A 57,671-nucleotide genomic window follows, 5' to 3' on the forward strand; every position below is an offset into this window, starting at 1 on the left:
TCTTTGGACGACTTTAGAAGGTATTCCTTTAATATCATATAGTTCTTGAAGTGTCGCTTTTGCAACATATTCTGCTGAACTAAAATGTTTAATCAATTTTGCTTTTCTTTTTGGACCAACTCCATAAATTTTATCAAGAATTGATGTTATCATATCTTTGTTTCTAAGATTTCTGTGATAAGAAATTGCAAAGCGATGAGTTTCATCTCTAATATTTTTTAAAAGCAAAAGCGCTGATGAATTCTCTTGAAGTATAAGAGGATATTTCTTGTTTAATAAATGTATTTTATCAGGTTTTTTAGATAGTCCAATAACAAAGATATTTTCTAAACCTAATTCTTTTAAAACTCTTTTTGTAATTTGCAGTTGACCCTTTCCACCATCTATTATCACAAGATCAGGGATAAAATCAAATGCATTAAATTCTTTATATTCCTTTTTATAAACTTTATTATCTTTTTTATATTTATAGGTTTTTTCATCTATCTTATATGGATATACTAACTTTTTAAATCTTCTCTCAATTACTTCACTTATCATATGAAGATCGTCTTTAACAGATATATTTTTTATTTTAAATCTCCTATATTGTGATTTCTTTGGAATACCATTTAAAAATACAACCATTGAGCCAACAGAATGAGAACCTGCTAATGTTGATATATCATAACATTCAATCCTATAAGGAATTGAACTAAGATTTAATCTATTTTTTAATGAAACAAGTGCATCTTTCTCCCTCATTTTTTTTAGCTTTTCCTTGTTCAGAAATTGCTTAATTTCAATTTCAGCATTTTTTTCTGCTAACTCTACTAATCTTCTTTTCTCCCCTCTTCTCGGAATCTTTATGTCAATATATGTTTCCTTTTTCATGCTCAACCAATTTTTTATGATCTCCATTTCATAAATATTTGTTGATAAAATAATCTCCTTAGGATATCTAAAAGCTGAATTATAATACTGTTTGATAAAGAAAGTAAGAAGCTCGCTTTTATCAAACTCTGATGTCTTTTCTAAAATAAAGCAATCTTTACCTAATAAAAATCCCCCTCTTATTGTAAAAAGTTCAACACATGCTATGTCTTCGTTTAATACAACAGCTAATACATCAATATCCAGTCTTTTTATTGTTGCAACTTTTTGTTTCTGAGTAAGCTCATTTATTGCAATAAATTGATCTCTATATCTTGCAGCATCCTCAAATCTTTTTTCACTTGATGCTAACTTCATAGATTTCTCTAAACCTTGCTTGATTTCTTTTCTTCTTCCATTAAGAAATTGAATGATTATACTTATTATTTCTTTATATTCTGTTTTTTTTACTTTCCCAATACACGGAGCTAAGCATCTATTTATATAATAATTCAGACATGGTGAACTAGTCTTTTTTCCTGGCTTTGATCCTTTACAACCTCTAATTTTAAATTTTTTATGAATCATATCTAAGATTTTTCTGACATTTTGAGGTCTTGTATAGGGACCAAAATAGATATAGTTTGGATTGGATGTTTTTCGTGTAAAAAATACCCGAGGATAATCTTCTGAAATAGAGATAGCAATATAGGGATATCTCTTATCATCTTTTAAATTCACATTATATTTTGGTCTGTGTTCCTTTATCAGTGTACTTTCAAGTATTAGTGCTTCAACTTCATTATCAGTAACGATAAAATCTAATTTGTCTGTATGAGATAGCATATCAGTTATCTTTGTAGGTAGTTTTTGATACTTTTGAAAATAGCTTTTAATCCGTTTCTTTAAGGACTTAGCTTTACCAATATATAAGACTTCCTCTAAAGAATCATAGAATATATAAACACCTGGTTTATCAGGTAAATAATTTAGACTTTCTTTTATCTTTGTTGGAGCTTTTCTAAACATTTAATAAATCCTTTAAATACATACCTGTATAAGATTTTGGATTTTTTGCAACTTCTTCTGGTGTACCTTCAGCTACTATCCATCCCCCTTCATCACCACCTTCTGGTCCAAGATCAATTATATAATCAGCTGTTTTTATTACATCTAAATTATGCTCAATAACAATTACTGTATTTCCCTTATCAACTAATCTGTTTAATACTTTGAGTAGTTTCTTTATATCATCAAAATGAAGTCCTGTTGTTGGTTCATCCAATATATAAATAGTTCTACCTGTAGCAATTTTTGATAGTTCCTTAGAAATTTTTACTCTTTGAGCTTCCCCTCCTGAGAGCGTAGTAGCAGATTGACCCAATTTTATATATCCCAGTCCAACATCATCAACTAATTGTAATTTTCTTTTTATTCTTGGAATGTTTTTAAAAAACTCTAATGCTTTTCTAACACTCATATCAAGAACCTCTGAGATGTTTTTTCCTTTAAAAGTTACATCTAAAGTTTCATTATTGTACCTTTTTCCCTTACATACATCACAGGTTACATATATATCAGGCAGAAAATGCATCTCTATTTTAATATTCCCATCACCCCTGCATGCCTCACATCTTCCACCCTTTACATTAAAACTGAATCTACCTTTTTTATAACCTCTAATTTTTGCTTCTTGAGTCTCCGCAAAGACCTCTCTGATAGGAGTAAATACTCCTGTATATGTTGAAGGATTTGATCTTGGAGTTCTTCCAATTGGTGATTGGTCAATCTCAATTACTTTATCAATATTTTCTATACCTTTAATGTCTTTGTGCTTACCAGGTTTAAACTTTGACCTGCTATGTAATCTATTCATTAGTGCCCTATATAAAATTTCATCAACTAATGTGCTTTTTCCTGAACCCGAAACTCCGGTTATACAAATAAATTTACCAAGTTTAAAAGAAACATTTATTTCTTTTAAATTATGTTCTTTTGCACCTAATATAACCAGATCTCCCTTATAATCAATTCTTCTCTTATTTGGAACATTGATCTTTTTCTTACCACTTAAATACTGTCCAGTTATAGAGGTAGGTTCATTTTTAATATCTTCTATAGTTCCAAGTACAACAACATCCCCGCCACGCTCTCCAGCTCCAGGACCTAAATCAACTATAAAATCTGCTTGGTTAATAGTTTCTCTATCATGTTCTATCACAATTAAAGTATTTCCTAAGTCTCTTAATCTTTTTAATGTTTCAAGAAGTCTCTTATTATCCCTGTTGTGAAGACCTATACTTGGTTCATCAAGAATATATAAAACCCCAATCAAACTTGTTCCAATTTGGGTAGCTAACCTTATTCTCTGAGCTTCCCCACTGGAAAGAGTTCTTGTTTCTCTATCAAGCGTTAGGTAGTTCAAACCCACATTTTCCACAAAGGCTAATCTTTCTTTTATTTCTTTTAATATTCTTCTTGCTATTATCTTTTCTTTATTTGTTAATTTAAGATTCTCAATAAAAGATTTGCATTTGGAAACACACATTTGGGTTAGTTCATAAACATTTTTTCCACCAACTGTTACTGCTAAGCTTTCAGGTCTAAGTCTTGCACCATTACATTTAGGACATGGGCTTATGCTCATATATTCTTCAATTTTTTCCCTACTATATTCAGACTTTGTCTCTCTGTATCTTCTTTCTAAATTATTAATTACGCCTTCTACAGAAGTAGGCCATCTTACTACTGTTCCATTATATCTTTCATACTCAACAAGCACTCTTTCTACTGGTACACCGTACAAAATTATATTTTGTATATTCTTATCTAAATTATTAAATGGTGTTGAAAGATCAAAATTATATTTTTTAGAAAGAGCCTTTATATACATTGGAAAAAATGCTGATGAACTATCTCTCCATAATTTAATAGCTCCCTGTGATAAACTTAGACTTTTATTAGGTACTACTAAATCTGGATCTATTTCTTGTTTAAAACCCAACCCATCACAATAAGTACAAGCACCAATAGGACTATTAAAAGAAAACATCCTTGGTGAAAGTTCCTCAAAGCTTATACCACAATCAAGACAAGCAAATTTTTGAGAAAATATCAAATTTTCTCCATCAATTATCTGAATATAGACTATCCCATCTGATTCCCTTAATGCTGTTTCAATCGAATCAGCAACTCTTTTTCTTATATTGGATTTAGACACCAATCTATCTATTACTACTTCAATATCGTGTTTCTTGTACTTCTCCAGTTTTATTTCTTCCTCTAAACTCTTTATTTCTCCATCCACTCTAACTCTAACATAACCTTTTCTCCTTATTTGTTCAAAAAGATTTTTATATTCCCCTTTTCGACCCCTGATTACTGGTGATAGAATCATATATTTTGTACCTTTAGAAATTTTTAAAACCTTATCTATTATCTGTTGTGGTGATTGTTGTGATATTGCTTTCCCACATATATGACAATGAGATTTTCCAATACAAGCATAAAGTAATCTAATATAATCATATATTTCAGTTATTGTTCCCACAGTTGAACGAGGATTTTTAGTAGCACCTTTCTGGTCAATTGAAATAGCAGGAGAAAGACCTTCAATATAATCAACATCAGGTTTTTCCATCTGTTCAAGGAATTGTCTTGCATAAGCAGAAAGAGATTCAACATATCTTCTCTGACCTTCAGCATAAATGGTGTCAAATGCAAGACTCGACTTACCAGAACCACTGATACCAGTTATTACAATCATCTTATCTCTTGGAAGATCTAAATTTATATTTTTTAAATTGTGCTCTCTTGCACCTCTAATAATTAGCTTTTTCTTTTCCATTTTTTTAAAAATTAATTTTCATTAGTAGATTTGTGGCATGGTTTCGAAGACATTTAGTCAAGAAACTATGCCCAAATCTTTCAAAGGTTATTTAATTCATTTTTTTAATGAGATTGCGCAGCCTGTTCCGAGCATTAGCGAGGAAGCCCATCCCTCGCAAGGACAAGTTAATATTTTGTTTGTTTTTTTAATTCTTTTATCTGGTCTCTTAAAATAGCTGCATATTCAAAGTTTAACTCCTCAGCAGCAAGTCTCATCTCTTCTTCAAGTCCCAATATTATTTTTGGTATTTCATCAGGTAATATTTTTCCTGGTTTCATTATTTTATCTTTTATCTTTATTTTTTCAGCTACTTTAGTTGCCATCAAAATATCAGATATCTTCTTGTGAATTGTTTGAGGTTCTATATTATTCTCTTCATTAAATACTAATTGAATATCTCTTCTTCTGTTAGTTTCATCTATTGCTCTCTTCATTGACCTTGTTATATTATCAGCATACATTATAACTTTACCTCTGATATTTCTTGATGCTCTACCAATAGTTTGGATAAGTGATGTTTCTGATCTTAAAAATCCCTCTTTATCAGCGTCCAATATAGCAACAAGAGAAACCTCCGGAAGATCCAAGCCTTCTCTAAGAAGATTTATTCCAACTAATACATCGAAGTCTCCTTTTCTCAACTCTCTTATAATTTTTACCCTCTCTAAAGTACCTATTTCTGAATGAAGATATCTTGATTTAATACTCATATCAAGAAAATAATCAGTCAAATTTTCAGCCATTCTTTTTGTTAAAGTTGTAATTAAAACCCTCTCATTTTGTGTGGTTCTTTTCTTAATTTCCGTCATCAAATTATCAATTTGACCTGTTGTTTTTCTAACTTCAACTTCCGGGTCAACAAGTCCTGTAGGTCTAATTATCTGCTCAACAACCTGACTACTATTTTCAATTTCAAAATCCCTAGGGGTTGCTGAAACAAATATTACCTGGTTTATTGCATTTAAAAATTCTTTCATCCTTAAAGGACGATTATCAAGAGCTGATGGTAGTCTAAATCCATATTCAATAAGTGTTTCTTTCCGAGACCTATCCCCATGATACATCCCATTTATCTGAGGAACTGCTATATGGGACTCATCAATAAATGTTATAAAATCATCCGGAAAATAATTTAGTAGTGTAGATGGAGTAGCTCCTGGTTCTCTTCCTGAAAAATATCTTGAGTAATTCTCAATTCCTTTACAGTATCCGATTTCTTTTAACATCTCCAAATCATATTTTGTTCTCATCCTTAATCTCTGAACTTCAAGCAATTTATCCTGAGATTTTAATTCCTTTAATCTATCATCTAAATCCTTCTCAATTTCGAATAAAATCTCTTCCATTCTTTTTGGTTCAATAACAAAATGAGTTGCTGGTGAAATCATAATAATTGCTATTTTTTCAATTATTTCGCCAGTTAAATAATTAAATTTACATATTTCCTTTATATCATCACCAAATAATTCAATTCTAATAGCATAATCATTATAGGGTGGGAATATATCTACTATATCTCCTTTTACTCTGAATGTCCCAGGACTAAAGTCAATATCGTTTCTTTGATACTTTATTTTGACAAGTTTTAATAATATTTCATCCCTTTCATATTTTTCACCCTTAGATAAAATAAGAGTTTTCTCCTTATATAGAGATGGTGAACCTAAGTTAAATATACATGAAACACTTGCTACAATAATTACATCTCTTCTTGTAAGTAATGCATTTGTTGATGAAAGTCTAAGTCTTTCCAATTGCTCATTTATAGATGCGTCTTTCTCAATGTAGGTATCTGTAGTTGGCACATAAGCCTCAGGTTGATAATAATCATAGTAACTAACAAAATAATGAACTGAATTTTTGGGGAAAAATTCTTTAAATTCATTACAGAGTTGAGCAGCCAATGTTTTATTAGGAGACATTACCAAGACAGGTCTATTTACACTGTTTATTATCTGAGCCATTGTATAAGTCTTTCCAGACCCGGTAACTCCAAGTAAGGTTTGAAATCTATCACCTTTATATAAGCCTTCAACAAGCTTATTTATTGCTGTAGGTTGATCTCCTTGAGGCTTGTAATTTGATATTAATTCAAAGTCTGGCATTTTAAAAATCTACAAAATATTCCTATTTTTCTTCTTAAATCATTTATACCCTTATCATTGTTTATAATATGATGTACTTTATCCTTTGGAATAATTAAATTTTGCCCTTCTACTCTTAATTTAGCTTCTTCTCTTGACAAATTCATTTTAGATATTACTCTTTCTATTCTTAAATCCATTGGACAGGTTACATATAAGATTTCATCACATCTATTATATAAATTAGTTCTAAAAAGAAGTGGGGCTTCTATTACAACAATTCTTTCACCTTCTTTTTGAGTTCTTTTAATCTTCTTGCTTGTTGGTTTTGAAGTTTCTTCCAACTTTTCTTTTTTATAAAGAATTTTTTCAATTTCTTTCACTATTTGAGGAAGCATTATCTCATTTAATTTCTCCAATTTATTCCTATTTGAAAAAACAATATTTGCTAACTTTTTTCTGTTTAATCTTCCATTTCTGTAAAGTATTTTCTTACCAAAGAATTTAACTAATTCTGATTTAGTAGCAGATTTTGAGGAGACAGTCTTTGCAATATCATCAGAATATATAACATCTGCTCCTAAATCTTCTAACATTTTAGCAACTGTAGTTTTTCCTGTTCCAATTTCCCCAACCAAACACATAAGTTTCATATTCATCCTTAAAATTACATATTTTTATATTTCATTTTAAATTTTAAACCTCTTTGAATTTAAGAGCAAATTAAATATGCTCTGGAATAATACCAGAGCATACAATTTATAAATTCAGCTAATTTAATTTTATTATATTTATGTCAAGATATTAGATTTTGTTATTTATCTATTAAAATTTATAATTATTTATCTTTTATTTCTCCTGATTTCTCTTCTTTAGCTTTTTTCTCTTCTTTTACTGATTTCTCTTCTTTTGTATATTCTACTTCTTCTTCATCTCTTATTTTTTCTTTATGATGTTTAGCTTTTTCTTTAATCTTTTCTTTCTCTTCAGTTAGTTTAATTTCTTCTTCAACTTTTATTGCCTTCTCAATAGGTCTGGCTATTGGTTTGGGTTCCTCACCCTCTTTTTTCTCTCTTGGAGCCTGCCTTATACTCAAACCAATTCTTCTTTTATCAAAATCTATATCAATAATTTTTACTTTTACTTTATCATCAATATTTACAACTTCTTCTGGCTTTTCTACACTATAAACAGCAATTTCTGAGATATGAACCAATCCCTCAATTCCTTTCTCAATCTGCACAAATGCTCCAAATGGTACTATTTTTATAACCTTTCCATCAACCACATCACCGATAGCATATTTTTTTGTTAATTCCATCCAGGGATCAATCTGTGTTTGTTTAAGTCCCAAAGCTACTCTCTTTTTCTCCTTATCTACTTCCAAAATAACCACTTCAACTTCGTCTCCAATCTTTACTATCTCAGAAGGATGGTTTACGTGTCCCCATGAAAGTTCTGAAATATGTATTAAACCATCAACTCCACCTAAATCAACAAATGCTCCAAAATCTAAAATATTAGAAATTACTCCTTTTTTAACTTGACCTACCTTCACACTTTTAATAAATGTATCTCTTACTTTCTTTTTTTCAATTTCAAGATAGGCTTTTCTAGAGATGATAACATTATTTTTTTGTCTATCAATATTAATTATTTTGCATGTAACTTCTTTATCTAAATATGCATTAAAATCTGTTACCTTTTTTAAATCAATCAAAGAACCTGGAAGGAAGGCTCTCATACCAATATCCACAATTAATCCACCTCTTACTAAATCTATAACCACTCCTTTAATTAACTTGTCTTCTCTATAAGCTTCTTCTATCTTCTCCAGAGCTCTTTGAGTTTCTGCTCTTTTTTTTGAAAGGATTAATCTTCCATCTTGATCTTCCTTTTGAAGAACTAATACTTCAATCTCATCATTTACACTTATAATTTCATGAGGTTCCAAATCATATCTTACTGATAACTCCCTTGGCGGGATAACTCCTTCAGATTTATATCCAACATCAACCAAAACTTCATCTTTATTAACTTTCACAACTGTCCCTTTTACAATATCTCCCTCTTCAAAAGATACTATTGTTATTTCATAGTTGGGTACAATTTCACCTTTCTCATTAACAGTCAAATACTGTTTTTCTTCCTCAGATAAGTTATTTAATATTTTATTTTTCTCCACTAATAATTCCTCCTAAAAAATTTTTCTATAATATACTACTAACTATAAAAAAAATGCAAGTATTATTGCAATTTTTTATATAAAAAATATTATATTTTGCGGGTAATTATATAATAAAAATCTACATATACCAGTTAGTTCCAATTTTTATATCTACTTTTAGCCTTACTTTAAGCGGGTAAACATTTTCCATTCTCTCTCTTATAACATTTATAATTTCTTCCTTTTCATCAGTTGGTACTTCTAATAGAAGTTCGTCATGAACCTGCAATACGATTTTTGATTTATAATTTTTATTTAATATTTCTTTATATATATCTATCATAGCTATCTTTATAATATCTGCAGCACTACCCTGAATTGGTGTATTAATGGCAAACCTTTCTCCAAGCTGCTTAATTTTGGGATTTCTTGATTTCAATTCTGGAATGTATCTTCGCCTACCTAAAATTGTTGTAACATATCCTTTATTTAATGCTTCCTCAATAATATCATCTATATATTCTTTAACTTGTGGATATTGATCAAAATATTGCTCTATATAATTTTCTGCTTCATCCTCCAAGATGTTAAGTCTTTCAGCTAAACCAAATTTTGTCATACCATAAATTATTCCAAAATTTATTGCTTTTGCTGACCTTCTTAGTGCAGGAGTAACCTCATCCATTTTTACGTTAAAAAGTTGAGAAGCAGTAAGCCTGTGAAAATCAACATCTCTTTCAAAAGCATTAATTAGATTTTCATCTTCAGATAGATGAGCAAGAATTCGAAGTTCAACCTGTGAATAGTCAGCTTCCAATAAAATATGATTCTCATCAACTATAAATGCTTTTCTTGTCTCCCTACCCAGGTCAGTTCTTATAGGAATATTTTGAAGATTGGGATCGCTGCTTGATAATCTACCAGTAACAGTACCAGTCTGATGAAATGTTGTATGAATTCTTCCATCAAGACCACTAACCAATGAAGGTAAGGCATCTATATATGTTGATTTCAATTTTGATAATTCCCTGTAATCTATTATTTCTCTTATTATTGGGTGTTTATCCTCCAATTTTTTTAAAATTGAAAAACCTGTTGCATAACCAGTTTTTGTTTTTTTAAATGGTGTGAGCTTTAGTTTTTCAAAGAGAATTTTCCCCAATTGTTGAGGAGAATTTATATTAAAATTTTGACCAGCAAGCTTATAAATTTTTCCAGTAACTTTTGATATTTTTTCCTGGTAACCAATTGTTAACTTATTTAGATAACTAACATCAACTTTAACACCCCATAATTCCAACATTGCCAAAACCTCTATCAAAGGAATTTCAACTTCATAGAAAAGTTTCTCAATATCTTGAGAAATAAGTATAGTTTCTAATATTTTTTTTAAATCAATTAATACACTTGTTCTTCTTCCCTCTACCTCCGACATTTTTTGAATCCAATCTTTATCCTGAATTAATCCTAACTGACCAAAAGTCTCTACTCTTTTAAAATCAGATGCACTATAACCCAAATATTTTTGAATAATTTCTGAAAGTTTATGCTCTCTAAAATGAGGATTTAATAGATAAGATGCAATATAACTATCAAAAATGAGTCCCTGTAACCTGATATCTTTTTTAAATAGTATCTTTAATTGGTACTTGGCATTATGCATTATTTTTTTAATATTTTTATTTATTAAAATCGGTTTTAATAAATAAAAAAATCTATCCTCTTTTTGCTTGCTATCAAAATGAATATAAAAGGATATATCTGGTTTAATAGAGATAGATATTCCAGTACAGTCGTTATTAGTACCTAAAAATTGAATTGAAATTTCTTCTAAATTTTTTATCTTCTCAATTAAATTTATAAGCTCGCCTTCCTCATCTATAAGTTTAGTTCTACTTTGAAACTTATTTTCATCCTTTAATGATTTTTTCATTAAATTCATTTTTTTAATTTTCTCCCATAATGTTCTAAACTCAAGATACTCAAAAAGCTCATAAACTTTTTTTTCATCAAATTTTTTTAATTTACATTTTTCAATATCTATTCTAATAGGGCTATTACAATCTATTGTTGCTAAATTCTTACTTAAAATAGCCGTTTCAGAATATTGTTTGAGTTTTTCTTTAATTTTCTCAGTGGGTATTTCATCTACTCTATCTAATATCTGCTCTAAAAAACCAAATTCATTTATAAGCTTGGTTGCACTCTTTTTTCCAATACCAGAGATGCCTGGAATGTTATCTATTTTGTCACCAATCAAACCAAAATAATCTGCGATGTAGTTTGGACCTATACCATATTTATCAATTACTTCTTCAGGACCATAAATATTAACATCTGAAATTCCTTTTACAGTAAATATTATTTTTACATTCTCAGATGCTAATTGAAGTGCATCTTTATCTCCAGTTACTATTAAAACCTCGATTCCCTTATCCTTAGCTTGTGTAGCTAAAGTACCCAATAAATCATCTGCTTCATAACCCTCTACTTGATATTTAGGAATATTAAAAACATCTAATACTCTATATATTAAATCAAACTGATTGGCTAAATCTTCTGGCATTTTTTCCCTATCAGATTTATAGTCTTTAAATATCTTATGTCTGAATGTTGGTTTTTTACTATCAAAAGCAACTGCCAACATAGTAGGTTTATTATCATTTATTATTTTAAGTAACATATTTGTAAAACCATAAACTGAATTAGTTATAATACCAGATATTGTAATAATACTATCAGGAAGGGCAAAAAAGGCTCTATATGCTAAACTATTTCCATCTATAATTATAAATTTATCTTTCTTTTTCATAAATGTAAAAATAATTGCTTGATAATTGTTTATCTACTGTATAAAATTTAATTAATATAAAAAATTAATAATGCCGAAGTGGCGGAATTGGTAGACGCGCTGGATTCAAAATCCAGTGAGTTTTAATACTCATGTGGGTTCGATTCCCACCTTCGGCACCAAGGTCAAACTTTTTTAGTGATACGAAGCACCACACACCAATATTAACTTTGGTTCCATTTTAGCTTTCCATTTTAACAGTTCCCTTTTCACCCAAAAAGTTATTAATTTCATCTAAAAATTCTTCTGATTGAGTTACACTTAGAGAACTACCTAATTTAAAGGTTTTTAAAGATTTATCAGATTTTAATTTAATGATAACATTAGATGGACCTGGGTTATTTAATAGAATCCTTCTAAGCCTGTGTAAAAAATGATCATTTATACTATTTAAAACCAACTCTATAACCAAATTTGGTTTAACCTTTTTAGATGCAGATTTCTTATGTTTTAACTCTATTTCTTCAATTTCACTTGCTATCAACTTCGCTTGGTCCTCTTTTATATCAATTCTACCCTTAATTCCTATTATCATATCTTCTTTAAGAAATTGATGAAATTTTTTAAGTACAGAGGGAAAAATTATAACTTCTATAGAGTTGCTAATATCTTCTAAGGTTAGAAAAAGCATTATTTCTCCTTTTTTAGTTGTAATTCTCTTAATCTTAGAAACAACTCCTGCAATTTTTATTAAGCTTTTATCTGTAAACTTTTTAATTTCACTAATCTGACAATCACTGTATTTATCCAATTGATGCTCATAACCAATTAATGGATGGTCTGAAACATATAATCCCAACATCTCTTTCTCGTATGCTAAAAACTTCTTCTGAGAAAATTCTGTTCTTTTCTCAGGTAAAGCTGTAATTAGTGCATCCTTAAGAGTTGTGTCAGCATCAAAAAGAGAAAATTGACCTATTTCTTTATTACTTCTTATAGTAAGGACATGAGAGACAATTCTTTTATAATTTTTCATAAGTGCTTGTCTTGTTAGTCCCAACGAGTCAAAAGCTCCTGCCTTTATCAGGCTTTCTAATGTCTTTTTATTTAAGACAACAGGATCCACCATACTACAAAAATCTACAAATGATTTAAACTTTCCTTTATCTTTCCTATTAGATACTATATTTTGAATAACATTATCTCCCACATTTTTTACTGCAGATAATCCAAACCTTATTTTATTTCCCACCACTGTGAAGTTAGAAAAGCTTTCATTAACATCAGGGGGTAATATTTTAATTCTAAGTCTTCTACATTCATTTACATACTGAGCTACTTTTTCCTGATCTTCCATTCTAACAGTAAGTAATGCAGCCATAAATTCAACAGGGAAATTTGCTTTTAGATACGCAGTTTGATAGGAGATTAAAGCATAAGCAGCAGAGTGTGATTTATTAAACCCATACTCCGCAAATAGTAGTAACAAATCAAAAATTTTCTGAGCTGCTCCCCTGCTTATCCCATTTTTCAAAGCTCCGTCAAGGAATTTATCTCTCTGTTTGGATAATACTCTTCTCTTCTTTTTACTTATAGCACCTCTTAAAATATCAGCTTCTGCCATGGTAAAATTTGCCATTTTTGATGCAATTTCCATAACCTGTTCCTGATAAACAATAATTCCGTAAGTTGTATCCAGGATAGATTCTAATGATGGGTGTGGGTATCTTATTTTTGTTTTTCCCTTTTTTGCTTCTACAAAATCTTTAACCATTCCACTTTGCAGTGGACCAGGTCTATAAAGTGCAAGTAATGCAATCAGGTCTTCAATGCAATTTGGCTGTAAATCTATCATCAGATTTCTCATTCCTGAACTTTCAAGCTGAAAAATACCAATCGTTTCTCCATGACTTATCATTGAAAATGTCTTTTTATCCTGTAAATCAATCTTATTTAAGTTAATTTCTATCCCCTTGGTATGCTTTATTATTTCAAGGGTTTTGTCAATAAGGGTTAAAGTTTTTAGTCCTAAAAAATCCATCTTTAAGAGTCCAATACGCTGCACATCATCCATTTTATATTGAGTAACAACTTCACCATTTCCTTTTCTTTGTAAAGGAGTGTACTCAGTCAAATCCTCGTCAGATATAACAACACCAGCTGCGTGAATAGAATCCTGTCTTGAAAGTCCCTCCAAAGCCATAGCTGCATCCAATATTTTCTTAACTTCTTCATCTTTTTGATAAGAATCTCTTAATTCCGGAACGGTATTAATAGATTTATCAATAGTTGTTCCTATTCCCACAGGAATCATCTTTGCTACTTTATCAACCTTTCCATATGGAACACCAAAAACTCTACCTGTGTCACGAGTTGCTGCTCTTGCAGCCATTGTCCCAAAAGTTATAAGCTGAGCTACTTTATTTCTTCCATATTTACTAACAACATAATCAATGACTTCATTTCTTCTTTCATAACAGAAATCTATGTCAATATCCGGAAGACTTTTTCTATGCGGATTCAAGAATCGCTCAAAAAGCAGACCATATTCTATTGGGTCAATATCAGTTATTCCGAGACAGTATGAAACTATACTTCCAGCTGCTGACCCTCTCCCAGGTCCTACTCTTATACCACTTCTTTTAGCATAGTTTACAAAGTCCCAAACAATTAAAAAATATCCAGAATATCCCATATCTTTTATGACATTAAGTTCTAGTTCTAATCTGTCTTTTATCTCATCTGTGGGGTCAGAATATCTCTTGTTAAATCCTTCTCTGCAGATTTCTTCTAAGTAACTATCTAAATTATAATTCTCTGGAACTTTATAGGCTGGCAGTAAATCCAAATTTAATGGTATTTCTAAATTACATTTTTCTGAAATTTCTATGCTATTTTTTAGAACCTCGGGAATATTCTTGAAAATATCAAACATCTCTTCTTTGGGTTTAAAGTAAAATTCGGGAGTGGAAAAACGAAGTCTTTCCTTATCATCTAAAGTTGTTCTTGTTTGAATACAGAGCAAAACATCATGAGCAGTATGGTTTTCTTTATTTAGGTAGTGAGCATCATTGGTTGCCACTAAAGGAACATTTAATTTCTCTGACATTTTAATTAATTTTGGGTTTAAAATCTTTTGTTCTTTTAAACCTTGATCCTGAATTTCTAAATAAAAATTCTCTTTACCAAAGATCTCACAAAACTTTGAAACAGATTCAATTGAGTCATTAATTCTATCTTCTAAAATCAACCTCGGAATATTACCTGAAACACATCCAGAAAGTGCAATAATTCCAGAACTGTATTTACTTAGTAGCTCAAGATCAACTCTTGGTTTGTAATAAAATCCCTCAAAATAACTTAATGTAACAAGCTTCATCAGGTTTTTATAACCTTGGATATCTTTAGCTAAAAGAGTTAGATGATTAGACTTTTCCTCTCTTTTAGATTTATCAAATCTGGAATTTATTGCAACATAAAATTCACATCCAATTATAGATTTAATATCTACTTCTTTTGCTAAGTTGTAAAATTCTATAGCACCATACATGTTGCCATGGTCAGTTATAGCTACCGAGTGCATATTAAACTCTTTTGCTTTTGAAATTAAATTCGGTATCTTTATTGCTCCATCCAGTAAAGAGAATTCTGTATGAGTATGAAGATGAATAAAATCTGGAATATTTTTTGCCAATTTAAGCACCTTTTAGAAAATAAATTAAAAGTCTCACTTTTTAATTTAATGAAGTTATAAGTTATTAAAAATTAAATTACATTTAAGAATTAAATTAGTACAATATTGTCTTAATAATAACACAATAAAAAAAGCATTTATTAGAATTTTTAAATATACACCCTCCCCCTACCCCCTCCCTTAAAGGGAGGGGAATTGAGTAAAAATATAAATTTTTTTTAAATCTTATTTATCGGGTGTATATTTTGCAAAAATTTATACTTCTTTTAAGTCGATCTTTAACTCTTCTTTTACTCCAAATGTTAAGTGCTATAGGAGAAATTTCTAAAGTTAGAAAATTGTTATAACTATTTTTTAAAATAAATTTTAAAAATTCTTTTAGTGGTATTTTTCCAATATAAGGTGGTTCATGTTTCCTTCTTTTAGTGTTGCTTACATGGATATTTATTACTCTGGATTTAAGAATATTAAAGCTATCTTCAATATTATAGCTTCTTAAACCATGGTGCGTTGTATCGAAAGTGATGAATAAATTGTGTTTCAAAACATAGTTTATTAGAACCTTTGGATCAGCAAAATGTCTCCTTCCCAAATTAACTCTTCTATCTAAAACAGTTTCAACTGTAATTAATGGTTCTAAATTGCTTTCTCTAAATTGTTTATTTAAATTTTTACTTTCATTTTTTATTTTTTCAAATTTACTTAATTTGTTAAATGATCCCTGCTTAATCTTTGAGATAGCTTCAAGAAACTGTTTTGAATAATTATCCCACCATGGATATGAATTATCAGGTCTTAGAAAAATAGGTAAATGAATAGTTATTAATTTACATTGTAGCTGACTTGCAATATTAAAGGTTAATTCTAAAGTTTCCTTAACTCCAAGTTTCCAATAAATCATAAAAAGAGGTTGATGAGCTGTATAGACTGGCAAATTATAATGATTTATAAGATTATTAAGTTTAAGAATATTTTTTTCTATATTCCCTTTTAAGCAGTTGCTGTCTGTAACCAATTCTAATCCATCAAATCCCACATCCTTTGCTATAGAAAAAATTTCTTTATGTGAAAATGGATATAAAGAAGCTGTCGATAGTAGAATTTTTAACATAATTATTAATCTATTTTAATTTAAATTTAATATTTTTAAAATCTAAGAGTTCTAATAGATTTGTGGCATGGTTTCGAAGACATTTTACCCTCTCCCTACCCCCTCCCCCCTCTCCTTATTCCTCTCCCACCAGGGGAGAGGATAAACAATCAAGAAACTATGCCCAAATCTTCCAAAAGTTATTTATTTCAGTTTTTTCTTTAATAATTCATTAACTAATTTAGGATTTGCTTTACCTTTTGTTTTTTTCATAACCTGACCTACAAGAAAGTTAAAGACCTGCATTTTTCCTGATAAATATTGTGTAACAATTTCTGGATTCTCTTTTAAAACCTGCTCAATGATATCTGTTAATTTATCAATATCACTTATTTGCTTAAGCCCCTTTTGTTCCACGATTTCTTTTGGCATCTTTCCTGTTTTAAACATTTCTTCAAAAATAGATTTAGCGATTTTACCACTAATTTTTCCTACTTCTATCATTTTTAACATCTCAATTAAGTGATTTGGACTTATCTTACAATTCTCTATCTGAATTTGCTTCTGATTTAATAAATATAAAAGATCTCTTATAATCCAATTGCTAATTTTCTTTGGATATGGGTAAATTTTTACGCAGGATTCAAAGAAGTCAGCCATGCTTTTGGTAGAAGTTATAATTTCTGCATCGTTATCGGAGATATCGTACTGCTTTTTAATTCTATCAGCTCTAACAGATGGAAGTTCAGGAACTGTCTTTTTTATTTCATCTACCCATTCTCTGCTTATTTCTATTGGAACCAGATCAGGCTCTGGAAAATACCTATAATCCTGTGCTTCTTCTTTTATCCTCATGGATTTGGTTGTCATTGTTTTTGAGTCAAAATGTCTTGTCTCCAAATATAGTTTTTCACCCTTGTTGAGAATTTCCCTCTGTCTTTTAATTTCATAACTCAAACCTTTTTCTAAAAATCTAAAGGAATTGAGATTTTTGAGTTCTGTTCTTGCTTTACTATATTCATCTCTCAATTTTCTTACTGATATATTAGCGTCAACTCTAAATCTTCCTTCCTCCATATTACAATCACTTACTTCAAGATATTCAAGTATCTTTTTTAGAAGCATTACATAAGCTTTTGCCTGTGTTACATTTTTTATATCAGGTGCAGAAACAATTTCCAAAAGTGGAATCCCGCATCTGTTAAAATCAAGTCCACTTCCGGTTGCCTCACTTATTCTACCAGTCTCGCCAAAATGTAATAACTTAGCTGTATCTTCCTCCATATGAACACGGCTTATTCCTATCCTTTTTACTTTACTGTTTAATTTGATATCAAGATACCCATTTAAACCTACCGGTAAGTCGTATTGTGATATTTGATATCCCTTGGGTAAATCAGGATAAAAATAGTTCTTACGATGAAATTGAGTAAAATTAGCAATTTTACAATTCAAGGCTAATGCTACTTTTAGTGTATAATCAAACGCTTTTTTGTTTATAACTGGAAGAGTTCCTGGATGACCAAGACATATTGAGCAAGTTTGAGTATTTGGTGCAGCACCAAATTTTGTACTACATCCACAGAACATCTTAGAATCTGTAATTAACTCAACATGCGTTTCTAATCCAATTTTAATTTCAAATTCCAATATATCTCCTTAGAATTTCTTAAAAAGAGGCTTTAATTTAAAATTAAATTTTTTTTCGAAGTTATAAGCTGTCTTTATTAATAAGCCTTCTTCGAAGTGTGGTGCTATTATTTGAAGACCAATTGGTAGGTTATTTTTCAATCCACATGGTATGGAGATTGCAGGTATACCTGCTAAATTAATTGGTATAGTGCAGATATCTGATAAATACATAGTCAAAGGGTCTTCGAACTTCTCACCAATTTTAAAGGCAACTGATGGAGTTGTTGGTGATACTAAAACATCAAACTTTTTAAATACTTTTTTAAAATCATTTATAATTAATGTTCTTACCTTCTGAGCTTGTAAATAATAAGCTTCGTAATATCCCCTGCTTAAAGCATATGTTCCAAGCATAATTCTTCTTTTAACCTCGTTACCAAAACCTTGAGACCTCGTTTTTCTATACATACTTCTAAAACTTTTTACTTTTTTAGCTCTTAAGCCATATCTTATTCCATCATATCTTGCAAGATTTGAACTGGCTTCAGCAGGTGCAATAATATAATAAGCACTAAGTGCAAACTTTAAACTTGGAAGTGATATTTCTTCACAAGAGGCACCGAGTGATGAAAAAATATCTATTGCTTTATAAACAGCACCCTTAACATAATTTGATATCCCTTCACCCATCAGTTCCTTTATTATTCCTATTTTTAACCCACTTATATCCTCTTTTAAATATTTTGTATAATCCTCTTTGTCCTTAAATACTGATGTTGAATCAAGTGAGTCGTGACCAGCAATTATATTCAAAAGTAATGCGCAATCCTGAACATTTCTTGTTATTGGTCCAATCTGATCAAGAGATGATGCAAAAGCAATGAGACCAAATCTTGAAACCAATCCGTAAGTTGGTTTTAATCCAACAACTCCACATAGTGCAGCTGGTTGCCTTATTGAACCTCCTGTATCTGTTCCCAATGCTAATGGTGTTTCTCCAACTGCCACTGCTGCTGCAGACCCCCCACTAGATCCACCTGGAACATTACTTAGATTCCATGGATTGTGCGTTGTCCAAAAACTTGAATTCTCAGTTGAAGAACCCATTGCAAATTCATCCATGTTGGTCTTACCAGTTAGAATCATATTCGATTCTTTAATTTTATTAATGACTGTAGCATCATAGATAGGTTTATAGTTGCCAAGTATATTAGAGCCACAAGTTGTATGAATTCCCTTAGTAGTTATATTATCTTTTACTGCTATTGGTATTCCTGTTAATGGTTCAATTTTTTTTGTTTTATAAATGAATTTACCACCTCTTATTCTTTTTTTTCCATAAATAAACTTATCTATTTTTCTCGCTGCTGCAATAGCTTTGTAGATATTAGTAGTTATATATGATTTAACAATAGTTTCAACTTCTTCAATTCTTTCAGCAATATCCTTTACAGTTTCGTAACTTGATATCTCTCTTTTCGATATTAAATCTGATAGCTCTTTTGCACTTAATTTATACAGTCTTTCTTTTACCATCTTTATTCCTCAGTTATTAAAGGAACTTCAAAAAGATCTTCAATTGTTTTTGGAGAATTTAATAGAGCATCTTTTTTGCTTATACACTTTTTAACAATATCATCTCTAAAAACATTAACAATATTCGTAACATGAGAAGTTGGCTCAACATCAGTAGTATCAATCTCATTAATTCTTCCTGCATGTTTTAACACAATATTTAATTGATCTACAAATTTGTCTAGTTCATCTTCTCTGATATCAAGTTCAGCCAATTTTGCAACATGTTTCACATCTTTTTTACTGATTTCTTCCATTTAGAAATAGGCTACTGCACTCCTTCCCTATCAAGGGAGGTGAGCCTTTCTCCTTTCTTTTAATAATGTATCTTCTTACTCTATTAGAGTTAATTCAGTTAATAGTTGAAATTATTTCACAGACTTTTTAATTTTTTAATAGAGAATTTTATAAACTTAAAATTTAAATTATATCTCATGATGTATATCATCAACTATATTTTATAAATTGAAACAAAATAATTATTGCAATTAAATTATTTAAAGAATGCAATAATATTGATGGAATTAGTGATTTTGACTTCTCATATACGAAAGATAGAATAAACCCTATACCAATTAAAGGAATCAATTGTGTTGGTTCAAGATGAAAAACTGCAAACAAAATTGAGCTTAAAAACATAGCGGAAAAAGTGGTCATTTTCTTTTTAAAAGCAGGAAATAAAAATCCTCTAAAAAATAGCTCTTCACAAATTGGAGCAATTATAACAGCAACTATAAAAAGCATTGCTAATGATATATTTTTATTTTCAATTAATAACCTGATTTTATCCTTGCTTGTGTCCCATGGTATAAAACGAAGGAAAATTGTATAAACTATATCTATAAAAAAAATGGCAATAATTCCAAACAAAGTTAAAAATATTCCTTTTAAGATACTGAGTGGTTTAATTCCCAAATCATACCAGGTTGCTCTGTTTCTATAAAATACAAATAACCATAGGAGAATAAGAAGCACTACAGCCTGTATAAAATATGCTATAGCAAATCCAAAGTTAGAAATTTCAGAAGGTGAAAAAATAACTTCCCCCATATTTCTTTCAAGTAAATAAGCTATTGGTATAGTTAAAATTAAGATTAGGGGTATAGTTAAGAAAACAGCTACAACAGCTTCCCAAAAATTCCAGGGACAATAATTTTCTTCATTATAAAAATCTATTTTATTATTCATATTGATATTTTTATTAATTTGTTGAATTCTTTCTCAGTTATTATTTTTAATTTTAACTTTTTTGCTTTTTCGAACTTACTTCCTGGCTCCTCACCAACAAGTACATAATCAGTTTTTTTACTTATACTTGAAGATACTTTACCTCCTAAACTCTTAATTAACTCTGTAATTTCATCTCTTGTATAACCAGTAAGTTTTCCAGTAACAACAAAACTCTTTTCTTCTAACAATTGAGGTAATTCCTCTATAACTTCCCGCTCCATCAATAAACCAGCTCTTTTCAATTTCTCTATAATTTTTTTGTTACTACTCTGTTTGAAAAAATTTACTATACTTTGCGCAATATGAGGTCCAATCTCATATATAGATAACAGCTCTTGTTCACCTGTTTTTGATAATTGATCCAGTGATTTATAGTTTTTAGCTAAAATATCAGCTGTATGTGAGCCAACATATCTTATTCCAAGTGCATATACCAACCTTTCTAAAGGTCTTTTTTTACTTCTCTGGATTGCATTTAAAAGATTAGTTGTGGATTTCTCCTTAAATAGGTCTAATTGATATATATCATCGAATTTTATATAATAGATATCAGCTACATCTCTGATTAGTTTTTTTTCTAAAAGCTTTGAAATAATTGAAGGTCCTAAACCATCAATATCCATTGCTCCTCTACTTGCAAAATGAAGTATTTTTTCAAATTGTTGTGCAGAACATGCAGCATTGATACATCTATATGCCACCTCATTATGAAGCCTTATAATATTCGACTCACAAACTGGACATTTTTTTGGCATATCAAATATCTTCTCATCTCCAGTTCTTTTTTCTGTAATTACTTTAACAACTTCTGGAATTACCTTTCCTGCTTTTTGAACCAATACTGTGTCTCTTATTCTTACATCCTTTCGTCTTATCTCATCTATATTATGTAGAGTTGCTCTGCTAACCACTGACCCTGAAATTTGAACAGATTCTAAGACAGCAACTGGGGTAATTGTTCCTGTTCTACCAACACCCACCTTTATATCAAGAACTTTTGTAGTTTTTTGAACAGAGGGAAATTTGTAAGCAATTGCCCAACGAGGATTTCGGGTAGTTTCACCCAAGGTTTTTTGTTGCAAAAAGGAATTAACCTTTATAACAACTCCATCTACCTCAAAATCTAGTTCATCTCTTTTATCTTCCCACTCTTTACAAAAATCCCATATTCCATTTAAATCTTTTACTTTTCTAATATATGGACTAATTCTAAATCCTAATTCCTTTAGATATTGCAGAACCTCAAAATGACTCTCATATTTAGATACTGGCCAATGTCCGACCCCATAAATGAAAATATTAAGATTTCTTTTTGCTGCAACATGAGGATCTAATTGCCTTAATGAACCAGCAGCTGCATTTCTTGGATTTGCAAAAAGGGGGAGTTCTTTTTCCTGCCTTTCTTTATTAATCAATTTGAAAGCAGAGATGGGTATATATACTTCACCCCTTATCTCAATTTCACCCTCAGGATATAATGATAGCATTCTAAGAGGAATAGATTTTATAGTTTTTAAATTTGAAGTTACATCATCACCCCTAAACCCATTACCCCTGGTTGTACCTCTTATAAAAATTCCATTAATGTATGTCAAATTTGTAGCTGAACCATCTATCTTTAGTTCACATACAAACTCAACTTCCTCATTTTTCAAACCTTTGTAAACTCTGCTTAAGAAATTCTCAATTTCATCTTTTGAAAAAGCATTTTCCAAACTAAGCATCTTCTCCCTGTGCTCAACAGATTTCAATTCATCTACTGGAGCACCAACTCTTTGAGTAGGTGAATCAGGAGTTATAAGTTCAGGATACTTTTTTTCAAGTTTTACAAGTTCTCTCATCAACTCATCATATTCTTCGTCACTGAGTATTGGTTGGTTTAAGACAAAATAACAATAATTATGCTCTCTTATTTTATCCCTTAACTTCTCAATCTTTTTTGATATTTCCTTAATTTTTTTCATTTAATATAAGTCTAAAATTAATTTTTTATAAAATGTATGTTAATTGTAAGGATTTTAGTCCAGATATGAATGAGCATAAAGAACCTTATTGGTTAAAATATCATATGTCTTTAAAGTAGCCATTAGCTCTTTATCTAATGAATCAGCTATAGCAGCAGATAGTCCATTGCAAGCCAACATAATAAGCAAGATTCTATTTAACAAACTTCTAAGCTCAGGAGGAGATGACTGAGAAATATTTGATAATCCAACAATAGTTTTTGGAGGTGGATCAGATAATTGACTAAACATTTTTATGGACTCAATTGCATAATTTACTTGGTTTTGCATTCCAGAAACTGGTAATATAATAGGGTCAATATATAAATCTTCAGGTGAAATTCCATATTCCATTGCTTTTGTTACAATATTAAATGCTATTTGAAATCGCTCATTTTCATCCCTTGGAATACCACTCTCATCTAAAGTTAATCCTATTATTGCTGCATTAAACTCTTTAGCCAGTGGCATTACTTTATTCATCTGCATTTCAGAACCATCTGTAGAATTTATTATAGCTCTTCCTTTATGAACCTCTAATCCAGCTTTCATAGCCTCTATATTTTTTGTGTCAAGACAAAGTGGAATATCAACCTTTTCTTGAATTGATGTTACTAACCATTTCATTAACTCAGGTCCACCCTTTGTTCCTGGACCAATATTTATATCCAGATAGTTAGCGCCAGCATCTTTCAAACTTTTTGCCAGTTCAATTATTGGTTCACTATTACGTTCCCTCATAGAAGTACCTATTTTTGTATTTCTTATATTAATATTCTCAGCAACAATTAACATCATTCCCTCCTTCCTAAAATAAAAGTAACTTTAAATATTATTATATTTAAAATCGTAGCCAAATATCTTTAAATTATTAACAAAAATAGTAATAAATATTCTAATATTAAAAAATATAAAAATACAATTCAATATTTAATTTAAAATTAGCTTTATATTTATACTTAAAAGCTTACTCGAGAAATTTGTGCAGTAAATAGTTCAAAAACATAGATTTAATTTATAAATAGTATAAACTATTTTTACCAATCCAAAAAAATATTAAAGTAATTTATTATAAAAACATATTAATATCAGAATTCTAAAAGATTTTAGAAAATTTTAATAATTACTTTATGAGTTAAATTTAGTTTACGATTTTATTGGCTTTCTGTATAATTTAATGATGTTGCCTTAAAACTTTTGAATTTGTATTTTTTAAAATAATTTCTAAGTTTCCTTCTTTTTTAAAGTAAAATTCAGTATATATATAAATAAAATTAATAACCTAAACAAAGGCTTCAGATTGTCATTACAAAATGAGCAAAATTTGATAAAAAAAATATCCAAAACTGGCGCGGTAATGGTTATAGGTGCTGGTGTTTCAGGAATTCAAGCTTCACTGGACTTAGCTGACTCTGGATATAAGATTTATTTAGTGGAGAAGGGACCATCAATTGGTGGAAAAATGACACAGTTGGATAAAACATTTCCTACCAATGACTGTGCCACCTGTATAGTTGCTCCCAAATTAGTTGAATGTATAAGACATCGAAATATCGAGACAATGACGCTTTGTGAAATAGTAAAGGTCGACGGTTATGCTGGAAGCTTTAAGGTTACAATTAAAAGAAATCCAAGATATGTTGATTTAGACAAATGTACTGGGTGTGGTCAGTGTGAGAAAGCATGTCCAGTTAAATTACCAAATGAATTTGATTTGGGACTATCTCAAAGAAAGGCTATTTACAGATTCTCTCCACAAGCAGATCCCAATGTTCCAGTTATAGATGCACCTAATTGCAGATATTTAACAATGGGAAAATGTGAAGCTTGCAGTAAAATATGTCCAACGGGTGCAATAAACTTTGAGGATAGGAAAGAATTAATTAATTTAGATGTTGGTGCCTTAATTTTAGCAGTAGGATTTGAACAATCAGATATAAGCAAATTAAAAGAACTTGGTTATGGAAGATACCCTAATGTAATTACAGCTCTTCAATTTGAGAGAATAATGAATTCATCAGGTCCATTTTTAGGTCATATTCAGAGATTATCCGATGGTAAGAAGCCGGAAAGGATTGCTTTTATTCAATGTATTGGGTCAAGAAATAAAGAAAGAGATTATTGTTCCTCTGTTTGTTGTATGCAGGCAACCAAAGAAGCAATAATGATTAAAGAACATATTCCTGAAATCGATGTATCAATCTATTATATGGACATAAGGGTATATGGGAAAGAGTTTGACCAGTACTATAATAGAGCCAGGGATAAATACAAGGTAAAATATATTCGATCCATGCCATCATCTATAGAAGAAGATCCGTTAACTCATAATCTATTTGTAACTTCTGTGCAAGAGAACTCATTAAAAACTGATGAGTATGATTTAGTTATTCTATCAACTGGAGTAGAACCATCAGTTGATGCTCAAGTACTATCCAAAAATATAGATTTTGATTTAAATAAGTATGGATTCTGTAAAACAGATAGATATTCACCTGTGGAAACTACAAGAGATGGAATATACGTTTGCGGTCCTTTCTCAGAACCAAAGGATATAGCAGAATCTGTTACACAGGGATGTGCTACTGCTGGTTTAGCTGGAGCTCTCTTATCATCAAAAAGAGGGACATTGGTCAAGAAAAAAATATTTCCTGAAGAGTTGGATGTTATTGGTCAGGAACCAAGAATAGGTGTTTTCATATGTCATTGTGGAAACAACATTGCTGGAGTTGTAGACATCAATTCTGTAAAAAAATATAGTGAAAAATTGCCAAACGTGGTTTATTGCGAGGACATGAAGTATGCTTGTACTCAAGATAGTCTGCAACAAATATCTCAGATCATAAAAGAAAATAATCTTAACAGAGTAGTTGTTGCCTCATGCAGTCCAAGAACTCATGAATCATTGTTTAGAGAAAGTTTAAGAAATGCTGGATTAAATCAATTCTTGTTTGAGATGGCAAACATCAGAAATCAATGCAGCTGGGTTCATTCTAATCAACCAGAAAAAGCGACAGAAAAATCAAAGGACTTAATCAGGATGAGCGTAGCAAGAGCAGCCAGTTTAGAACCGTTAGAATTATTTTCCATCCCCATTAATAAAAAAGCCCTTATTTTGGGAGCTGGAGTTGCGGGAATGACTGCTGCTCTAACAATTAGCAAACAAGGTTTTGAAGTAGTTTTAATTGAAAAGAAAAATGAGCCAGGTGGTTTGTCTAAGAGAATAGAATATGATTTTGAAGGAAAGCAACCAAAAAAATTTGTAGAAGAACTTATAAACAAAATAGAAAAAAATCCAAATATAACCCTTTTAACAAATTCTGAAATAACTCATATTGCTGGTTTCGTTGGGAACTTTAAGTCAAAAATAAAGCGCAGAATTAAAGATGGGGAGTTTAAACAGATTGATATTGAACATGGAGTACTAATAGTAGCAACTGGTGGTGAAGAGTATCAGGGAACTGATTATGGTTATGGAACAAATAATAAAATCTTAAGTCAATTAGAATTTGAGCATAAATTAGTAGAAAAAGAAATTAACCCGAAGCAATTGGAGAAAGTCGTTATGATACAATGTGTTGGCTCTCGAACAGAAGAACATCCATATTGTAGTAGAGTTTGTTGTGGAGAAGCTATAAAGAACGCTCTCAGACTAAAAGAGATTAACCCTGATATAGAAATAGTTATATTATATAAAGACATTATGACTTATGGCTTTTTAGAACAATATTATACCAAAGCAAGGGATATGGGAATTGTCTTTCTACGCTATGACGATAATAATAAGCCAGAAGTATTACCTGAGATGAATGGGAAAGTTAGAGTAAAAACTATTGACCTGAGTTTGAGAAGAGAATTTTTAATAGATTGTGATCTTCTCTTATTAAGTAGAGGTATAATTCCCTCCCCCAGCAATGAGGAACTATTTAAGATTTTAAGAGTATCATTGATAGAACAGGGATTTTATGAGGAAGCGCATCCCAAATTGAGACCAGTTGATTTTGCTTCAGAGGGTTTCTTCCTGTGCGGATTAGCTCATACTCCAAGACATATAGGAGAAGTCGTAGCACAAGCACAAGCAGCTGCTTCAAGAGCAACAGTTATACTTTCCCAAAAAGAACTTCTTGCTGGAGGAGAAGTTTCTGTTGTTGACCAGGACAAATGTGTTGCTTGTCTTAACTGTGTAAGAATATGCCCATATCAGGTTCCATTTATAAATGAAAATGGAGTAGCTCAGATTGAGGTTACTAACTGCTATGGATGTGGGATTTGTGTAGGAGTTTGTCCTATCCATGCTATTATTTTAAAGAACTATAAGGATGAACAAGTTATACCAAAAATTGAAGCTCTTTTTAAGAAGGAGTTGGTATGAGTAATTTTGAACCTGAAATAATAGCTTTTTGTTGTAATCAATGTGCATATGCTGCAGCTGACCTTACTGGTTCTATGAGAATGAATTATCCTCCAAATGTTAAGATAATTAAACTACCTTGTGCTGGAAAATTTGAAACAATATATATGTTGAAAGCGTTTGAAATGGGAGCTGATGGAGGAATCGTGGCGGGATGTTTGGAAGGTTGTTGTCATTATAGAACTGGAAATCTGCAAGCAGCTAAAAGAATTAAAAGGGTTAAGAGGATATTAAAAGAGTTAGGTTTGGAAGAAGAAAGAGTCGATATATTTTATATGTCTTCAGCTATGGGACGTGAATTTGCTGAAGCTGCTACTAAAATAACTGAGACGGTTAGAAAGTTAGGTCCAAATCCAATTAAAAAAATCAAATCTGAAAAAGTAAAAATTTAAATATTATTGAAAGCTTTGGGCAAAGTTTCTCTCTTCCCCTCCCTTTATGGGAGGGGGTAGGGAGATTATCCTCTCCCCTGGTGGGAGAGGGTAGGGAGAGGGTAAAATGTCTGCGAAACCATGCCACAAAGCTATTTATTACGAAAATTAAATTTAAAAAATCAATTATTTAATAAATTCTGATAAAATTTTGTTTTAAAATTTTTTAAGTATTTTTATAATAGATTATTATGGAAGATATCTCTAAAATAAGTAAAGAATTAGAAAAGATTGGCTCAGTATTAGTAGTTGGTGGCGGTACTGCTGGTGTTCAAGCAGCTTTTGATCTTGTTGAGTCTGGCTTCAAAGTCTACCTTGTTGAAAAATCGTGGACTCTGGGTGGTAAGATGGCTCAACTTGACAAAACATATCCTACTCTTGATTGCTTTTTCTGTGGAATAGCTCCTGAACCATTGGGTTGTCTACGTAATTTTGATGTAGAAACTATGGCTTTTGATGATGCACTTGTTGATATAAGTGAAAAAAGAATGTGCAGAGCAACAATAGTGAGAAAGCCTCACTACATTGATGGGAAACATTTTAATTTAGAGATTTTATCTTCAGTTGAGGTTTCCAGAGTACGTGGATATCCTGGCAACTTTGAAGTGGCATTATATAAAACACCTAACTTTGTAGATATAAATAAATGTACTGGATGTGGAAAATGTGCTGAGGTCTGCCCAGTAAAAATTCCAAGTGAGTATGATGCCAGTCTGGTTGAAAGAAAAATAATCTATCGACCTTACCCACAAATTATGAAAAATATCTTCAGAATAGATAAGATAGATTTAAAGGAAGAGGTACAGAAATATCATCCAGAATTAGATATTAAAAGTTGTCTTTCATGTAGAAAATGTGAAGAAATATGTCCTGAAGGTGCTATAAACTTTAATGCTGTCCCTGAAATGCAATACATCAATGTAGGGGCGATAATTTTAGCTCAGGGATTTGAACTTATTGATCCATTTACTATAACTGAACTTGGTTTTAGTAGGTTCAAAAATGTGATCACCTCTCTCCAATTAGAAAGAATCATGACTAAATCTGGTCCTTCGGGAGGAAGACTTGTCAGACCATCCGATGATAAAGAGCCAGGAAAAATCGGTTTTATTCAGTGCGTTGGAACAAGAAATAAGAAACATGATTATTGTTCGACTGTATGCTGCATGCATGCTACAAAGGAAGCAATCTTAGCCAAAGAAAATTTGCCAGAAATAGAAGCTAAAATTTTTACACTTGATATGAGGGCATACGGTAAAGGTTATGAGGAACTATATCAAAAAGCAAAGAATTTTTATGGGGTTGACTACATAAGAAGTAGACCTTCCTTTATTGAAGAAGACCCAGAAACTCAAGACTTAATTATTACCTATGTAAGTAAAAATGGTAAATTAGTGAAAGAAAATTTTCAAGTGATTGTTCTTTCTATGGGGTTTGTTGCTCCAAAAACAACCAAAAGAGATAGTCAAATATATCAAATAGAACTGAACGAGCATGGATTTATCAAAACTACTGATTTTAAACCTCTAAATACAAGTAGAGATGGAATATTTGTATGTGGTTCCTTCTCTGAACCAAAAGACATACCAGATTCTATCACTGAAGGAAGTGGAACTACTGCTTTGGCATCAGCATTGTTAGCAGATCAAAAAGGCAGTCTTATTGAGAAAAAGAAATATCCTATTCAAATGGAAATTGATTATGAAAATCCAAGAATTGGTGTAATTCTTTGTCAGTGTGGAAATGAGATTTCCAGAGTAGTTAAGATGGCAGAGTTGGTAAAATTTATAAGAACCATCAGTGATATAGTTGTTGTAGAAAATGAATTCTATGCTTGCTCACCTCAAATTGAGAAAAAAATAGAATATATTATGACTCAGTATAATCTAAACAGATTAGTTGTAGGTGCCTGCTCTCCAAGAACACATGCTCCGCTTTTCAAAGAAATTCTAAGAGATATTGGAATAAATTATAATATGGTTGAGGTTGTTAATTTAAGAGAACAATGTAGTTGGGTTCACTATAGTTCTCCCTATAAGGCGACTCAAAAAGCTATGAGCTTAATTCAGATGGCAATAGCTAAAATAAAGAAAGCAAAACCACTTCTGGAAAATTATGTAGGTATTAATTCTCGAGCACTTATAGTAGGTGGAGGAATGGCAGGAATGGTAGTAGCCTTGAACCTGGCAGAGCAAGGACATCCTGTAACCTTAGTAGAAAAAGAGGATGAGTTAGGAGGGCATTTAAAAAAGATAGTTTTTACCCTATCAGGAGAAGATCCACAAAAACTATTGGTTAATCTAAGAAAGATGATCAGTTCAAATACGAATATAGAAGTTTTATTCAATTCAGAAGTTACAGATGTGAAGGGATATGTTGGTAATTTCCAGTCAAAAGTAGTTATAAAAAAACCAGGAGAAAAAGAGGAAATCAAAAAAATTATGCATGGGGTTACCATCATTGCCACAGGTGGAGATGAGTATAGGGGTAATGAATACCTGTTAAATAAAGATAGTAGAGTAATGACACAAGTTGATTTTGAACAAAAACTTACTGATAACCAGGAGAAACTAGGTACAATAGGTAACCTGGCTATGATTCAATGTGTAGGATGTAGAAATAATGAAAGAACTTATTGTAGTAGGGTTTGTTGTGGAAAAGCCATAAAAAATGCAATTAAATTTAAGGAAAAAAATCCTGATTCAAATATATTTATTTTTTATAAGGATATTAGAAGCTACGGATTTATAGAGCAGTATTATACAAAAGCACGAGAAATGGGTATTATGTTTATGAGATTTGAAGATGATAAAAAACCTGAAGTGCAAAAGTATAATAATAAAAAATCATTAGAGATTTCATTCTTCGATCTTAATTTAAAAAAGAATCTTAAAATTAAAGTAGGTTTAATTGTTCTTTCTACAGCCATTATTCCTCTTGAAGGAAATAAAAAATTAGCAAATATGCTGGGAGTGCCTCTGGATGAAAATGGATTCTTTTTAGAGAAGCATATAAAAGTAAGACCGGTTGATACAAAAAGGGATGGAATATTTGTTTGTGGTCTTGCTCACTCTCCTAAATATTTAAGAGAGACTATAGCTCAAGCATTAGCTACTGCTTCTCGAGCAAGTACCGTCTTATCAAAGAAAGAGATGCGGATAGGAATTAAAATCTCTAAAGTAGATGAGGAGAAATGTATAGGTTGCTTAACCTGTGTAAGAGTTTGTCCTTCAGGAGTACCAAAAATAAATGAGCAAGGAGTATCTGAGATAAATCCATTTGAGTGCAAAGGTTGCGGAATATGTGCCTCTGCTTGCCCAGCTAATGCTATAGATGTAGTTAACTACCCTCATGATCAGATGATTGCTACAGAATTATCATTAAGAGAGGAAGTGTTAGTTTAATTATGTTTGAACCTGAAATAATAGCTTTTTGTTGTGAATATTGTGGTTACTCTGCTGCTGATTTAGCTGGAGCGATGAGAGTCGAGTATCCTCCAAACGTTGTAATAGTAAGAGTTCCATGTGCAGGATACTTAACACATGTTCATATATTGAGAGTATTTGAGGAGGGTTATGATGGAGTCTTTATTGCTAGTTGTCTTGAAGGAAGCTGTCAATATAGAACCGGAAATGAAAGAGCAGAGAAAATGGTGTCAACAGTAAAGAAGTCGTTAGATGAAGTCAGAATAGGTGGAGAGAGATTGGAGATTTATAAAATGGCTTCCTCTATGGGAAAATATTTCGCTGATATTGCCATAAATATGACTGAGAAAATTAAAAAATTAGGTCCTAATCCTATAAAATTAATAGAAGAAAGATTTGAGGAAGAGGAGCGTAGACAGTTAAAAGAAATGGGAGTGGGAATCTCAACTACTTAATTAAAAAAGATTGGATTAATAATAAATTCGCTTTATGAGGAGGTGAAATTATGATTGTAGCAGAAAGAAAACCCTTCGACGAAATAAAAGAAATAATAAAAGATAAAAAAAATATAACGATTATTGGCTGTGGAACTTGTGTTACCATAAATCAGACAGGTGGAGAAAAAGAAGTTGCTATATTAGCTTCTGAGTTAAGAATTGCTAAAAAGCTTGATGGTGATAGTGTTAATGTTAAACAATTAACAATTCAAAGGCAATGTGAAAGGGAATTTGTAGAAGAGATAAGTCAAAAGATTGAACAAGCAGATGTAGTTCTTTCTATGGCTTGTGGAGTTGGAGTTCAGACAATGGCTGGGATATATCCAGATAAATTAATATTTCCTACCCTGAATACAATATCCATGGCATTTCCTGATAAACCTGGTTTTTTTAAGGAAATGTGTATAGGTTGTGGAAATTGTGTTCTATGTGAATATGGAGGAATTTGTCCAATTACACGCTGTTCAAAAAGTATGTTGAATGGTCCCTGTGGAGGATCTCGAGATGGAAAATGCGAAGTCGATCCTGATATTGAATGTGCTTGGCAACTTATAGTTGATAAATTAAAAAAACAGGGTCGTTTAGATATATTAACTAAAATAAAACCTGCAAAGGATTGGTCCTCTTCTCATCATGGAGGACCAAGAACATTAATAATTGAAGAGGCTGAGATATAGAAATATTGAGATAAGTAAGTATTTTTTAAGAAATTAACAAATAGAGGATAAATATGAATAAAGAAATGAAATCAGAGAGCAATTTAGAGAAATTATTAAGCAGAGGGGAATTCGTAGTTACAGCTGAGCTTGGTCCTCCAAAGGGAGCCAATATTAATACAATTATTAATAAAGTAAAAATATTAAAAGGATTTTGTGATGCTGTAAATATCACAGATAATCAAACTTCTATTGTTAGAATGTCTTCTATTGCATCCGCCATTAAAATTATACAATTAGGAATGGAACCCATAATTCAAATGGTAACGAGAGATAGAAACAGAATAGCACTTCAGAGCGATTTAATTGGAGCTGCTGCTCTTGGTGTAAAAAATGTTCTTTGTCTTACTGGAGATCATCAAAGTTTTGGAAATCATCCTTCAAGTAAAAATGTTTTTGATGTTGATTCAATCCAGTTGGTAAAAATGTTCAAGGATATGAGAGATGAACATAAGTTTCAATGTGGTGAAGAGATGAAACATCCTCCAGAGATCTTCATAGGGGCTGCTGCTAATCCATTTGCTGATCCCTTTGACTTTCGACCTATAAGATTGGCTAAAAAGGTGAATGCAGGTGTTGATTTTATACAAACTCAATTAGTTTATAATATAGAAAAATTCAAAGAATATATGAAGAAGGTCAGAGAAATGGGCTTACACAAAAAGGTTTATATACTTGCTGGAGTTGGACCAATTAAATCTGTGGGAATGGCTAAATACATGCAAAAAAATGTAGCTGGTATGGATGTCCCTGACAAGATAGTAGAAAGACTTAAAAAAAGCAAAGATGCAAAAGAAGAAGGTATAAATATTTGTGTAGATATAATCCAGGAAATTAAAGAGATAGAAGGTGTATCTGGAGTCCATATAATGGCTATAGCCTGGGAAGAAGCGGTTCCAATTATTGTTGAAAAAACTGGATTACTTCCCAGACCAAAACCATAAAAGGAATAGAAAATAAAAGATGGGTTCAGGTCTTGTAATATAACAAAATTTATCTAATTTTGAAGTAATAAAAGCTTTGGGTATACTTTCTTGAGTATTTATCCTCTCCCCTGGTGGGAGAGGAATAAGGAGAGGGGGAATTTAAAATGTCTTCGAAAGTATACTACGAAGCTAAAAATCTCTATAAAAATAAACTTTTGAAATTAAAATTACAAAAAATGGTGAAAAATGAATGATAAAGTACCAGATAAGCTTTTAAAAATAGATAGATCTTTAGCGCAGAAGTTTATAAAAACACCTGGTCAAAATCCTTATTTGTGCTATCAATGTAATAAATGTAGTTGTGGATGTCCTACAGCTCATAAAATGACTTTACTACCACATCAGATTATGAGAGCTGTCCAACTGGGTCAGATGGAAATGATACTGGATAACGACTCTATATTTTACTGCTCTTTCTGCCATACTTGCTTAGAAAGATGTCCGCAGGGAATTGCTGTATCAGAGATCATATCTAAATTGAAGGGTATGGTAGCTAAGATAAAAGGAATGCCTTCTGCATACAAGGATGAGTTTAAAATGATAGCTGAAACTGGTAGAACTTCTCCTCTAACATCTGCAGTTAGAAGAAGAAGAGAACAACTCGGATTACCTTCATTATCTGAAACAGTTGGAAAGGGAGAAGCTAAAAAGATCATTAAAAAAACAGAAATAATCTCATATATAGAAAAATAAAGTCAAGCCCTGAAATAACAAATTTCATTTATGTTGAGAAAGGAAATTATAAATAAAGAAATGGGAAATCAAGAAATAACAAAAAAGCAAGAAAATTATGATTATCTTCTATTTTTAGGGTGTCTTATTCCAACCTCACTTCCCTATATGGAGATAGCTGCAAGAAAATCCTTAGAAATATTAAATATTAAACTAAAAGAAACAAATGATTTTGCGTGTTGCCCAGATCCGGTTGGAATAAAAGCCATGGATGAAATAACCTGGTTATCTCTTGGAGCTCGAAATCTATGTGTGGCACAGAAGATAGGTTTAGATATTCTCACTCTTTGTAATGGTTGCTATGAAACTTTAAAAGAAACAAGTCATATATTAAAAGAGCAAAAAGAAACTTTAGAGAAAGTAAATAAAATATTATCTTCAGTAAACAAAGAATATAAAGGAAACATAATAGTAAAACATATAGCTGAAGTTCTTTACAAAGAAGTTGGTACCTCCAAAATTTCCAGTGTTGTAAAAAAACCATTAAAAAATTTGAAAGTATCCGCTTTTTACGGTTGTCATGTAGTAAGACCCAGTGAAATAATGGAATTTGACGATCCTGAAAATCCGAAATTCCTGGATGAATTAATAGAAGCTATAGGTTGTATTTCAGTTCCTAGAATGCAAAAGATGTTATGTTGTGGAGCTCCACTACTTGGAGTAAATATGGAATTATCCTTAGAAATGGCTAAAAATAATCTTGATTATATTAAATCTTCAGGAGCAGATTGTATTGTAACTCTATGTCCATTCTGCCAGACTCAATTTGATAGAAACCAAGCTGTTATACAAAGAAAATTTAATTTAGATTACAATTTACCAGCTTTATATTATCCTGAATTGCTTTGTTTAGCTTTGGGAGTTGAACCTGAAAAATTAGGTTTTAATCTCCATAGAGTCAAAGTAGATCCAATATTGGAAAAAATCCTGTAAGAATTTAACTAAACAAACCTAATAGATTAAATGAATTTATATAGAGAATTAAAATTTAAAAAAATATTTATTTCACAAAATAGGTATTTCTAATGTTCTCTGATACTTTGTTTAATAGAATTAGTGCTTTGTCCGCTTCTTCCTCTGAAACTGTTCCCAAGCCACAGGAATGTGTCAAAAGGGATCTCCTCAAAATGAAATCTTTATCTAAACCTTTATTAACAAGAAATTCGATCTGTTTATTAAACTTATTAATTATTTCTTCAATTAGGTTATTTATATTATCTTCTCTTGGTTCTGTTGGAACTATCCCCCATGCTAATACTTTTCCCCTATTTAAAAACTCAATTATTTCATCACTATATATTGAGAAATTTTCAAAATAGTTATATGCATCGAAATTTATGATATCAACATCTGTTTCGGTTATAAGTGACCAATCAGTTTTTCCGCAACAATGAATTCCCTTTATACCATTAACAGCATTAAAACATTGATTTAATTGATTAATAATCTGTTCTTTGGAAAGACTTATATAAGAAGACCCTAATGAAGCTAAATAGGGCTCATCAAAAAATATTATACTCTGACAATTAGGGCAGATTTTTTTAAATTCATTTTCCTGCCACTTTGCAATCATTGATATTGATTTAACTGCAGTATCCTGAATTATATTATTATAAAAAATTGGTTTTCTATCCTGGTCTAATAAACTAAAACCAAGTGTAATTGGTCCAGTAACTTGCCCCTTGATGTACTTTATATCACCCCTAATATTATTAATATTACTTAGGAGTTTTATATCATCACAATATTTTCCACTCATAATTTCTATAAATTTATAAAATCCTTTTGCTCTATTTGAAGAAATTGCAAAATTATCTATTTTTTTAGAAGTGTATTTAATATAAAACTCATCCAAATTTTTAATGTAATCTTTTTCTGTATCAATCCATATCTTTTCATTCTCGTAATCTACTATCTCATTTGGTATATGCTCTGAAAATTGAGCACTCATATTTTCCAGGAAATTTATTTTAGGTAGCTGAGGCCAATATGGAGCAATTGGATACAACTCTAAAACTTTTAAACATGTATACTTTACATCTTTAAAAGGTAAACTTCCTACCCCTGTGGCAATACATTTTGGTTCAAAATCCAATTTCTTCTCATTCATTTTAACAAAACTAATAAAAACAATTTTTGATATTTATGATTTCTTAAAGTACAAAGAAACAATTTTTATAATGAAATTAATTATTGAAATTTAGAATTTTTAAAATATTTTAATGCATCACTTGCTTTATATGAAGAACGGACAAAAGGTCCAGATTCTATATATTTTATTCCCATATTTAGTGCAATTCGCTTTAGATCTACAAATTCATCGGGATTGTAGAATTTATAAATAGGTGTGTGATTTTTTGATGGTTGCAAATATTGCCCTATTGTTACAATATCACAACCTGTATTTGATAAATCCTTTAACAAATCTAAAATTTCATCCCACTTCTCCCCCAAACCAACCATGAACCCAGATTTAACAATTATACTTTTTGAGTATTTTTTAGCTTTTTCAAGAATTCTTAAAGACATATTATAATCAGCACCAGGTCTTATTTCAGGATAAAGTCTGGAAACTGTTTCTATATTATGATTTAATACATCAGGAAAATAAGCTAAAACCATATTTAAGTTATTAAAATTACCACTAAAATCTGGAATCAAAACCTCAATAGAAGGATTTGGCTTTATTCTTTTTATTTCTTTTATACAATCAACAAATTGATTGGCTCCACCATCTTCTAAATCATCTCTTGTAACAGATGTAATTACTACATGTGAAAGTTTTAATAAATTAACAACCTTAGCAATATTTTTTGGTTCATTTTCATCTAATGGAAGAGGTTTACCTTTTTTAACTACACAAAAGCTACAATTTCTTGTACAGGTATTTCCTAAAATCATAAAGGTTGCAGTTTTTCTATGAAAGCACTCTCCCAAATTTGGACATAGTGCACTCTCGCAAACCGTGTGTAAATTATGATCCCTCAGCATTTTTTCCATATCCTTAATGGCTTTCAAATCAGGAATTTTTTTCTTAAGCCAACGAGGAAGTCTCTTCCTATACATAAATCTTTTAATAATCTTTTGATTTTAAAATTTTTATAATTTTATTGTGTGTAAAGGTCTTCCAATACAACTTAGAGCAGCTTCTACAACTGCTTCTGAAAGAGTGGGATGAGAAGCAATCATTTCTGACAAATCCTTAATTAAAAGTTCACTTTGCATAGCAAACGCAACTAAATGAATTAGTTCAGAGACATCTGGTCCAACCATCTGAGCACCTAAAATCTCTCCAGAATTTTTGTCTGCCACAATTTGTATAAAACCCTCACTCTCATCTATAGCATTAGCCTTTCCACTTGCTGAGAATGGAAAATTTCCTAATGAGATTTCATATCCATTTTCTTTTGCCTGATCAGGTGTTAAACCTATAGAAGAGACTTGAGGATGAGTATATATAGTTATAGGTATCATTCTGTCATCAAAAATAGCTTCATGACCCATAATATTTTCTGCTACTATTTCACCTTGCGCTGAAGCTACATGAGCCAACATCTTTCCTCCAATAAGATCTCCAACAGCATAAATTCCAGGGATATTTGTTTCCATTTTATTATTTACCTTGACAAATCCTCTATCCATCTCAATATTTAAATTTTCAAGACCCAAATCCCTTGAATTTGGAGTCCTACCTATGCAAACAACTACTTTTTTAGCCTTCACATCATCTTTACCCTCAACAGATAAAATTGCAAAATCCTCACCATACTCCTTTACTCCTTCTACTTTAGAATTTGTCAGGAATTTTATACCTTCTTTTTTGAAACTTCTCTCAATATATCTTGACTGTCTTTTGTCCTGTAATGGTAATAGATTAGGTAACATTTCAATAACAGTAATATCAGTTCCTAAAAGGTGAAAGACCATTGCTAATTCACAGGCAACAACTCCCCCACCAACTATCACCATAGAATCTGGAGGTTCATCTAATACCATAAGGTTATCACTTGTTAAAATAGTTGGTTGTTCGAAGTCAAAAATTCGAAGTTTAAATGGTGATGAACCAGTAGCTAAAATAATATTATCTGCCTGAATTCTTTCCTCTCCATTTGCTATTGTGACCTTAATAAGATTCTTGCTCAGAAGTTCTCCTTTACCATAAATTAGATTTACCCCGTTTTTCTTTAATAAAAATTCTATTCCTTTTCTAGATTTTTCAACTACTGAATCCTTTTTTTTCATAAATAATGAAAAGTCAATTTTATCCTTTAATATTTTAATACCTAACTGTTCAGCCTTTCTCATTTTTAAAATAGTTTCTACTGAATTTAACATAGCTTTGGTTGGAATACATCCTAGATTTGTACATGTTCCTCCAAGTAATGATTTTTCAATCAAAGTGACATCAGCTCCCAATTGTGCAGCTCTAATAGCAGCAACATATCCACCTGGACCTGCGCCAATTATCGCAATATTTTTTGAATTGTTTGTCACTTTCTATCCCTCCTTACAAAAGCCCAAAAATTATAATTTTTGGTTTCTATTAGAAATTCATATATAGAAATTTTCTATGATTTAAATTTATAGTATCTATTTTTATAGAAAAAACTCAAGATTATCTCATTGTGATTTTTTTGCGGACTTTAAAGTATTTTTCATCAACATTGCAACAGTCAGTGGTCCCACTCCACCAGGAACTGGAGTTAGATATCCTGCAATTTCTTTAACTTTTAGAAAATCAACATCACCTACTAATGTAGAACCTCTCTTCTCAAAAGCATCCTTTCTCCAATTTAGAAGCTCCTCCGATGCATCCTCCTTTTTTATTCTATTTATTCCAACATCTATAACTATCGCACCAGGTTTAACATATTCATCTGTAACAATAAATGGTTTACCTACTGCTACAATTAAAATGTCAGCTCGTTTCGCAACTTTTGGTAAATCAACAGTTCTTGAGTGACATATAGTAACAGTAGCATGATTATGTAGAAGAAGGAAAGCTACTGGCTTTCCCACAATATTACTTCTGCCAATAATTACTGCTTCTTTACCCTTTATCTCAATTCCTTGTCTTTTTATTATCTCTATAATTCCAGATGGTGTACAGGGATAGAATGTTTCTTCACCAGTTGTGAGTTTTCCAACATTTATTGGATGAAATCCGTCAACATCTTTATCTGGAGAAATAGCAAAAAGTATTTTTTCTGAATTAATATGTTCAGGTAGAGGAAGTTGAACTAATATTCCATGAATATCTTCTCTATTGTTCAATTTATCAACATAATTAAGTAGTTCTTCTTCAGAAATATCCTCAGGCAATTTTATAGTTTCAGAATATATTCCAACACATTCACATGCTCTTGCTTTATTTCTCACATACACCTCAGAAGCTGGATTTTCACCAACTAATATAACACCTAAACCAGGAACTATACCTTTTTCTGATTTTAGTTTTTCAACTCCTGATTTTACCTCTTCCTTTATTTGTGCAGCTAAAGCCCTCCCATCAATAATATTTGCAGTCAAATTATCACCTCTTTCATTTTATATAAGGTTTATTTAATATTAGAATAAATTTAAGGTGAGAAATTATACCCAAAGTTTCCAGTGAACTTTATTTTTGTATCAATTTAATATTTTTTTAAAATAGACCTACTGTGTTTCCATCTTCATCAATATCGACTTTTGTTCCTGCAGGGATACTTGGAAGACCTGGCATGGTTCTCATCTCTCCACAAAGAGGATATAGAAAACCAGATCCCACAGACGCATTAATATCCCTTATAGGAAGAATATATCCAGTTGGTCTTCCTAAAAGTTTAGGGTCATGGGAAAGTGAAAGATGAGTTTTTGCCATACATAAAGGTAATTTATCAAAACCTTGTTTTGTATATAGATCAATTTTTCTATTGGCAAGTGGTGCGTAATCAACTCCTGCTGCACCATAAATCTTTGTTGCTATCGTTTCTATTTTTTCCTTTATTGAAATATCCAGTGGATACAAGAATTTGAAATTATTTGGTTTTTCAGCTGCCTTAACAACTGCTCTTGCTAAATCCTCTCCACCTTTTCCGCCATATCTCCAAACATTACTTAAAACAGCATCCTCTGCACCTGCTGCCAGGGCTTTTTCTTTTATAATTTCTATTTCTTCATCAGTATCGCTGTCAAACTTATTTACACAAACTACTGCTGGTACCCCATGTATCAAGACATTTTCAATCTGCTTCACGAGATTCTCACAACCTTTTGCAACTGCATCAGGATTTGGCTTTTCAATTTCAGCAGTGGGTGGTTTTGCTCCGGGACGAAATGTAAATGCTCCACCATGCATTTTCATTGCTCTTACTGTTGTAACTATAACTACAGCATCTGGTATTAATCCACTTACTCTACACTTAATATTCATAAATTTCTCAGCACCACAATCCGCGCCAAATCCACTTTCTGTGACCACATAATCCCCCAATTTTATAGCCATAAGATCAGCCAATACTGAGCTATTTCCATGAGCAATATTTGCAAAAGGTCCAGTATGAACAAAACATGGAGTGTGCTCAAGTGTTTGAAGTAAGTTAGGTTTTATTGCATCCTTAAGCAATACTGTCATTGCACCAGCACACTTTAAATCCTCTGCTGTAACAGGTTCACCATCATAATTTGAACCAATTACCATTCTACCGAGTCTTTCCCTTAAATCAAATAAGCCATTAGTCAGGGCTAAAATAGCCATTACTTCTGATGCAACTGTGATATCATACCCAGTTTCTCGTGGAACTCCATTAGCTCTTCCACCAAGACCTATTACTATTTTTCTCATTGCTCTATCGCTTATATCAACTACTCTGTTTAGAGTGATAGAAAATGGATTAATATTAAGTTTGTTTCCTTTTAAAATAGAAGTATCCATGAATGCAGCAAGTAAATTGTGTGCAATTCCTACAGCATGAACATCTCCAGTCAAATGAAGATTAAAATCCTCCATTGGAATTACCTGTGAATATCCTCCCCCGGCTGCTCCTCCCTTTATTCCAAAAACTGGTCCTAATGATGGTTGCCTTATACAGGTAATTGCCTTTTTACCAATTTTGTTTAGAGCTTGAGAAAGACCAATTGTAGTTACGGTTTTACCCTCACCTAATGGAGTTGGTGTTATGCATGTTACATCAATATATTTTCCGTTTGGTTTATCCTTATTTCGCTCTAAAATATCTAAGGTTACCTTGGCTTTATACTTACCATATAACTCCAGGTCATCCTCTGTCAGCCCAATAATCTCTGCAATTTCACTTATAGGTTTGATTGGGGCTTCCTGAGCAATCTTTAAATCACTTTTCAAAGTTATCACCTTTCCTTTCATTTTTTATTTTTTTATTTTTTATGAGATTCACTTCCCCCTCTCCTTGCTCCTCTCCCACCAGGGGAGAGGATATAGATGTAGGGCAACCCTTTAGGGTTGCTTTTAAAGTAAAGCTAAAGCCTTGCCCTAATTTTAAGACGAAAGAATATGCCCAAATCTTCTATTAATCTCTAAATTTTATAATTTTGGAGGAATTTTGGTATATCTGCTGCTTCTCTTGGACCTACTGTAACCTTCCAACCGGATTCATCCTCTAATTCACCACTAAGTTGAGCTACATATCCAGGAATAATTATATTTTTATGTGAAACTTTTTCTTCAATTCCCGACTTTTTAACAAATTTTGCTATCCCCTCTGCAATAAATTTCCCAGCTGCCCAGGATGTTAATACAGATTGACCTTCGGTATCCATAATTAAGAGCCATGATGGCACTTTACTTCCCTCAACTTCTCCAGAAACAAGAAAATATGTGAGCGAGAAGTTAGTTGTTATTAATACTGGTGATTTTTCATCAGGATCTCCTATTGGATATATCTTTTCTTCAACACTCATAGGACGTTGGGGATCAGTGTATATATTCTGAGCTAATACAAGAAGAGGATATAGACTTTCTGGTTCAACATTTTTCATTACAATAATTCCTGCATATTTTGCAACAAAAATTGATGCAATTACTGCCTCTTTTATAGCATCATCTGTTAACTTAAATGGAAAAATTATTGTTGGATATCCCAATGCTTGGTTTTTCCTTTCTAAGGCTGCTCTTCTAATATAGATTTGGTGATTAAAGGCTTGCTTTAAATTTTTAGGAGTAGAATCCAGCACAATCTCCTTAAGACCTTCATCAGAAGCTTTTGTTGTTAATGATATTAAATCCTCAATACTTTCGCCCTTTATAAGTAATGGGTAAGAATCTGATTTAGCCAATGAAATAAAATCATTAATATTATCTTTAGTTGCAGACCCTATTAATGGCTTTCTATCAGAACAGAACTGGAGAGCTTGCTTGATAGCCTCTATATCCTCATTTATCAAAATTAGTGAAAGTTTTGTACTCGAAGCAATTTTTTCAACCAACTTAACATATTTTGAAATATCATTTTCCTCAGATTTTAAATAAATTGAATTTGGCTGGAGTAACTCTCCTACTCTTTCCCATTTTTGTGTTTTAATCCTGCTCAGTATATCATCCACTTGACTATCTTCCATGCTATCGGAAATAAAATAAGCAAAAGATGGACGATGTTCAAATCTCTTCTCATGTCTGTAAAGAACAGTTTCTGCTCCAATTGTGAAAGAGAAATCTCCAGTTCCTATAGTTACAGGCATAATTGGAGGTCTGGCAGCATCCTCAAGAGCCTTTTTGGCTTCTTCAGTTACATGAGGACATTTACTCAATTCAATCTTTTTTGCTGCAAGTTGCATTGCAAATGCAAGACATGTAGGGAAACCACAATCCCTGCAATTTGTTTTTGGTAATAACTTAAATATATCAAGTCCTGAAATAGCCATCTTATTTCACCTCCCCACCAAGAAGTTCCTTTATCACTTCTTTTACAATTGTCACAGCCTTTGGATGTCTCATTGTAATAATATCTGAACCAGCAAGAAAGAGACTCATAGCAGTAGAAGCTTCCCATATGATACCTCTTGATTCTTCATCCCCCCATTCAGGGGCTTCTTCTTTAGACAGTCTATTTTCTTTTATCTTCCAAACTTCTCTACCCACTGTATTTATTATCGGATTAGAAACAGCTTTATCTCCCTGATATAATGCTGCTATTCTAAGTCTTTCATTTATACTATATGCATATTCAATTCCATACCCTATAGCACTACAAACTGGATCCATGACAATGCATCCAGGTTTTACACCTAATTGGGTGACCAGGATATTTAACTGTTTTGCTAAATTTATATCTACAGGAGATAGAGTAATTACATTATTATTAAATCCTAATGCTGCTGCAGCTATTGGCTTGTAATTGTCTTCCTCCGCAGCACCTGCTAAAAGATTAGTTTCAGCATTAATTTCAAATACTTTTTTAAGAAGTACTGAATCTTTCTCAAGATTTCCACAACCATAAACTATTAATGGAACTGCTATCTCACCCCTTATTTTCTTTGTAGTTTCAGCAACCTTTATTGGGTCTGCATCCAATCCACCTGGATCAGCACTGGTTAAGTTTAGATTGATTGCTTCCGCATTGTAATCATCAACACATTTCTTAGCCCACAAAATTGGGTCATGAAATACATCTTCATAATATTTTGTAAGCCAATTTGGCCAATTTTCTGGTTTAACATCATAAACCTCAAAAGCTATAATCGGTTTATTGGGAATCTCTCCTTCGAAGTTATGAAAAGGCAAACAGTTTTGACCACCAATTTTTACCTGAGCAGGTTCAGTTCCAATTATAACTTCGTTTATTCTTGAAGCACCAGATTTAATAGGAATCTCAAATGTCAATACTTCACCTCCTAATTTAGAGAAACTATCTAAACAATGGAAATTATTATATCAAATAAATTATTTTAATATTTATTAGATTTTTTAAATTTGAGTTAGCCCCAACTTTTCAATTATAGCATTTATTGACAAAAATGATGCTGAATCTGATGGGAGCTCTAAAATGGATTTTTCATTAAAACTATATTCATTTAAAATCTTGTCTTCTGCAATTGTACCCAGAAGATTTAAATTTTGTTTTTTTATTAGTTCTTTAGTTGCTTCATTTGATAGCAAATTAATTCTATTTAGTACTAAATAAATATTGTTCACATTTAGTTCAAGCTCATAAACCAAATTTCTTATTCTCCCTGCAGTAATTATTCCTATTGGTGTAGGATCAGATATAATAAGCAGATCTTCAATATTTTGTGTGGTTCTCCTACTTAAATGTTCCATTCCAGCTTCATTATCTATTACAATAAATTTATAATTTTTTGATAGCTCATCTACATATCTTCGCAAAACAATATTTGCATAACAATAACAACCCGGTCCCTCTGGTCTACCCATTGTTAATAAATCAAATCCCTTATTTTCAACAATAGATCTTTGAAATTTCAGTTCAAATACTGTTTCTTTGGAGATGCCAGCAGGTATTTTCCCTGATTTGGCTTCTTTTAATACCTCCTCCCTCAAATTACCTATGGTATCCTCTTTTTCAACTCCTAAATAATAGTAAAGGTTCGAGTTTGGATCAGCATCAACAGCAAGCACTGGTATATGTTTTTTTTCTATCAGATATTTTATTATTAAAGCGGAAATAGTTGTTTTTCCTGTTCCACCTTTACCTGAGATAGCAATTGTATGACTCATTCTTATATAAATACTCCCCTTTCTATTAGCATCTTTTTCACTGATGGGAATTCTTCAATGTGGGTGTAAGGAAGAAATAATGATGCAATATATCTTTCATAAAATTTATTGTTATTAAACAATTCTATATAAGTTATATTCCTTGAGATTTTTTCCATCTCTTTGTATTTGTCTCTATTAATTAAAGCTAAATAAGCTCCAGCGACTGATGTATTTCCTAAAAATGTAAATATTTCCTCGGGAAGGTCTGGAAGCATACCAATAATTATCGCATTTTTAACATTGATAAAATGACCAAATCCACCTGCAATAAAAATCTGTTCCAAATTGTCTTTTGTAAGTCCTACCTCTTCTAAAAGGGTTGTTATACCAGCATAAATAGCACCTTTTGCTCTTATTAAGTTATCAATGTCAATTTCTGAAATAACTATATCCTTTTTTGTGGCGGTTTCCTCAGCTTTAGCTATAATATAGTACGGATTTACCTTATCAATTACGATATAAGGTGAATTTAAATCTGTGTTAAATTTTCCTTTCCTATTTATAATTCCAGTTATGTAAAGTTGACCCAGTAAGTCTATCATTGCTGATCCACAAATTCCCTTGGGCTTCAACCCACCTATTACCTTAATATATGATTTTAAGGTTTTTGGATCTATTTTAACAACTTCAATTGCACCTCTAATCGCTCTCATTCCATCTTTAACTCCTCCACCTTCAAAAGCTGGACCTGCTGAACAAGATGTAGATACCATCCATTGTGAATTACCAATTACTAACTCACCATTTGTACCTATATCCAAAAATAATGTTAATTTTTCCTGTTCAGCTAATTTTGAAACAAGCAATCCAGCAGCTATATCTCCACCAACATAACTTGCTACTGAAGGAGCACATCTTACAATTGCTTTAGGTGTATGTTCTAAAAATATTTCTTTTGAACTAACTGGTGGAAATATATTTGCTACAGGTACATATGGCTCCTCCCTCAAATATTTAGGTGACACTCCATGCAAAAAATGCAACATAATTGTATTTCCTGCACAAACAATTGAGTGTATCTTTTCTGGATTTACTCCTGCTCTTTTACAAACTTCAAATACTAATTCATTGATAGTTTCAACAATTAATCCTTGTAAAACCTCCAATCCAGCACCTTTTAATGAGTAGACAATCCTTGATATTACATCCTCCCCAGCTCTTATCTGCTTATTATACTCAGATGCACTAGCAAGAATTTTTCCATTATTTAGATTAACTAAATATACTACTACTGTAGTAGTTCCAACATCCAAAGCCAATCCATAACTCTCTCTGGTAGTATTTCCGGGTTCTATATCAATTAAATCCTTTGAAATCTCGTCTAAGGTAACAGTTATCGTCCATTTTCCTTTTCTTAATGTACCAGGTAATTTCTTAAGAATTTCTAAAGGAATAAAGCAATCTTCTAAACCTAATTGTTGCTTTAGTGCTATCTCTAATCTATATTTATCAGAACTACTCCTACCAATTAAAGGAGGTTCTACAGTCATTAACCTTTTTACAACTCTTGGAAGAATTTTAACATCTCTAATATCTAATCTTTTTATCCCCGCTAATACTTTCTCAGTTGGTTCCAATTTCATTGTATCCTTTACTAAAAGACCTTCCTGAATCGATGCTTCCTCAATTTCTATAACTATAACTTCAACAATTAAATCACTTTTAGGATATGTCTGACATGCCAAAACATATCCTCTCTCCTTATCCTCAGAACTTAGAAGTTCGCTCTGAACTTTCTCTACCTGTCCAGATTTTAAAATTACCTTACACCTTCCACATGTTCCCACTCCCCCACATTCAGAATCAAGAAAAATTCCCGCATTCATAGAAGCATCAAAAATGGTTTCACCTTTAAATATATATATAGATTTATTCTCCGGTAAAAAAGTTACCTTATATCTTTTTTCAGAGACCTTTTTAGACATTTACTTCCCTTTTAAAAATTTTTCTTTTATAATTTATTGATATTTTTTTGTAATAATTATAACTTATATATACTATAAACGAGATAGGTTTACAGTTTGTTCCTTAAAAAAGAGTTTAATTAAATTATTAAAAGTACATTCAAAATACATAACTATTTAAAAAATTTTAACTAAATTGAAAATATCTTTATATTTTATTACAACTAATTGATATAATGAAATAAAAATTTAATAATAATATCAAATCCTTCTTTAGATTTTTTAGATTTTTTTAATATCTAAAATATAAAAAATAGTAATATTGGTCAACTCCATAATATTAGGATACAAAACTAAAAAAATATGGTTAACTAGGAGGGAGAAATGAAAATTATTTAAAGGAGTAAATATGGGTTCTTTAATTAAGAAAAGAAGAAAGAAAATAAAAAAACATAAACATAAAAAACTAAGAAAATCAATGAGACGCAAAAAGCGTAAATAGTTTATATAATTTTAAAAATAAAAAGATTTATTTTGTTACTCTATCCAACTTTGCATAGTTCAAAAGGAGATGTTTTAAACCAAAATCGTCAAAGAGAACATATGCTTCGGTATCATTAATAATTTCCTTTAAGTCCAATATTTCACCCATTCCCCATTTCTTATGAACTACTCTATCACCAATATTAAATTTTTCTAACTTTTCTCTAATTACTCCTAATTCAGGTTCTTTTACTTCCTCAATAAACTCATCGGGAATTTCTCTTAAGAATCTGGATTCTGGATTAAAATATATACCCCCATATAAATTCCTGGAAATTGCATATACCATATATAGTAACTTCTTTGCTCTGGTCATACCCACATAGCACAATCTTCTTTCTTCTTCTAATTGTCGGATATCATCTAAAGATAAGGCGTGAGGAAAAATTCCTTCTTCCATTCCAACTATAAATACCACTTTAAATTCCAATCCTTTCGCATTATGAAGTGTCATCAATGTTAGAAAATTTTCACCTTCTTTATATGTATCAATATTTGCAATAAGTGACATCTCTTCCAGAAATTGATCCAAATCTCCCTCAGGATTTTCACTTAAAAACTCCTTTACTACTGTAAGAAGTTCTTTAAGATTTTCTATTCTGAATTGCGCTGCTAATGTCTTCTCATCCTCTAACTCTTTTATATATCCTGTCTTAGTCCAAACCTCAACTAAAAATTTATCTAAACCGTTCTTTGATGAATAATCTCTTAGATAATCTATCATCTTAATAAATTTTTTTATTTTTGTCCTCATATTTATAGAGAGTAAATGATTTTCTTCGTATTTCTGCAAAGATTCATTAAAGGTTATATTATTTATCTTAGCAAACTTTGATATAGCAGAAATAGTCATCTTCCCTATCCTTCGATGAGGTACATTAATAATTCTGTGAAGACTAACTATATCATTAGAGTTAGAAATTAATCTTAAATATGCTGTAATATCTTTTATTTCCATCCTGTCATAAAATCTTACACCACCAACAATCTTATAAGGAATACCTTTTTTTAAAGATATATCTTCTATAACTCTTGATTGAGCATGTGTTCTATAAAATACAGAAAAATCATTATATTTAAAATCCCTATTTTTTATTAATCTTTTAATTTCATGTATAACAAATGATGCTTCATTGTGCTCATCCTCAGCTTCAAATATAAAAACTTTTTTGCCTCTCTCATTATCCGTCCAAAGATTCTTTCCCTTTCTTGAAAAATTGTTTTTGACTACATTATTTGCTGCACCTAAAATTAATTTTGTTGAACGATAATTCTGTTCTAACTTAATAACTTTCGCATTTGGATAATCATGCTCAAATTCAAGTATATTTCTGATATCTGCTCCCCTCCAGCTATAAATGCTTTGATCATCATCTCCAACCACATAAATATTCTTATTTTTAGAAGCAAGTAAATTGACTAAGTAATATTGTGCTCTATTTGTATCCTGATATTCATCCACTAATATATATTTGAATCTATCTTGATATTTTTTAAGCACGGAAGGAAAAAGTCTGAAGATAATTACAGTTAGCATAATAAGATCATCAAAATCAAGTGCATTTGCTTTGAATAGTCTTTCCTGATATCTGCTATAAACATCAGATGCAATCTGTTGATAAAGATCTGATACAGTTTCGGGGTATTTCTCATGATCGATTAATTCTTCCTTTGCAGCACTTATCAAGTTTAATATTGCTTTTGGATTAAATCTTTTGCGGTCTATATCAAGTTCTTTCATACATTCTGTTACGAGCTTTATTTGATCAATCTCATCATAAATAACAAAGTTCCTACCATAACCTAACCTTTCAATCTCATTTCTTAATATCTTTGTACATGTTGAATGAAAAGTTTTAATCCAAATATCTTGAGCATTTTCACCAATAAGTCGCTCAACTCTTATTTTCATCTCGTTTGCAGTTTTATTTGTAAAGGTTATTGCTAATATTTCTTGTGGTGTAGCTAATTTTTGCTCAAGAAGATATGCTACTTTGTAGGTGATTACTCTTGTCTTCCCAGTACCTGCTCCAGCAAATATAAGTAGTGGACCATTATTATAAACTACTGCTTTTTTTTGAATCTGATTTAAATCATCTAAAAAATTATTCTTCAACTATTTAACCTTTTTAAATAGAAAAATATCCCACATCTTAGATGATAAAGGGGGCCAGATGAGGGATATTTTCTATAGATACTTATTAATTTTTTTTTACATCATTCCAGGTGGGTATCCACCTGGCATTGGTGGTGTTTCTTTCTTTTCTGGAACTTCAGCTGCAATAACCTCAGTTGTGAGAAGCATTGCAGCAATGCTTGCTGCATTTTGTAGAGCAGCTCTTGTTACCTTAGCTGGGTCAATTATTCCAGAATCTACCATATTTACATATTTTCCTGTTAAAGCATCAAGTCCTTCACCTTTAGGTAATTTCTTAACCTCCTCTACTATTAATGCACCTTCATAACCAGCATTATTAGCAATCCATCTAATCGGTTCAGTTAGAGATTTCTTAACAATTAAGACACCTGTTTTTATATCTCCATCAAATTTGGTTTCATCTATTGCTGAAATTGAATCAATTAATACTACTCCACCACCAGGTACTATACCTTCCTCAACAGCAGCTTTAGTTGCTGAAAGAGCATCTTCAATCCTGTGCTTTTTTTCTTTAAGTTCAGTTTCAGTTGCAGCACCTACTTTGATTACAGCAACTCCTCCAGATAGTTTCGCCAATCTTTCTTGTAATTTTTCTCTATCAAATTCTGAATCACTCTGCTCAATTTCAGCCTTTATCTGCTTTATTCTTCCTTTTATATCATCAACTTTACCTTTACCTTCAATTATTGTTGTATTTTCCTTATCTATTTTTACTTGTCTTGCTCTTCCTAACATATCAAGTTTGACATTTTCTAATTTTATTCCTAATTCTTCACTGATCATTGTTCCACCAGTTACTACGCCTATATCCTGTAACATTTCTTTTCTTCTATCACCAAAACCTGGGGCTTTTACTGCAACACAGATAAATGTTCCTCTAATTTTATTAACAACAATAGTTGCCAGTGCCTCTCCTTCAACATCTTCAGCTATTAATAGTAAAGGTTTTCCTGCTTGCATTACCTTTTCTAAAACTGGAAGCAATTCAGCAATTGCTCCTAATTTTTTATTCAGTATTAATATATATGGTTCATCAAGAACAGCTTCCATTCTCTCAGCATCTGTTACCATATATGGGGATATATAACCTCTGTCAAATTGAAGACCCTCCACAACCTCAATTTCAATCCCAAATTTTTGTGATTCCTCAACTGTAATAACTCCATCCTTCCCTACTTTTTCCATAGATTCAGCTATTTTCTCTCCAATTTCTGGATCATTTGCAGAAATAGCAGCAACTTCAGCTATCTTCTTTTTCTCAGTTGCTATTGACTGACTCATTTTATGAATCTGTTTTACAGCCATTTCAACACCTTTTTCTATCCCTTTTTTTAATAACATAGGATTTGCTCCAGCTGCCACATTTCTAAAGCCTTCTCTAATCATAGCTTGAGCAAGCAAAGTAGCTGTGGTAGTACCATCTCCAGCAACATCGTTTGTTTTTGTAGCTACCTCTTTTAGTAACTGAACTCCAACATTCTCCCAAACATCTTCAACATCAATATCCCTTGCTATTGTTACACCATCATTAGTAATAGTCGGTGAACCAAATTTTCTCTCTAAAACTACATTTCTTCCTTTTGGACCTAATGTTATTTTTATCGCATCAGCTAATTTGTTAACTCCTCTTTCTAAAACTCTCCTTGCATCTTCGCCAAATTTAATCTCTTTTGCCATATATTATTCCTCCTTTTAATTATTTTTTTATTATAGCAAGTATATCACTTTCTCTTAAAATTAAGTGTTCTTTGCCTTCTATTTTTACTTCAGTTCCACCATATTTTGAGTAAATAATTTTATCCCCAACCTTAACATCCAGAGGGATTCTCTTCCCTTCTTCAAACCTTCCTGGTCCTACAGCTATCACTTCACCCTCTTGTGGCTTTTCCTTAGCTGTGTCAGGAATAACTATCCCACTTCTGGTAATATCTTCACTCTCTTTTGGTAGAACAATTACTCTATCTCCAAGTGGTCTTAATTTCATAATGTTTCTCTCCTTTCTAATTATATTTTTTTGTCAAAAGACTTTAAATTGAGAACTTAATTCTTAAATGATTTTTTAAAAATACAAAATTATTTTATAAATAGTTCCTACCATACAAATTTTAGCACTCCTTAAGAAAAAGTGCTAAAATTATTATATATCTTATATGACAATTTTTCTAAAATCAATATTATATATTCTATAATTATTTTCAATAAAAAACAACAATTTTTTATTAACTTGTAATAACTTATTAGAAATGACCCTTTTAAATTAAATAGAAATTACCTTTCTTATTAATTTGACACTAATATTTTAAAAACTTTATTAAATAATAAATTCAGAGGAGCCTAAAATTGGTAAAAGACACATATATTAATGACGTTTCAAGATATGATGGAAAGAAAGTAATAATAAAAGGATGGTTGTATAATAAACGTTCAAGTGGAAATATAGTATTTCTTTTAATAAGAGACGGTACAGGAATAATGCAATGTGTTGTTTCAAAAAATAATGTAGATAATAAAGTTTTTGAATCAGCTCAAAAAATAACCCAGGAATCATCTTTAATAGTTACAGGTAATGTTCATAAGGAAGAAAGAGCTATTGGAGGATACGAACTTTTTATTAATGATATAAAAATCTTGCAGATTGTATCTGATTATCCCATAACTCCAAAATCCCATGGAGTAGGATTTTTAATGAAAAATCGTCACCTCTGGCTTAGATCTAAAAAACAACATGCAATACTAAAAATAAGAGCTGAAGTAATAAAAGCCTGCAGAGAGTATTTAGATAAAAATGGATTTATTAATATAGATACTCCTATATTAACACCTGCTGCTTGCGAAGGAACAAGCACTTTATTTGAAACAAAATATTTTGACCAGATGGCATATCTTAGCCAAAGCGGACAATTATATAATGAAGCAACTATAATGTCTTTTGGAAAAGTTTATTGCTATGGCCCAACATTTAGAGCAGAAAAGTCTAAAACCCGAAGACATTTAATGGAATTCTGGATGATAGAACCAGAAATGGCATATTTTGATTGGGAAGATAATATTGAGATACAAGAGGAATTTGTTACTTATATTGTTCAAACAGTTCTAAAAAATAGAAGAAATGAACTTGAAATATTAGAAAGAAATTTAAGTAAACTAGAAATTATAAAACCACCATTTCCAAAGATATCTTATGATGAAGCATTAGAGATATTAAAAAAGAAAAGTAAGGACATAAATTGGGGTGATGATTTTGGAGCTGGTGAGGAAACTATAATTTCTAAAAGCTTTGATAAACCTGTTTTTATCCATCATTATCCAATGAAGTGTAAGGCATTCTATATGAAACCAGACCCTGAAAGACCTGATGTTTCTCTAAGTAATGACTTAATTGCACCAGAAGGTTATGGGGAGATTATCGGGGGTGGTCAAAGAATAGATAACTTAGAATTGTTAGAAGAGAAAATAATGGAACATAATTTACCGAGAGATGCTTTTAAGTGGTATTTAGATTTAAGAAAATACGGAACAGTTCCTCATTCAGGATTTGGCTTGGGAATTGAAAGAACAGTAGCCTGGATATGTAAATTAAAACATATCCGTGAAACTATCCCGTTTCCACGATTACTTTACAAAATCTACCCATAATAAAAATTATCTATGTCCATTCGCTTCGCTCAGAGCCTGGCCTGAAAGGAGATCCTTCGCTAACGTTCAGGACAAGCTTAGCGAATGTGCTCAGAATTACAATTTAATTGTTTCTATCATTGATGGTTTAAATGGGTAGCTTTAAAATTATCCATATAAAAAATATTAAAAGACATATATAGGAAAAAATATCACCATATTTAGAATAGAAGGTTTGTTCTGGCATAAAGTATACAGATGTAGTTAAAGTGCAAGCTTCATTTTTACGTGTAGCATCTAATTCCTTTCCATTTGGAGCAAAAACACCCGAAATTCCAGTATTTGCACATTGCACAAAATATACTCCATTTTCTACTGCTCTTACTCTACCCATATAGAAATGTTGTTCAAGTTCAATGCTATTTTTAAACCAACCATCGTTTGTGACCACAAATAAAATTTGAGCTCCATTATTTCTCAATTTTCGAGGTATCTGTGGTAGAGCAGATTCAAAACAAATTATTGAACCAATCTTACCTTGAGAAATTGGAAAAACTGTATATTTTTTACCTGCTACTACATCTTCTCTTAATAATCTTAGAGGACCAATATTACCTATAAATCTTCTTGCTGGCACAAATTCGCCAAATGGTATGGGGTGAATTTTCTCATATACATCTATCAGCTTTCCCTTTTTATCCAGTAAAATTACGGAATTATGTAAATTCCCCTCCTCATTTCTGGTAAAAACCCCTTTAAGAAGATTTGTTTTTATCTCACCAAGCAATTTTTTTGTCCAATTAAAATATAAATCTGTTTCATCCTCTATAAATACTAAAGAGGTTGCAGATTCAGGAAAAACAATTAAATCGGGGTTATTCTTTGCAGCTTCTATAGAAAGATTTTCCAAAATTTCTAATATGGAATCTATGTGTTGACCTGATATTTTTATACTCTGAGGTATATTAGGTTGTATCAGCGATATTTCTATTTTATTTAGATTTTCAAAAAAAATGTTTTTAGGATTATTGTTTAAAAAAGTAAAAAAACCGTATATAAGAATTAAAATAATCAAAATAATTGAGGAAAATAAATATTTTGAATTATAAAGCAACCATCTCTTTTTTCTGAAAAATCTTATTAAATGCTTTATAAGACTACCTAAATTTTTAAAACTACTTATCTGGAAAAGTTGAAGTGCCTCTAAAACAGTCATATTAAAGAAAACTATCAAAAAAGACACTCCGTAGACTCCAGTTATTCTTACTATCTGAAGCAAAGGCAGAAAAAAGTGTTGAGAGTTTCCTAAAATTCCCCATCCAAAAGCCAGTGGAGTAAGAGACCATAAAAATTCAAATATTACCCAAAATGTTGAAATTAAAAGAATTCTTATCCATGATTTTGTTTCTCTTAATAAAAGATGTAGAAAAAAACTAAGAATTGAAAAATAAATTGAACATAGTATAGTTAAACCTATCCATGCAATTGGAGTAACATACCAATTCCAATACATCTGACCACCAAAGAATAAAAAGCCAGTAATAAAACCCAAAAAAAATGCTTCTTTTTTTGTGCAATAATATAAAGAAAAGAGTAAAGGTATAAGTGCAATCCATGCTAAAAATCCGTATTTTGGAAAAGATACTGCCAGAAGAATTCCACTTATTACACAAAACACTATTAAGATATTTCTTCTCTTTAAAAATCTTTTTATCAACATCTCTTCTGCTTTTATAAATATTTTATTAATGAGATTGCTTCGTCGCTTACGCTCCTCGTAATGACAAATTAAAAATTTCATGTTTTTAAAGAAATCTGTGAATATGCATCTATATCTATATTACTTATCTGACCTTTCTTTAATTTGTAATAAGCAAGACATGCCACCATTGCAGCATTATCTGTACAATACTCCTTGGGAGGATAAATAGCATCAACACCATAAGATTCTGCTCTTTTTTTCATCTCGCTTCTTAAATAACTGTTTGAGGATACACCCCCAGCAAGTGCAATAGTTGGAACTTCGTAACTTAATGCAGCTCTTAAAGTTTTTTCCACTAAAACATCCATTACAGCTTTCTGAAAACTTGCAGCTAAATCTGGTATATTCTTTCGAGAAAGCAAAGTCTTATCCTTTCTTACCATATAAATGACTGCAGTTTTTAAACCACTAAAGCTAAAATTTAAACCTTTTTTCAGCATCGGTCTTGGTAATTTATAAGCATCAGCATTTCTATTAATTGATATTCTTTCAATAGCTGGTCCCCCAGGATAACCAATATTTAGAAATCTGGCTATTTTATCTAAAACCTCCCCGGCTGCATCATCTAAAGTTGAACCTAAAATTTCAAACTCATCATTCTCTTTTAAAAGGTAAATTGATGTATGACCTCCAGATGCAACCAAACTTACAATAGGTCTCTTGATATCGGGATTTTCTATAAAATTTGCATACATATGACTTAATACATGATTAACCCCAATTAACGGAATGTTTAAACTATAGCAAATTGCTTTTGCTGCTGCCAATCCAATAAGTAGTGAACCAATCAGACCTGGTCCATTGGTTACGCCAACAGCAGTTAAATCTTTAAAATCCACATTTGCTCTTTTTAGGGCTTGCTTTATTACAATATTTATAAGCTCTATATGTTTTCTTGATGCAACTTCTGGTACTATACCACCAAAACCTTCATGTAGTTCTTCCTGCGTAGCTATAATATTTGATAAAACTTTATGACCATCCTTCAAAACTGCTGCTGTTGTATCATCACAGGATGTTTCTATACCTAAAATTATATTTTTACCTATCAAAATATATATTCCCTTCTTTCAATACTCTTTTTAACAATTCTGTAATGTCTTCATTTGTGAAACTGATTATGTTTTACGTTCTCTCTCTAATTTTAGAATTATATTTTTATATTCATAATTTGTAATATCATCTACCACCATTACTAAGGCATCCTCACCACTATCTGAATAATATCCTCTTATTTTTCCAGCAGTAAAAAAATTAAATTTCGCATAAAATTTTTGTGCAATTATGTTTGACTGTCTTACCTCCAAAAATAATCTTGTTATCCCCCTTTTTATTGCCTTCCTGATTAATGAAATCAATAACAATGTTCCTATTTTTTTCCTTTTAAAGTCAGACCTTACCGCTATTGTAGTAATATGCCCACTTTTATTTTTTTTAACTATTCCTGTATATCCAATAACCTCATTGTTCTTTTTTGCTACAAGGTATATATTAGATCTCCTTCCTAATAATTGTGACACAAAACTTTTCCTGCTCCATGGAGTTGGAAAAGTCTCAACTTCAATAGCATAAACCTGATTTATATCTTTAATACTCAAAGGATAAATTTTTATTTCACTTAAATCATAACGGTTCATAGAATGAAATATTCAATAATATTTAAAATATGAATGAAATGGTTTATAAAATATATTTATAAAAGACTTAATCTATTTTCCAAATGGTTTAAACTTTCTTACATATATTGGATTTAGTTTTATATAATCATCAATCACTTCTTTACCACATTTTTGAAAAGCTAAAATATTTATAGCGCTAGCTTTTGGTACAATCACATCTCTCAAAATCATCACTTTTTCCTCTTTTTCAAATTTACTGGTAATAAACGGGTAGTCAATTAAAATATTTCCACAAAGAACTACCTTTTTATACATTCCAATTAATTTGAATACCTTTTGTTCTAATTCATCCATTTTCATTAGTTCATCTTCGCAAATCTTATTCAAAGTACTGTTCCTGCAAGTGAAAAAGGAGCAATATACTTCTTCCCTTTTAGCATTTATTAAAGGAAGGATACATAATTCTTCATTCTGAATATTTTCATTTTTTAATTGATAAATTAATTTCATTGCTTGATATGCAAGAGCATGCGAAGATGTGATTCCTACAATATCTATAGAATTCACCTGGCTAAAGGTTTTTACCACTGTTAACCCTATTCTTGTTCCAGTGAACATTCCTGGCCCTATATCAACTCCAACTAAATCTATTTGACTTAAACTTAATTTATTTTTTTTCAAGATATGGTCAATCTTTGGAATTATTTTAACAACATGGGAATTTTCATAATTCCCTGAAACCTCCTCTAAAAGCTTTTCATCTTCAGATAATGCTATTGACATTTTTGGAGTAGTTGTTTCAATTCCTAATATATACATATTTAATCCGTCACCTTCACAAATTTAGATTTATTAATAGCTTTGTGGTATACTTTCGCAGACATTTTCGGTCAAGAAAGTATACCCAAAGCATTCATCACCCATTTTTATAAAAATTAAATAATCAACCTAATTTTATTCAATCGTTTTTCCCAACTTTTTCCATTAGGGACAATTTTTATTTTTCTTTTTTTATTCTCATAATAATCAAAATTTACCTGAAGATGGTCAAAGGCTAATAATTCTTTCATCTTATTTCCCCACTCTATAACTGTCACCCCGTCAGCATATTGAAACTGGTTAAATCCTATATC

At 31.1% G+C, this 57,671-nt stretch carries 41 protein-coding genes and 1 tRNA gene (2 of these 42 cut by a window edge); 11 read left to right on the forward strand and 31 right to left on the reverse strand.

The genetic code is table 11. The annotated features are described in order from the left end of the window. The 6 genes from uvrC to polA all read right to left on the reverse strand — a co-directional run. Positions 1 to 1,881, reverse strand: partial view of an excinuclease ABC subunit UvrC gene (gene uvrC / locus KKC53_04505; GenBank protein ID MBU2598423.1) — the 5' portion only. The gene continues 27 nt to the left of window position 1, outside the view; 1,881 of the gene's 1,908 nt are visible here — the first part of the coding sequence; it begins with the start codon at positions 1,879 to 1,881; its stop codon lies beyond the left edge, outside the window. Continuing rightward, positions 1,874 to 4,699: an excinuclease ABC subunit UvrA gene (gene uvrA / locus KKC53_04510; GenBank protein ID MBU2598424.1), complete on the reverse strand. Its 2,826-nt coding sequence runs from the start codon at positions 4,697 to 4,699 to the stop codon at positions 1,874 to 1,876. The genes uvrC and uvrA overlap by 8 nt, the downstream gene beginning before the upstream one ends. 167 nt (positions 4,700 to 4,866) lie before the next feature. Then, positions 4,867 to 6,846: an excinuclease ABC subunit UvrB gene (gene uvrB / locus KKC53_04515; GenBank protein ID MBU2598425.1), complete on the reverse strand. Its 1,980-nt coding sequence runs from the start codon at positions 6,844 to 6,846 to the stop codon at positions 4,867 to 4,869. Then, a complete protein-coding gene (gene coaE, locus KKC53_04520; GenBank protein ID MBU2598426.1) occupies positions 6,828 to 7,478 on the reverse strand; it encodes a dephospho-CoA kinase in 651 nt (216 codons plus the stop codon). The genes uvrB and coaE overlap by 19 nt, the downstream gene beginning before the upstream one ends. A 185-nt stretch (positions 7,479 to 7,663) precedes the next feature. Further along, positions 7,664 to 9,010, reverse strand: a complete 1,347-nt coding sequence (gene rpsA, locus KKC53_04525) for a 30S ribosomal protein S1 (protein ID MBU2598427.1) — start codon at positions 9,008 to 9,010, stop codon at positions 7,664 to 7,666. 121 nt (positions 9,011 to 9,131) lie between these two features. Then, the gene (gene polA / locus KKC53_04530) at positions 9,132 to 11,804 is read right to left on the reverse strand and encodes a DNA polymerase I (protein ID MBU2598428.1); all 2,673 of its coding nucleotides are present in this window, start codon (positions 11,802 to 11,804) and stop codon (positions 9,132 to 9,134) included. A 72-nt stretch (positions 11,805 to 11,876) separates the two neighbouring features. Between polA and KKC53_04535 the strand changes: the two genes are divergently transcribed. Further along, positions 11,877 to 11,965, forward strand: a tRNA-Leu gene (locus tag KKC53_04535). A gap of 59 nt (positions 11,966 to 12,024) precedes the next feature. Here KKC53_04535 and KKC53_04540 read toward each other — a convergent pair. From KKC53_04540 to KKC53_04575, 8 genes are all read right to left on the reverse strand, one after another. After that, positions 12,025 to 15,465 (reverse strand): DNA polymerase III subunit alpha, encoded by a 3,441-nt coding sequence (locus KKC53_04540; protein MBU2598429.1) that lies wholly within the window; start codon positions 15,463 to 15,465, stop codon positions 12,025 to 12,027. A 241-nt stretch (positions 15,466 to 15,706) separates the two neighbouring features. Beyond that, the gene (locus tag KKC53_04545) at positions 15,707 to 16,588 is read right to left on the reverse strand and encodes a sugar phosphate isomerase/epimerase (protein MBU2598430.1); all 882 of its coding nucleotides are present in this window, start codon (positions 16,586 to 16,588) and stop codon (positions 15,707 to 15,709) included. A 183-nt stretch (positions 16,589 to 16,771) separates the two neighbouring features. Next, positions 16,772 to 18,217: an Asp-tRNA(Asn)/Glu-tRNA(Gln) amidotransferase subunit GatB gene (gatB, locus tag KKC53_04550; GenBank protein ID MBU2598431.1), complete on the reverse strand. Its 1,446-nt coding sequence runs from the start codon at positions 18,215 to 18,217 to the stop codon at positions 16,772 to 16,774. Positions 18,218 to 18,226: 9 nt separating this feature from the next. After that, a complete protein-coding gene (gene gatA, locus KKC53_04555) occupies positions 18,227 to 19,735 on the reverse strand; it encodes an Asp-tRNA(Asn)/Glu-tRNA(Gln) amidotransferase subunit GatA (GenBank protein ID MBU2598432.1) in 1,509 nt (502 codons plus the stop codon). A gap of 2 nt (positions 19,736 to 19,737) precedes the next feature. Next, positions 19,738 to 20,031: an Asp-tRNA(Asn)/Glu-tRNA(Gln) amidotransferase subunit GatC gene (gatC, locus tag KKC53_04560; protein MBU2598433.1), complete on the reverse strand. Its 294-nt coding sequence runs from the start codon at positions 20,029 to 20,031 to the stop codon at positions 19,738 to 19,740. 190 nt (positions 20,032 to 20,221) lie between these two features. Continuing rightward, on the reverse strand, positions 20,222 to 20,962 hold the full coding sequence (locus KKC53_04565; GenBank protein MBU2598434.1) for a CPBP family intramembrane metalloprotease: 741 nt from the start codon (positions 20,960 to 20,962) through the stop codon (positions 20,222 to 20,224). Next, a complete protein-coding gene (gene ligA / locus KKC53_04570; protein ID MBU2598435.1) occupies positions 20,959 to 22,968 on the reverse strand; it encodes an NAD-dependent DNA ligase LigA in 2,010 nt (669 codons plus the stop codon). Before ligA ends, KKC53_04565 begins: the two co-directional genes overlap by 4 nt. A 54-nt stretch (positions 22,969 to 23,022) precedes the next feature. Further along, positions 23,023 to 23,802, reverse strand: a complete 780-nt coding sequence (locus KKC53_04575) for a dihydropteroate synthase (GenBank protein MBU2598436.1) — start codon at positions 23,800 to 23,802, stop codon at positions 23,023 to 23,025. A 562-nt stretch (positions 23,803 to 24,364) separates the two neighbouring features. On the opposite strand from KKC53_04575, the gene KKC53_04580 reads away from it, so the two are divergent. The 8 genes from KKC53_04580 to KKC53_04615 all read left to right on the forward strand — a co-directional run bounded on the left by KKC53_04580 (position 24,365) and on the right by KKC53_04615 (position 35,138). Continuing rightward, the gene (locus KKC53_04580) at positions 24,365 to 27,379 is read left to right on the forward strand and encodes an FAD-dependent oxidoreductase (protein ID MBU2598437.1); all 3,015 of its coding nucleotides are present in this window, start codon (positions 24,365 to 24,367) and stop codon (positions 27,377 to 27,379) included. Continuing rightward, entirely contained in the window at positions 27,376 to 27,810 is a 435-nt protein-coding gene (locus tag KKC53_04585) for a hydrogenase iron-sulfur subunit (GenBank protein MBU2598438.1), read from the forward strand. The genes KKC53_04580 and KKC53_04585 overlap by 4 nt, the downstream gene beginning before the upstream one ends. A gap of 230 nt (positions 27,811 to 28,040) precedes the next feature. Beyond that, positions 28,041 to 31,253, forward strand: coding sequence for an FAD-dependent oxidoreductase (locus KKC53_04590; protein ID MBU2598439.1), 3,213 nt, complete (start codon positions 28,041 to 28,043; stop codon positions 31,251 to 31,253). A gap of 2 nt (positions 31,254 to 31,255) precedes the next feature. Beyond that, entirely contained in the window at positions 31,256 to 31,729 is a 474-nt protein-coding gene (locus tag KKC53_04595; protein MBU2598440.1) for a hydrogenase iron-sulfur subunit, read from the forward strand. 50 nt (positions 31,730 to 31,779) lie between these two features. Further along, the gene (locus KKC53_04600) at positions 31,780 to 32,448 is read left to right on the forward strand and encodes a methylenetetrahydrofolate reductase C-terminal domain-containing protein (protein ID MBU2598441.1); all 669 of its coding nucleotides are present in this window, start codon (positions 31,780 to 31,782) and stop codon (positions 32,446 to 32,448) included. A 65-nt stretch (positions 32,449 to 32,513) separates the two neighbouring features. Then, positions 32,514 to 33,431 carry a methylenetetrahydrofolate reductase gene (locus KKC53_04605; GenBank protein ID MBU2598442.1) on the forward strand — a complete coding sequence of 306 codons (918 nt, stop codon included), beginning with the start codon at positions 32,514 to 32,516 and terminating at the stop codon, positions 33,429 to 33,431. Between the two features lie 228 nt (positions 33,432 to 33,659). Beyond that, the gene (locus KKC53_04610) at positions 33,660 to 34,166 is read left to right on the forward strand and encodes a 4Fe-4S dicluster domain-containing protein (protein MBU2598443.1); all 507 of its coding nucleotides are present in this window, start codon (positions 33,660 to 33,662) and stop codon (positions 34,164 to 34,166) included. Positions 34,167 to 34,226: 60 nt separating this feature from the next. Beyond that, complete coding sequence (locus tag KKC53_04615) at positions 34,227 to 35,138, forward strand: CoB--CoM heterodisulfide reductase iron-sulfur subunit B family protein (protein MBU2598444.1); 912 nt, start codon at positions 34,227 to 34,229, stop codon at positions 35,136 to 35,138. 67 nt (positions 35,139 to 35,205) lie between these two features. Here the strand turns inward: KKC53_04615 and KKC53_04620 are convergent, their stop codons facing one another. From KKC53_04620 to KKC53_04660, 9 genes are all read right to left on the reverse strand, one after another. After that, positions 35,206 to 36,300: a hypothetical protein gene (locus KKC53_04620; GenBank protein ID MBU2598445.1), complete on the reverse strand. Its 1,095-nt coding sequence runs from the start codon at positions 36,298 to 36,300 to the stop codon at positions 35,206 to 35,208. Between the two features lie 95 nt (positions 36,301 to 36,395). Further along, a complete protein-coding gene (gene lipA, locus KKC53_04625; GenBank protein MBU2598446.1) occupies positions 36,396 to 37,271 on the reverse strand; it encodes a lipoyl synthase in 876 nt (291 codons plus the stop codon). A 33-nt stretch (positions 37,272 to 37,304) separates the two neighbouring features. Next, positions 37,305 to 38,699: a dihydrolipoyl dehydrogenase gene (lpdA, locus tag KKC53_04630; protein ID MBU2598447.1), complete on the reverse strand. Its 1,395-nt coding sequence runs from the start codon at positions 38,697 to 38,699 to the stop codon at positions 37,305 to 37,307. Between the two features lie 126 nt (positions 38,700 to 38,825). Further along, complete coding sequence (folD, locus tag KKC53_04635; protein MBU2598448.1) at positions 38,826 to 39,734, reverse strand: bifunctional methylenetetrahydrofolate dehydrogenase/methenyltetrahydrofolate cyclohydrolase FolD; 909 nt, start codon at positions 39,732 to 39,734, stop codon at positions 38,826 to 38,828. Positions 39,735 to 39,849: 115 nt separating this feature from the next. Further along, complete coding sequence (locus KKC53_04640) at positions 39,850 to 41,568, reverse strand: formate--tetrahydrofolate ligase (GenBank protein MBU2598449.1); 1,719 nt, start codon at positions 41,566 to 41,568, stop codon at positions 39,850 to 39,852. 170 nt (positions 41,569 to 41,738) lie between these two features. Then, a complete protein-coding gene (locus tag KKC53_04645; protein MBU2598450.1) occupies positions 41,739 to 43,082 on the reverse strand; it encodes an acetyl-CoA decarbonylase/synthase complex subunit gamma in 1,344 nt (447 codons plus the stop codon). A 1-nt stretch (position 43,083) separates the two neighbouring features. Then, complete coding sequence (locus KKC53_04650; protein MBU2598451.1) at positions 43,084 to 44,040, reverse strand: acetyl-CoA decarbonylase/synthase complex subunit delta; 957 nt, start codon at positions 44,038 to 44,040, stop codon at positions 43,084 to 43,086. An 84-nt stretch (positions 44,041 to 44,124) separates the two neighbouring features. Continuing rightward, positions 44,125 to 44,895: an AAA family ATPase gene (locus KKC53_04655; GenBank protein ID MBU2598452.1), complete on the reverse strand. Its 771-nt coding sequence runs from the start codon at positions 44,893 to 44,895 to the stop codon at positions 44,125 to 44,127. A gap of 2 nt (positions 44,896 to 44,897) precedes the next feature. Further along, entirely contained in the window at positions 44,898 to 46,862 is a 1,965-nt protein-coding gene (locus KKC53_04660) for a DUF4445 domain-containing protein (GenBank protein MBU2598453.1), read from the reverse strand. Between the two features lie 388 nt (positions 46,863 to 47,250). Between KKC53_04660 and KKC53_04665 the strand changes: the two genes are divergently transcribed. Then, complete coding sequence (locus KKC53_04665) at positions 47,251 to 47,343, forward strand: AURKAIP1/COX24 domain-containing protein (GenBank protein ID MBU2598454.1); 93 nt, start codon at positions 47,251 to 47,253, stop codon at positions 47,341 to 47,343. A gap of 27 nt (positions 47,344 to 47,370) precedes the next feature. On the opposite strand, the gene KKC53_04670 is transcribed toward KKC53_04665, so the two are convergent. The 3 genes from KKC53_04670 to groES form a co-directional block, all read right to left on the reverse strand. Next, entirely contained in the window at positions 47,371 to 49,500 is a 2,130-nt protein-coding gene (locus KKC53_04670) for a UvrD-helicase domain-containing protein (protein MBU2598455.1), read from the reverse strand. Positions 49,501 to 49,596: 96 nt separating this feature from the next. Next, positions 49,597 to 51,219 carry a chaperonin GroEL gene (groL, locus tag KKC53_04675; GenBank protein MBU2598456.1) on the reverse strand — a complete coding sequence of 541 codons (1,623 nt, stop codon included), beginning with the start codon at positions 51,217 to 51,219 and terminating at the stop codon, positions 49,597 to 49,599. A 19-nt stretch (positions 51,220 to 51,238) separates the two neighbouring features. Continuing rightward, positions 51,239 to 51,526 (reverse strand): co-chaperone GroES, encoded by a 288-nt coding sequence (gene groES, locus KKC53_04680; GenBank protein ID MBU2598457.1) that lies wholly within the window; start codon positions 51,524 to 51,526, stop codon positions 51,239 to 51,241. Positions 51,527 to 51,882: 356 nt separating this feature from the next. Here groES and asnS point away from each other — a divergent pair, with 356 nt between their 5' ends. Continuing rightward, positions 51,883 to 53,178 carry an asparagine--tRNA ligase gene (asnS, locus tag KKC53_04685; protein MBU2598458.1) on the forward strand — a complete coding sequence of 432 codons (1,296 nt, stop codon included), beginning with the start codon at positions 51,883 to 51,885 and terminating at the stop codon, positions 53,176 to 53,178. Positions 53,179 to 53,305: 127 nt separating this feature from the next. Here the strand turns inward: asnS and lnt are convergent, their stop codons facing one another. The 5 genes from lnt to KKC53_04710 all read right to left on the reverse strand — a co-directional run. Beyond that, positions 53,306 to 54,877, reverse strand: a complete 1,572-nt coding sequence (gene lnt, locus KKC53_04690; protein ID MBU2598459.1) for an apolipoprotein N-acyltransferase — start codon at positions 54,875 to 54,877, stop codon at positions 53,306 to 53,308. A 77-nt stretch (positions 54,878 to 54,954) separates the two neighbouring features. Continuing rightward, positions 54,955 to 55,968 (reverse strand): tRNA (adenosine(37)-N6)-threonylcarbamoyltransferase complex transferase subunit TsaD, encoded by a 1,014-nt coding sequence (gene tsaD, locus KKC53_04695; protein ID MBU2598460.1) that lies wholly within the window; start codon positions 55,966 to 55,968, stop codon positions 54,955 to 54,957. 69 nt (positions 55,969 to 56,037) lie between these two features. Beyond that, on the reverse strand, positions 56,038 to 56,556 hold the full coding sequence (gene rimI, locus KKC53_04700; protein ID MBU2598461.1) for a ribosomal protein S18-alanine N-acetyltransferase: 519 nt from the start codon (positions 56,554 to 56,556) through the stop codon (positions 56,038 to 56,040). Between the two features lie 72 nt (positions 56,557 to 56,628). Beyond that, the gene (tsaB, locus tag KKC53_04705; GenBank protein MBU2598462.1) at positions 56,629 to 57,357 is read right to left on the reverse strand and encodes a tRNA (adenosine(37)-N6)-threonylcarbamoyltransferase complex dimerization subunit type 1 TsaB; all 729 of its coding nucleotides are present in this window, start codon (positions 57,355 to 57,357) and stop codon (positions 56,629 to 56,631) included. Between the two features lie 116 nt (positions 57,358 to 57,473). Further along, the coding region annotated (locus tag KKC53_04710; protein ID MBU2598463.1) for a hypothetical protein crosses the window boundary (this coding region is incomplete at its 5' end): on the reverse strand, positions 57,474 to 57,671 show 198 of its 201 nt. Its footprint extends 3 nt past the window's final position.

It is taken from the genome of Actinomycetota bacterium, assembly GCA_018830725.1.
Lineage (GTDB): Bacteria > Actinomycetota > Humimicrobiia > JAHJRV01 > JAHJRV01 > JAHJRV01.

Excerpts from the sequence above, each read along its gene's own strand:
- uvrA (MBU2598424.1), bottom strand. The coding sequence starts at position 4,699 with ATGGAAAAGAAAAAGCTAATTATTAGAGGTGCAAGAGAGCACAATTTA.
- uvrB (MBU2598425.1), bottom strand. The coding sequence starts at position 6,846 with ATGCCAGACTTTGAATTAATATCAAATTACAAGCCTCAAGGAGATCAA.
- coaE (MBU2598426.1), bottom strand. The coding sequence starts at position 7,478 with ATGAAACTTATGTGTTTGGTTGGGGAAATTGGAACAGGAAAAACTACA.
- polA (MBU2598428.1), bottom strand. The coding sequence starts at position 11,804 with ATGAAAAAGAAAGATAAATTTATAATTATAGATGGAAATAGTTTAGCA.
- KKC53_04545 (MBU2598430.1), bottom strand. The coding sequence starts at position 16,588 with ATGTTAAAAATTCTACTATCGACAGCTTCTTTATATCCATTTTCACAT.
- gatA (MBU2598432.1), bottom strand. The coding sequence starts at position 19,735 with ATGGTAAAAGAAAGACTGTATAAATTAAGTGCAAAAGAGCTATCAGAT.
- gatC (MBU2598433.1), bottom strand. The coding sequence starts at position 20,031 with ATGGAAGAAATCAGTAAAAAAGATGTGAAACATGTTGCAAAATTGGCT.
- KKC53_04565 (MBU2598434.1), bottom strand. The coding sequence starts at position 20,962 with ATGAATAATAAAATAGATTTTTATAATGAAGAAAATTATTGTCCCTGG.
- ligA (MBU2598435.1), bottom strand. The coding sequence starts at position 22,968 with ATGAAAAAAATTAAGGAAATATCAAAAAAGATTGAGAAGTTAAGGGAT.
- KKC53_04575 (MBU2598436.1), bottom strand. The coding sequence starts at position 23,802 with ATGTTAATTGTTGCTGAGAATATTAATATAAGAAATACAAAAATAGGT.
- KKC53_04580 (MBU2598437.1), top strand. The coding sequence starts at position 24,365 with ATGGTTATAGGTGCTGGTGTTTCAGGAATTCAAGCTTCACTGGACTTA.
- KKC53_04585 (MBU2598438.1), top strand. The coding sequence starts at position 27,376 with ATGAGTAATTTTGAACCTGAAATAATAGCTTTTTGTTGTAATCAATGT.
- KKC53_04590 (MBU2598439.1), top strand. The coding sequence starts at position 28,041 with ATGGAAGATATCTCTAAAATAAGTAAAGAATTAGAAAAGATTGGCTCA.
- KKC53_04595 (MBU2598440.1), top strand. The coding sequence starts at position 31,256 with ATGTTTGAACCTGAAATAATAGCTTTTTGTTGTGAATATTGTGGTTAC.
- KKC53_04600 (MBU2598441.1), top strand. The coding sequence starts at position 31,780 with ATGATTGTAGCAGAAAGAAAACCCTTCGACGAAATAAAAGAAATAATA.
- KKC53_04605 (MBU2598442.1), top strand. The coding sequence starts at position 32,514 with ATGAAATCAGAGAGCAATTTAGAGAAATTATTAAGCAGAGGGGAATTC.
- KKC53_04610 (MBU2598443.1), top strand. The coding sequence starts at position 33,660 with ATGAATGATAAAGTACCAGATAAGCTTTTAAAAATAGATAGATCTTTA.
- KKC53_04615 (MBU2598444.1), top strand. The coding sequence starts at position 34,227 with ATGGGAAATCAAGAAATAACAAAAAAGCAAGAAAATTATGATTATCTT.
- lipA (MBU2598446.1), bottom strand. The coding sequence starts at position 37,271 with ATGTATAGGAAGAGACTTCCTCGTTGGCTTAAGAAAAAAATTCCTGAT.
- KKC53_04640 (MBU2598449.1), bottom strand. The coding sequence starts at position 41,568 with ATGAAAGGAAAGGTGATAACTTTGAAAAGTGATTTAAAGATTGCTCAG.
- KKC53_04645 (MBU2598450.1), bottom strand. The coding sequence starts at position 43,082 with ATGGCTATTTCAGGACTTGATATATTTAAGTTATTACCAAAAACAAAT.
- KKC53_04655 (MBU2598452.1), bottom strand. The coding sequence starts at position 44,895 with ATGAGTCATACAATTGCTATCTCAGGTAAAGGTGGAACAGGAAAAACA.
- KKC53_04660 (MBU2598453.1), bottom strand. The coding sequence starts at position 46,862 with ATGTCTAAAAAGGTCTCTGAAAAAAGATATAAGGTAACTTTTTTACCG.
- KKC53_04665 (MBU2598454.1), top strand. The coding sequence starts at position 47,251 with ATGGGTTCTTTAATTAAGAAAAGAAGAAAGAAAATAAAAAAACATAAA.
- groL (MBU2598456.1), bottom strand. The coding sequence starts at position 51,219 with ATGGCAAAAGAGATTAAATTTGGCGAAGATGCAAGGAGAGTTTTAGAA.
- groES (MBU2598457.1), bottom strand. The coding sequence starts at position 51,526 with ATGAAATTAAGACCACTTGGAGATAGAGTAATTGTTCTACCAAAAGAG.
- lnt (MBU2598459.1), bottom strand. The coding sequence starts at position 54,877 with ATGTTGATAAAAAGATTTTTAAAGAGAAGAAATATCTTAATAGTGTTT.
- rimI (MBU2598461.1), bottom strand. The coding sequence starts at position 56,556 with ATGAACCGTTATGATTTAAGTGAAATAAAAATTTATCCTTTGAGTATT.
- tsaB (MBU2598462.1), bottom strand. The coding sequence starts at position 57,357 with ATGTATATATTAGGAATTGAAACAACTACTCCAAAAATGTCAATAGCA.